We start from the raw sequence: 56,096 nt of genomic DNA, 5'->3' as shown, positions 1-56,096 counted from the left end.
CCGCCGCGTCAACGACCACGTCGTGCCCGAGGACGCGTGCGTGCCCGCCGTCAGGCCGCAGCAAGGTGGCGAGCAGCCGTACGGTCGTGGTCTTGCCCGCGCCGTTGGGGCCGAGCAGGCCGTACACGCCGCCGCGTGGGACCACGAGGTCGAGCCCGTCGACGGCGCGCGTCGTCCCGAAGGCCTTGGTGAGCGCCGCGGTCTCCACCGCCGGCGCTGCTGGGTCATCCATGTCGCGTCTCCTCGTCGTGTCGATCGGCCACCAGGCTCGTCCGCCGGACACCTCCGCGTCGTCGTCCCCGGGACGGCACTTGGGCGGCCCCCGTACGGGGCGGCCGACGGGCGCACGTACTCCCTGGGGATGACGTGGCGGATGCTCCTTGCAGCGGATGTGGACGGTCCGGAGGGTCGCCTACAGTGCACGAGTGCGCACAGACCGAGGTTGGAAGCGGTTCTACGCGGCGGGCTGGCTCGTCTCCGGACTCGTCGCCGTCGCCGCCACGTACCAGTGGCGGGCGCGGATGACGGCCCTCGAGGAGCAGCTCGCCGAGGCCCAGCGGGTCCGCGAGGAGGTCCTGCGCCGCCGCGTCGCCGAGGAGCAGCTGCGCATCGCCCGCGAGCTGCACGACTCGCTGACCCACAGCATCTCCGTTGTGACCATGCAGGCCGGGGTCGCCGCACACCTGGCCCGCAAGCGCGGCGAGGACGTCCCCGTCGCCCTGTCGGCCATCCAGGAGGCGGCCGGCGACGCGTCAAGAGACCTGCGCGAGACGTTGAGCGTGCTACGGCGCGACGACCACGCGAACGGGTACGGCCTGGAGGACCTCCCTCGTCTGGTCGCCCGCAGCAGCCACGCCGGGATCGAGCCGCGGCTCCGGATCTCCGGGAGACGTCGGACGGTGCCCGCCGAGGTCGACTCCGCCGCGTACCGGATCATCCAGGAGGCCCTCACCAACGTCGCCCGGCACGCCGGCGCCGCGGAGGCGCGCGTCGTCGTCGAGTACGGCCTCGACGTGGTGACCGTGCGCGTGGACGACGACGGTCGTACGGACCCGTCCGCCGTACCCGCGCGGCCCGGCCTCGGGCTGATCGGCATGCGCGAGCGGACCAACGCCCTCGGCGGGCACCTCAGCGCGGGCCGCCGACCGGACGGAGGGTTCTCAGTCGTCGCCGAGCTGCCGCTGACCCGCGACAGCGGAGCCGCCTCGTGATCCGGGTGCTGCTCGTCGACGACCAGGCGCTGATCCGTACGGGGCTGCGCGCGCTGTTCGACGCGGAGGACGACATCGAGGTCGTGGCGGAGGCCGAGGACGGCGCGACCGCGTACGACCTTGCCGTCATGCACCAGCCCGACCTCGTCCTCATGGATGTGCAGATGCCGGTGCTCGACGGGATCGAGGCGACCCGGCGCATCGTCGAGGACGAGCGGCTCTCGGCCGTACGCGTCGTGGTGCTGACGAACTACGGGCTCGACGAGTACGTGTTCGACGCCTTGCGCGCGGGGGCGAGCGGGTTCCTCGTCAAGGACACCGAGCCCGAGGAGATCGTGCAGGCGCTGAGGGTCGTCGCGGACGGCGACGCGCTCCTGTCACCGGGGATCACCCGACAGCTGATCAGCGAGTTCGTCGCGCGCCCTGCGGAGGTCGTCTCCGTCAATGCCCTCGAGACCCTGACCGCGCGCGAGCGGGAGGTCGTGGCGCTCGTCGGGCACGGCCTGAGCAACGACGAGATCGCCGAGCGCCTCGTCGTCAGTCCGACCACCGCGAAGACGCACGTGAGCCGGGCAATGACCAAGACCGGCGTACGGGATCGCGCGCAGCTCGTCGTCTTCGCGTACGAGTCGGGGCTGGTCCGCCCGCGCGAGCGCGAGGCTTGAGGCCTGGCGGCACCGCCGGACACTTTGCGTGGGGACCAACGCAGAGTGCGGACCCCACCGCGTGTTTCCGGTGGGGCGGCGACTTTGCGTGGGGCCCAACGCAAAGTCGGGGGCGGCGGGCAGCGGGGCGGGTGCGACAACGAACGGCGCGTCACGGCAGTGCGGTGAGGACCTCCGCCGCCACGCGCTCGCCCGACGCGATCGCGCCGTCGACGTAGCCGCACCAGCGCTCGGCCGTCTCCGTGCCTGCCCAGTGGATGCGACCGACCGGCACCCGCAGAGCCGAGCCGACCTGCGTCCACGCCCCTGGCGGCAGGTGCGCGCCGTAGCATCCGCGCGTCCACTCCTCCGCCGTCCAGTCGTGCGAGACGAACGCCTGCGGGTCCATCGCGCGGGGGCCGAGGTGCTCGGCGAGCCCGCGGAGCACCTCCGTACGGGCGCGCGCCGGGCCCTTGGCGCCGAGGCGCAGCGCGTCGTCGCCCTCGACGAGGACGGTCAGCACGCCGTACCGGGAGTCCGGCGGGCTGGTGTCGAAGACGACCTTCGCGGGCCCCTCGTCGGTGGTGATCTCCCCCGACAGCGCGAGGTCGTGCCAGAACGGGCGCGTGTAGACCGCGTGGCACTTCACGACGCTGCCGTGCGGCATCCGCTGGACGAGCTGGGTGCGCTCGTGGGGGAGGCCGGGGAGATACTCGATGGACGTCGCGAGCGCGGGTGGCACGGTGACGACGACGTGGTGCGCCGTGGTTGCGCCGGACTCGCTGTGCACCGTGACCCCGTCGGCGTCGTGCATGATCGTCGTCACCGGCTCCTGCAGCCGCACCCACCGCCCGAGCCCGTCGGCCAGCCGCTGCGCGACCTGCTGCATGCCGCCGACGACCCGTGCGTCCTGGGCTCCACCGCCGGTCGTGAGGAGGTGCAGCAGCCCACCGCCCGAACGGGCGAAGAAGAGCATGTGCAGCAGCGAGACGTTCTGCGGCTCGGTGGCCAGCACGACCCCGCACACGAGGCGGAAGTAGTCGCGGCCCTTCGGCGTCACGCACACCCGGCGGATCCAGCTCTCGAACGTCTGCGCGTCGTACCGCGGCGCGTGCTCGCCGCGCCACGGCGCCTCCACGTCCACGTGGTCGGCGGCCGCCGCGAAGCGCATCATCGCCTGCCCGACGTCGGCGGTGGTCACCGCGTCGAACGCCCGCGCGGTGGCGGCATAACGACGGGACTTGCCGCGCAGCGACGTCAACGCGTCGCCCGGCCCGTCCTGCGGCGTCGTCTCCAGCCCGAACCGCGCGAGCTCGGCCCGCAGGAGCCGCTGGTCCGGAGCGACCCAGGCCGCGCCCGCGTCGACCGAGAGGCCCTTCACCCCCGGGACGGGCTCGGTGAGCGTACGACCACCGACGCGGTCACGCGCCTCCAGCACGACGACGCTGCGTCCCGCCGCGCGCACCCGGTCGGCCGTCACGAGCCCAGCGACACCAGCTCCGACCACGATCACATCGACGTTCGCCACGCGTTGATCCTATGCGCGGCTCACCCGCGCGCCAGCGCCATCAGCCGCTGCGCCACCATCCCGAACTGTTCCTCGGCAGGAAGGCTCGCGACGTCGTCCCACACGGCGTCGCGTACGGACGGCTCGGCGTGGACGAGCGCACCCGTCTCCGTCTCCAGCACGACGCCCTGCGGACTCGCCCACAGCAACGTCTCGCCGGCCGGGACACCGGCGTCAGCGTCGGAGACCTCGTACGAGTCTGCGTCGAACATCGCGAGCCCGGTGTCCGCACCGCCGACGAACGCGACGTTCGCCCCGACCGGTGCCAGCGCGCGCAGCGCAGCGACCTCGTCGGCGACCGGGACGTAGATCCGATCCCCGGCGGCGAGTCCTCCCTCGTCCTTCACGATGTGGTCCACATCGACGACGAGGACGGAGTAGCCGAGCCGCTCGGGCTCTCCGCCGGAGGATCCGTCGAGCGCGACCTGCGGTCCCTTCTCCCACGCGGCCACGGCACCGATCAAGGCGACCGGCGACTCGGCGACGACCGCCTCGGGCGACTCGTAGCCCGCCGGGTCGATCTGGCCACCGACCGGCGTGGGTGCGGACGCGGACGTGGGAGCCGCCTGAGCAGACTCCCCGTCCGAGGATCCGTCGGTCGCGCCGCAGCCGACGACCAGGACCCCGAGCGCGACGAGGACCGCAGCCGTCCCGCGCACCTCAGGCCTTCTTCGTGGTCGACTTCTTGGCGGCTGCCTTCGCCGCGGTCTTCTTGGCCGGCGCCTTCTTGGCAGCCGTCTTCTTGGCCGCGGTCTTCTTGGCCGGCGCCTTGCGGGCTGTCTTCTTCGCAGGCCCCTTGGCGCGTTTCTCGGCGAGCAGCTCGGCCGCACGCGCCAGCGTGATCGTGTCGACCTCGTCGCCCTTGCGCAGCGTCGCGTTGACCTCGCCGTCGGTGACGTACGGACCGAAGCGCCCGTCCTTCACCACCACGGGCTTCTTGGACTCCGGGTCGTCGCCGAGCTCCTTGAGCGGGGCAGCCGCCGCACGACGTCCGCGCTGCTTGGGCTGGGCATAGATCGCCAACGCCTCCGGCAGCGTGATCGAGAAGATCTGGTCCTCGGTCTCCAGCGAACGCGAGTCGGTGCCCTTCTTGAGGTACGGCCCGTAGCGACCGTTCTGCGCCGTGATCTCGTCGCCGCTCTCGGGGTCGGTGCCGACCACGCGCGGCAGCGACAGCAGCTTGACCGCGTCGTCGATCGTCACGGTGTCGAGGTCCATCGACTTGAACAGCGACCCCGTACGAGGCTTTTCCTTCTTGGGCGCATCCTCGGGCAGCACCTCGGTGACGTACGGGCCGAAGCGTCCGTTCCTGGCGACCACGGTGAGGCCCGTCTCCGGGTCGGTGCCGAGCTCGCGGTCCTGGCCGGCCGGGTTGGCGAGAAGCTCCTTGGCCTTGTCGAGCGTCAGCTCGTCGGGCGGCAGGTCGTCGGGGACGTTGGCCCGCTGGAGCACGCCGTCGGCGTCCGGCCCCTCGAGGTACGGCCCGTAGCGGCCGACACGCAGCGCGATGCCGTCACCGATCTCGAACGTCGACAGCTCGCGCGCGTCGATGTCGCCGAGGTCGTCGACGAGGCGCTTGAGGCCGGTGTCGCCCGCGTTGTCGCCGTAGTAGAAGCCGTGCAGCACCGCGGGGCGCTCCTCACGGCCGGCGGCGACCTCGTCGAGGACATCCTCCATCGTCGCCGTGAACGCGTAGTCCACGAGCCGCCCGAAGTGCCGCTCCATCAGCCGGACGGTCGAGAACGCCACCCACGACGGGACGAGGGCGTTGCCCTTCTTGTAGACGTAGCCGCGGTTGAGGATCGTCTGGATGATCGACGCGTACGTCGACGGGCGGCCGATCTCACGCTTCTCCAGCTCGCCGATCAGGGTCTGCTCGGTGTAGCGGGCCGGCGGCTTCGTGGTGTGGCCGGCTGCCTCGAGCGAGTCGACGGTGACCGTGTCGCCCTGCGCGACGTCGGGCAGGCGCGTCTGCTTGTCGTCGGAGTCCGCCTCGGGGTCGTCCGCACCCTCGACGTACGCCTTGAGGAACCCGTAGAACGTGATCGTGCGGCCGGACGACGTGAACACGCACTCTTCGCCACTCGTCGAGGTCGCACCGATCCGTACGGTCGCGGTGTTGCCCTTGGCGTCCTTCATCTGCGAAGCCATCGTGCGCATCCAGATCAGCTCGTACAGGCGGAACTCGTCGCCCGACAGGCCCGTCTCTGCTGGCGTACGGAACGTCTCGCCGGCCGGACGGATCGCCTCGTGCGCCTCCTGGGCGTTCTTGACCTTGGAGGCGTACGTGCGCGGCGCGTCCGGCAGGTAGTCCGGGCCGTACAGCTCGCGGACCTGCGCCCGCGCGGCGTTCAGCGCGGTCTGCGAGAGCGTCGTGGAGTCGGTACGCATGTAGGTGATGTGGCCGCCCTCGTACAGGCGCTGCGCCACCTGCATCGCCCGCTGCGCGCCCCAGCCGAGCTTGCGGCCGGCCTCCTGCTGCAGCGTGACGGTGCGGAACGGGGCGTACGGGCGGCGCGTGTACGGCTTGGACTCGACCGACAGGACCGTGAAGGTCTGCTCGCGCAGGCCGTCGGCCAGCGCGCCAGCGCGGGCCTCGTCGAGGTGGACGACCTCGGAGCTGGTGAGCTGCCCCTCGGAGTCGAAGTCACGGCCCTGCGCCACCCGGGCGCCTCCGACCGAGAGCAGCCGCGCCGGGAACGCGCGCGGATCCTTGCCCTCGCCGGCATCGAGGCGGGCGTCGAGGTCCCAGTACGAGGCGGAGCGGAACGCACGGCGCTCCCGCTCGCGCTCGACGACCATCCGCGTCGCGACCGACTGCACGCGGCCCGCGGACAGGCCGGACATGACCTTCTTCCAGAGGACCGGGCTGACCTCGTAGCCGTACAGACGGTCGAGGATGCGGCGGGTCTCCTGCGCGTCGACGAGGTCCTCGTTGATGTCGCGGGTGTTGGCGATGGCCGCCTGGATGGCCTGCGGGGTGATCTCGTTGAAGGTCATCCGCTTGACCGGGACCTTCGGCTTCAGCTCCTCCACCAGGTGCCATGCGATCGCCTCGCCTTCGCGGTCCTCATCGGTCGCGAGGATGAGCTCGTCCGACTCCTTGAGGAGCTTCTTGAGCTTGGCGATCTGCGCCTTCTTGTCCGCCGGCACCACGTAGACGGGGTCGAAGTCGCCGTCGACGTCGACTCCGAGCCGCGCCCAGGGCTGTCCCTTGTACTTCGCAGGCACCTCGGCAGCGCCGTTGGGCAGGTCGCGGACGTGGCCGAACGAGGCCTCGACGACGTAGCCCTTGCCGAGGTAGCCCGCGATCTGGGCAATCTTCTTCGGCGACTCGACGATGACGAGAGAGGTCACTGGTGGGGTGCTCCTGGTCGTGTGCAGTCCCTGCGTCACCCGCCACGCGGGGATCGCAGTGCGTCGCAAAGGCGCGACGCGGCCAAGGTAGCGCGTGATCACAAGAGTTCGTGTACGGGTGTCGCTTCGTCGTGTCGCGGGTCACTCCGCAAGCCGCTGGTCAGCGCAGGTAGCCGTCGGCCACCAGCGTGCGTACCGACGGGAGCGTGGCGGCCCGCAGCTCGGTGGCGTCATGCCCGAGGATCTGGGCGAGCGCGTCGATGATCTGCCCCACCGAGAGATCGCCGTCACAGGCGCCGACGAGCCCCGCCTCGACCGTGTCGAGCTGTTTGGCCCGGCGGACACCGCGCTGGAGGCGGACCATGATGACCTCCGGGTCCGACGCACCGGCCGGGCCGACGGTCTCCTGGACCAGCCCGTCGGCCTGAACGAGGTGTGCGGCGAGGAGCTCGTCGTCGGTGGCGTGGGCGTACGCGTCCGTGCGGGCGCCCCATGCCGCGATGTGCGGGCTGATGGGCTGCTCGATCTCGTACGGCCACTCCTCCAGCCGCAGCACGGGCGCGTCACGGCCGGCGTTGCGCAGGCTCAGCCACCCGAACCCGATCGCCTCGATGCCCTGGGACTCGAACCACGCCAGCCACGTGTCGTACCGCTGGACGTAGTCGGGCGCGCCCTGCAGGCCCGCGTCGGCGAGCCACATCTCGACGTACGTCGGCAGGTCGGCGACCTCACGCTGCAGCACCCACGCGTCGCAGCCGGTGCCGGACAGCCACTCGGTGAGGCGCTCGGTCCAGGGCTGGCCCTCGGCGTGGACCCAGTTGGCGAGGATCTGGCACCAGCCGCCGGGGTTGAGGTGGGCAGGAGCCTCCGTGACGATCCGTCGCACCACCTCGTCGCCCGGCAGGCCCGAGTCGCGGTAGACGAGCCGCTCCCCGGTGGCCGGGGAGACGACGAACGGCGGGTTCGTCGCGATCAGGTCGTACGTCTCGCCGCGCACGGGCGCGAGCAGGCTGCCGTCGCGGACCTCGAACAATGGCACAGACGGGTCATCGGCGTTGAGCGACGCCGTCAGGCGCGCCATCGCGAGCGCCCGCGGGTTCACATCCGTCCCGACGACACGGTCGGCGTGGGTCGCCAGGTGGAGGGACTGGACGCCGCACCCCGTGCCGAGGTCGAGCGCACTGCCGACAGGCTCGCGGACGGTGAGCTGGGCCAGCGACGACGAGGCCTCGCTGATGCCGAGCACGTGTTCGGGGCCGACCGTACGGGGCGAGCCGTCGAGACCAGGGGTGAGGTCGCAGACGACCCACCAGTCGCGCCAGTCGTCGCCGTACGCCCGCAGGTCGACGCGCGCGGCGACCTCGGACACGGAGCGCTCGAGGATCCCGGCGACCGACAGCGCGTCGACGAGGCCGGGAAGCGCACGCTCGGCCTGCTCGACCGCCACCGGCACCTGGAGCGCAAACAGTCGCGTCAGCGTCGACAGCGGGGATCCGTCGGTGGTCGCGCGCCTCCCGGGCGTGGTCTCGTTGCGCATGAGCGCCCGGTGGGCGTCGGCGCCGAGGAGGTCCGTGACCGCCCCGACCGTGTAGTCCGCGGTACGGAGGGCGTCACGTAGGGCGGCGGCGTCGGAGTCCCGGAGCATGGGGTCCAGCGTAGGCGGCGGTGCCGCCCACGCTGGACCTCGGATCATCCCTCGCCTCAGGGTCAGATCGGACGGGGGTCCTGCCAACCGGACTCGTCGTACTCCGGGGCACCCGGCACCGGGCCTCGGCGAGGCTCGCGGTCCTCGTCGCTGGTCGGCTCGTAGTCGACCCCGGGCTCCTGCAGCGCGTCCGGATCGGTGCCGTGGCCGCCGCCGTCGCCGCCGTCGGCGCTCCCCGGATCGTCGGTGATCGCCGACCGGCGCATCTTGGAGACGACGACCGCGGCGACGATGATCGCGACCGAGACGCCGGCGATGAGATAGCGCAGCACGTCGTTGGAGTCAGCCCCGTACGAGAGCGTCACCACGGCCGGTGCGATGAGGAGCGCGACGAGGTTCATCACCTTGAGGAGCGGGTTGAGCGACGGGCCCGCAGTGTCCTTGAACGGGTCGCCGACCGTGTCGCCGATGATGGTCGCCTCGTGGGCGTCGGAGCCCTTGCCGCCGTAGTGGCCGTCCTCGACGAGCTTCTTGGCGTTGTCCCACGAGCCGCCGGAGTTGGCGAGCATGACCGCCATCAGAGCGCCCGCACCGATCGCGCCGGCGAGGTACGAGCCGAGTGCGCTGACCCCGAGCCCGAAGCCGACGGCGATCGGCGCGAAGATCGCGAGCACTCCCGGCGTCGCCAGCTCGCGCAGTGAGTCACGGGTGCAGATGTCGACCACACGACCGTACTCAGGACGACCGGTGCCCTCCATGATCCCGGGGATCTCGCGGAACTGGCGACGAACCTCGTACACGACGGCGCCGGCGGCGCGCCCGACGGCGGCGATCGCCAGGCCCGAGAAGAGGAACACCACCGAGGCGCCGATGATCAGACCGACGAGGTTGTTGGGCTCGGCGATGTTGAGCACGCCCAGCAGGCCGAGCAGGTCGCCGACCGCGATCCCGCTCGCGTCGGTGATGCTCGCCGCCTCCCGGGTGATCGTGTCGGTGAACGCTCCGAACAGCGCGGTCGCCGCGAGCACGGCCGTCGCGATCGCGATGCCCTTGGTGATCGCCTTGGTGGTGTTGCCGACCGCATCGAGCTCGGTGAGGATCTGGGCGCCGTTCTCGTCGACGTCGCCCGACATCTCGGCGATCCCCTGCGCGTTGTCGCTCACGGGACCGAACGTGTCCATCGCGACGATCACGCCGACGGTGGTGAGCAGGCCGCAGCCCGCCAACGCCACCGCGAACAGCGAGACCAGGAGCGCACCACCGCCGAGGAGGAACGCCCCGTACACCGCTGCGCCGATCACCAGGGCCGTGTAGACCGCCGACTCGAGGCCGAGCGAGAACCCGGAGAGGATGACGGTGGCCGGACCGGTGAGCGCAGTCTTGGCGACGTCCTTGACCGGAGAGTGCTCAGTGCCGGTGAAGTAGCCGGTCAGCGCGAGGATCACGGACGCCAGGACGATGCCGATGAGCACGGCGACGATGGCGACGACCTGCGGGTTGAACTCGCCTGCCTGCGAACCGAGGCCGAGCTGCCCGAACAAGCCTTCGATCGCGGTGACGCCACCGGCGTCAACGAGGTCCTCCGAGCTGGAGGGCAGATAGATGAACGCGGCGATCGTGCATCCCACCGCTGAGACGATCGCGGAGAGGTAGAACGCGCGGTTGATCGTGGTGAGGCCGCCTTCGCCCGCCCGTGGGCGTGTCAGGAAGACGCCGAGGATCGCGGTGAGCGCGCCGATCGCCGGGACGATCAGCGGGAAGACGAGACCGTGCTCGCCGAAGGTCACCGAGCCGAGGATGAGTGCGGCCACGAGCGTGACCGCGTACGACTCGAAGAGGTCGGCGGCCATGCCGGCGCAGTCGCCGACGTTGTCGCCCACGTTGTCGGCGATCGTGGCGGCGTTGCGCGGGTCGTCCTCGGGGATGCCCTGCTCCACCTTGCCGACGAGGTCGGCGCCCACGTCTGCGGCCTTGGTGAAGATGCCTCCGCCGACTCGCATGAACATCGCGAGCAGCGCGGCGCCGAAGCCGAAGCCCTCGAGCACCGACGGCGCCTCACCCTTGTAGATGAGGACGACGACCGCGGCACCGAGAAGCCCGAGGCCGACGGTCGACATGCCGACGACGCCTCCGGTCCGGAAGGCGATCCGCATCGCCGGGTCACGCCCCTCGTTCTGCGCGGCGGCGGCGACCCGCACGTTGGCGCGCACGGCGAGCCACATGCCGAGATAGCCGATCGTCGCGGAGAACAACGCGCCGACGAGGAAGAAGATCGAGCGTCCGACGCGGATGTTCGCATCGCCAGGAAGGATGAACAGGAGCAGGAAGGCCAGCACGACGAAGACGCCGAGCGTCTTGAACTGCCGTGTCAGGTAGGCCGAGGCGCCCTCCTGGACCGCCCGACCGATCTCCTGCATCCGCTCGGTGCCTTCGGCGGCCTCGAGGACTTGCTTGCGGAACACCGCGGCCATCACCAATGAGATGACGCCGATGACGGCGACTCCGACGACCAACCCCAGGTTCGTACCCGTGAGGGACAGGTCTTCGGATGCTGCCAGGGGAACGTAGGACATGCGGATCCTTCCTCGGCATCGCGCGGTGAAGCGCTGACTCAGGCGTGCCCGAACAGACAATCAGCAACGTGACGTACGACACAACCGTTTCGGCGACAGACACGCGGATTTGTGTCAGGGACGTGACGTCAGCCCGCCCTGGGGCGGCTGTACGGCCCTGGGACGGTGTGAGCGGCGCGGTGAACGGCGTTCAGGCGGCGTGCGCGGCGACGGCGTCGTCGACCGTGCCGAAGATGCCGAACACCTTAGTGAGCCCGGTGATCTCGAAGATCTTGAGGAGACGCGCACGGGTGCAGACGACGTCAAGGCTGCCGTCGTAGGCACGGACGCGCTTCAGACCGCCGACGAGGACCCCGAGTCCGGTGGAGTCCAGGAAGTCGACCTTCTCCACGTCGACGATGACGTGGTGGTGGCCGCTCTCGATGAGATCGGCGAGCGCCTCCCGCAGGCGCGGCGCCGTGTAGACGTCGATCTCGCCCGCAACCTCGACGATGCGGAAGCCGTCGAGCGCTCGGGTCTCGAGTGACAGGTCCACCGCGGGCTCCTGCTCGTACGACAGCGGGACAGGCACAATTCAACCACGCGGACGCTGCTCCCCGTGGGGTTCCTGCCTGGCTGCTCGTGGGCTCGTTTGCCGGTCTTGGGAGACTCGTAGGGTGGCCGATCCGATCGAGACCTTGCTGCGGCTGCCCGGGGCCTCCGACGGCCGGCTCGTCCACCTCGCACGCGAGGAGGCCCGCACCGCCGTTCATGCGCAGTGGCCCAGTTGGGTCGACGACGCGCTGCGGACTCGACTGCGCTCTGTCGGCATCGACACCCTGTGGGCCCACCAGGTCGAGGCGGCAGACCTCGCGCACTCCGGACGACACGTCGTCGTGGCCACCGGGACGGCCTCCGGCAAGTCGGCGGCGTACCAGCTGCCGGCTCTCACTGCGCTCGGCGCGGGCAGAGCAGCCGACGAGCGGCGCGGCCGCGGCCCGACCGTCCTCTATCTCGCACCGACGAAGGCGCTCGCCCACGACCAGCTGCAAGGGCTCGACGTCCTCACGGCCGGCTGGGAGGCGGTGCGCGCGGCAGCGGTCGACGGCGACAACACGCGCGAGGAACGCCAGTGGGCCCGCGACCACGCCAACTACATCGTGACCAACCCCGATCTCCTGCACCGCACCGTGCTGCCCTCGCACAGCCGATGGGCGCGATTCTTGTCGGGACTGCGCTATGTCGTCGTCGACGAGTGCCACCACTATCGCGGGGTGTTCGGCTCGCACGTCTCCCACGTCCTGCGCCGGCTCCGTCGGATCGCTGCCCACTACGGCGCAGACCCGACGTTCGTGCTCGCTTCGGCGACGGTCGCCGACCCCGGTGTCTCCGCCTCGCGGCTCACCGGGCTCGACGTGCACGCGGTCACCGACGACGCCGCGCCGAAGGGGGAGGTCGCGCTCGCGCTCTGGGAGCCGCCGCTCGTCGACGCCGGGGCGGGCGAGAACGGCGCCCCCGTACGACGGCCGGCATCGGTCGAGGCCGCCGGGCTGCTCACCGACCTGGTCGCGTCCGGCGTGCGCACCCTCGCCTTCGTCCGGTCTCGCCGCGGCGCGGAGTCCGTCGCGATGTCGGCGCGGCGGATGCTCGCCGAGGTCGACGCGTCGCTGCCCGAGCGCGTGACGACCTATCGCGGCGGCTACCTCCCGGAGGAGCGTCGCGCCATCGAACGCGACCTGAGGAGCGGGTCCCTGCTCGGCCTGGCGAGCACCAACGCGCTCGAGCTGGGCATCGACGTGGCCGGTCTCGACGCTGTCGTCACCACGGGCTTCCCTGGCACCCGTGCGGCGCTCCGGCAGCAGTTCGGGCGGGCGGGGCGCGACGGGTCCCGCGCCGTCGGGATCTTCGTCGCCCGCGACGACCCGCTCGACACCTATCTGGTGCATCACCCGGAGGCCCTCCTCGGTGCTCCCGTGGAAGGCACGGTGTTCGACCCGTCCAACCCGCACGTGATCGGCCCGCACCTCGCCGCGGCCGCACAGGAGCTCCCGCTGACCGACGGCGACCTCGGCCTGTTCGGGGAGGGCGCCGCCGAGGGGGTGGCTGCCCTCACCGCCGCGGGATGGCTGCGACGGCGTCCCCAGGGGTGGTTCTGGACGAAGCGTGAGCGCGCGGCCGACCTCGTCGACATCCGCTCGGTGGGAGGGCCCGCGGTGCAGATCGTGGACGACGACACGGGCCGCCTCCTCGGCACCGTCGACGGTGGACGCGCCGACGCGACCGTGCACGAGGGTGCTGTCTACGTGCATCGCGGCGAGACCTACGTGGTCGAGCAGTACGACCCCGATGACGGCGTCGCCCTCGTACGGCCCGACCGTCCGGACTACACGACCACCGCCCGGTCGGTGACCGACATCGCGATCGTCGACCAGCGCGACGCCGTGCCGTGGGGCCGGGCGACTGTCGCCTTCGGAGACGTCGACGTGACCAGCCGCGTCGTGTCGTACGTGAAGCGGCGCTCGGGCAGCGCGCAGGTCCTCGGAGAGATGCCGCTCGACCTGCCCGAGCACACGCTGCGGACCACTGCGGTGTGGTGGACGCTGCCCGGTCGGGTCGTCGAGTCGCTCGCGCTCGACCCGGCCGAGGTGCCGGGAGCCGCCCATGCGGCCGAGCACGCGTCGATCGGCCTTCTCCCGCTGCTCGCCACCTGCGACCGCTGGGACATCGGCGGGGTCTCGACCGCCCTCCACCCCGACACGGGGATGCTCACCGTCTTCGTGCACGACGGCCTCCCTGGTGGTGCGGGCTTCGCCCGGCGGGGGTACGACGTCGCGCACCGCTGGCTGTCGATGACGCGCGACGCGATCGCCTCGTGCGGGTGCGACGTCGGCTGCCCCTCCTGCGTGCAGTCGCCGAAGTGCGGCAACGGCAACAACCCGCTGTCGAAGCGCGGTGCCGTCGTCCTGCTCGACGCGCTGCTCGCGGACGCGCCCGACGCTCCGGGTGCCGCGGCCACGTCCCCGGTGGGAGACGCCGAATCTCGTTAGGGTGGCTCCACCATCGCGAGGGGGATGTCGATGATCGCTCTGGGTGTCCTGCTGCTGGCGCTGGCCGTTCTCGTGGGTGTCGTCGTCTCCGTGGAAGCCACCGAGGCAGTCTCGGTGGAGTTCCTCGGGTGGGACGTCACGACCGACGGCGTCGGCGCCTTCTGGATCGGCGCGGGCAGCATGCTCGTCGCCGTCGTCGGCCTGGGACTGATCACGCGCGGGCTGCGCCGCTCGTACCAGGTGCGCAAGGAGAACCGTCAGCTTCGCAAGGAGCACCGCCGGCTGGAGCAGCAGCGCGCGCAGGAGTCGCGTCCCGCGGAGCCCTCCGCACTGTCGGAACCGACATCGAAGACCCCTCGCGAGGAGCCGCCGTACGAGCCGGACGACTTCGCCGGCGAGGGCGGAGCGGACGAGGGCCCTCATCGCCCACCTCCGGCCGCGGGGACGTAGTCGCGCGGCGCCGCCCTCGCCGTGCGCTTCAGGGTGAGGGTCACGCCCCACGTCCGCGCGCTGCGCTCGACGACGACGGTGGCGACCGCGGCGTCGAGCGCGCACGAGCGAAGCCGGACCTCGTTGGCCGCGGCGATGCGCTCCGCCTGGGCGCACCCGTCGCCACCGCCGTCAGCCGACCCGCTGGCGGCGAGCGCCGTCAGGTCTGCGGCAGCGGTGACCTGGTGCTGGAGCCGCGCGAGCGCCGCGACCTGCACAGCGATCGCGAACGCGGTCGCAAGAACCGTCACCACCACGAGACCGTAGACCGCGCCCGCTCCCCCCTCGGTCCGCAGCGCTGACAGACGGCCGATCACGGTCGGCTCGCGGACTCGTCGGCGCTCACCGCGGACGCGTCGAGGTCGACCGCGAGCTGCCGGACGACGGGCAGCTCGACGCGGGACCTCAGGCGCACGATCACCCGGGTCGTCGCCTCGTCCTCCCCGTCGACGACCTCCACCGTGGCCCCCTCGGGAGCCATCTGCTCCACGGCATCGACGACATCCTCCCTGTCGTCGCCGCGAGCGGCCATGCGCGCTCCCTCTCGCGCCGCATCGACCAGCCGCACATGGGTGACCCCGAGGCTCACCACCCACACGAGCGCGAACGCCAGGGCGACCAGGAACGGCAGGACCATCGCCGTCTCTGCCGTCACCATCCCTCGCTCACGTCCTCCACCTGCCGCCACCGCTTCTCCTCTCACCGTGGACCGGGTCCAGCGGTCGGGTGCGACCGCCGGACCCGCCGAGCCTCGGGCGTGCTCACATGAACGGGAGCAGCTCGATCCCCTTCTCGAAAACGCCCTTGACGAAGTCGTTGAACCAGTCCGACGTCGCGATGGTGTAGATGGCGCCGCCGACGGTGCAGGCACCCACGGTGCCGACGGCGTACTCGGAGGTGGTCATCCCCTGCTCGTTGGCACGTGCCCGCAGCTGCTTCAGGTATCGCATGTCGCTCTCCTCGATCGGTGTCGTGACGCCCGCCGCTCGGGCGCACCTACAAGGTGGGTCCGTCTTCTCCCTCCTGACGCGGAGCGAGCCTCGGCTGGGGAAGGCGCCCGGTTGTGGAGGCGCGCGTGCAGCGTCAGAGGTCGAGCGACGCGAAGGTCGCCACCACCGTGGGGACCACACCGAGCAGCAGGAAGGCTGGCAGGAAGCAGGCGCCGAGCGGTGCCGCCGTACGAACCCCCACGGCGCGCGCACGCTCCAGAGCGGCGGCACGTTGGACGGCACGCAGGTCGTCCGCGGCGCGCTCGAGCACCCGTCTCACGGCGGTGCCGCTGCGCGCCGCACGGGCGAACGCGCGAGCCAAGGGGGCGAGCACGGGATCGTCGTGCAGCTCGCGCCACACGGTGGTCGGATCGGCGCCGAGGCTCAGCCGCGCGACGACGCCGTGCAGACGCGCGCCCAGCGGGCCGTCAACCGCGTCGGCGACAACGGCCAGGACCTGCATGGTCGGCCGCCCCGCGACCACCGCCGCCACGACCAGGTCGAGCGCGAGCGGCAGGTCCCTCATCTCTCGCTCACGCTGGCGCCGGTGCGCGGCAGGCTCGAGCCTGCTCACCCACCAGGTGACGCCCGCCCCGGCGAGGAGGCCCAGGACCATGCCCGACACTCCGCCCACCACCTGAGAGACCGCAACGACGGCGAGCGCGCCCGCGAACCAGTGCGAGGTGAGCCAGCCCGGTCGTGGACGGCCGGGGGTCGGAGCGGCCTGCTGAGCGCGAAGGTCACGCAACCGCGCCCGGCCGGAGTCATCCGCAGCGAGCGCGACCGCCAGGCACGCGAGAAGGGCGGCGAGCAGGCTCACCTCGCGGCCGACTCCGTGAGGCGCTCGACCCACAGCACCCCTGCGACCGCGAGTGCCGCCCCGCCCGCCAGGCACCACGAGCCGAGGCCCCCACCCAGCAAGAAGCCGAGCGGGTCTCCGCCGAGCGCCACACCGAGGGCGAGGGCGAGGACGGGCAGCACCGCGAGCAGCCGTGCCGTCGCGCGAGGAGATCCGAGGGCCGCGTCCACCTCACGCAAGAGGTCGTCACGTTCGCGGAGCATCTCGGCAACGCGATCGAGGATCGCCGCCTGGCTCGCACCGCTGCGCGCGCTCACGGACCAGGCGGCGGCGACGTCGCGGAGGCCTTCTGCACCAGGCGCTGTGGAGGCCGCCCGCAGCGCTGTGACGACGTCGCCGCCCAACCGCGCGTGGGAGGCGACGGTGGCGAGCACGACGAAGTCCCTGGCGACCCGGTCGATCGCGAGCGAGGCCGGCGACCCGGAGGCGAGCTCGGACGCGAGCGCCTCACACGCGCCCGCGATCTCGGCGTGGAGCCGGCGACCGTCTGCGCGGCGTCGTCCGCGTGCACGCAACCGCGCCACGACTGCGACGACACCGGACACGACCGCGATGGCCACGAAGGAGACTCCCCACCAGGCGAGGACGACGACCGCGAGTGCACCGACGAGCCAGACCCACGACGCGCGAGGCCGCGACCGCACTGCGCCCGCCGCCTCGAAGGCCCGAGGCACGATCCGGCCGGAGCCTGACGGCCCGGCTCCGAGCCATGTCCCGAACGCCGCCAGCAGCATCGCGGCGACCGCCCACGAACCGCCAGCGCTCACGGCGCCGCCTCGCCCTCACCCGTACGACCGAGCACCTCGTCGAGCCGCTCTGCCCCGGGGCCGCGAGCTTTCCTGCCGTCGGCCGCGATCGCCCACGCGGTCTCGCACACCACCGTGCCGTCGCCGGCGCCTTGCAAGGTCGCGACCTCGGCGACGCGCCGGCGTCCGGCCGCGTCCCGGGCGACGTGGACCACGAGATCGAGCGCGGCACCGAGCTGGCTGTGCACCGCGGCCCGCGGCATCCCCGCCGCCATGGCCAGCGCCTCGACCCTCGCGGGGACGTCACGTGGAGTGTTGGCGTGAAGGGTGCCGCATCCACCCTCGTGTCCTGTGTTGAGCGCACCGAGGAGGTCGACCACCTCGGCCCCGCGCACCTCGCCGACGACCAGCCGGTCGGGACGCATCCGCAGCGCCTGGCGGACGAGATCGCGCAGCACCACCGCACCCGCGCCCTCGACGTTGGCCGGCCGTGCCTCGAGCGCGACCACGTGCGGGTGGTCGGGACGCAGCTCGCTGGCGTCCTCGACGACCACGAGGCGCTCGGCCGCAGGCACGGCACCGAGCATCGCCGCGAGCAGGGTCGTCTTGCCCGTACCCGTGCCGCCTGTGACGAGGAAGGCCGCCCGCGCCCGGACGATCGCCGCGAGCACCCCGCGGACGTCCGCCGTGAACGCACCCCGCGCGGCGAGCTCGTCGAGCGAGTACGCCCGACGAGCAGGCACTCGCAGCGACAGCGCCGTGCCGGGCCGGGCGAGTGGCGACAGCACCGCGTGGAGCCTGGTCCCGTCAGGAAGACGTACGTCGACGAAGGGCGAGGCGTCGTCGAGCCGGCGGCCGGCCGCCGCCGCGAGGCGCTGAGCCAAGCGGCGGACAGCGTCGTCGTCCGTGAAGCGCACGTCGGTGCGCTCCAGCCCGGACCCCCGGTCGACGTAGACGTCGTCGGGCCCGTTGACGAGGACGTCGGTCACGCCCTCGGCCCGAAGCAGACGCTCCAACGGACCGGCGCCGACGGTCTCACGATGGAGGGCATCGACGACGGCGAGGACCGTACGGTCGCCGTGGACGTGGCCGCCCGCGCGCAGGGCCGCCGCCACACGATCGGCGGTGGGACGCTCTCCCGCGGCGGCGATCTTGTCGCGGATCTCCTCGATCAACCCCTCATCGGGCGTCTGAGCGGCGCTCGGCGAGGCAAGAGCATCGAGGGTGCGGGAGACGCGCCTCATCGCCCGAGCTCCGGGCCCAAGACGTCGAGCACCTCACGCGCCGCCCGCCGGACCGACGTACGCCTGGCGAGCGGCCCGAGGCCCTCCTCGACCGCGAGTCGGAAGCGTGGGTCGTCGTCGACCGTCGCCACCAGCGGCATGCCGAGGGTGTCCGCGACCAGTTCAGGTGGGAGGCCTCGACGTCGTCGGCGCACCACGAGCCCGACGTTGCTCGCCCACCCGGCTAGCCCCTCGGCGACGCCGGACGCCGCACCGACCGCACGCACATCGTCAGGCACGACGAGGACGACGGAGGTTGCTCGCGCGAGGATCTCCTCGCCCGGTGTGTCGAGGTGGCGCGGCAGATCGGCGACGACGAGGTCATGGACACGCCTGCCCGCCGCCAGGACGGCCCGCACCGTCTCCGGCGCTGCAGGCTCGATCGCCCCGCGATCCCACGCGAGGACCGCCAAGTCGTCGACCCGCGGCAGCGACCTGCTCAGTGCCGCCCCGCTCAGCCTCCCGTGCGTGCCTGTCAGGTCGCTCCACCGCAGCCCGGGCGTCGCCTCGACCCCGAGCAGCACGTCGAGCCCACCGCCCCACGGGTCGGCGTCGACCAGAAGCACGCTCGCGCCACCGTGACGGTCCGTGACCGACCGGTCCCGCGTTGCCGTCATCGCGACCGCTGCCGCGAGCGACGACGCCCCTGCGCCCCCGCAGCCACCGACGACGGCGAGCACCGGCGCGTCCTGGCCGGCACCCTCGACGCCGTCGGCGAGAGCGTCGCAGAGCGTGCTGTCGTCACGTGGGAGGGCGAGAACTCGATCGGCACCGACGGCGAGCGCCACGCCCCACACCTGCGGGTCGGGTGACTCGTCGGCGATCACGACGACGTCAGCTCGTCGCTCCAGCGCGGCCGAGGCCACCTCGTCGAGGGCGTCGTCGCCGATCACGACGAGGCCCGCCCGCGGCCAGAGCTGGCGCGCGGCACCCACGTCGGCGCACACGTTCGGCTCGACGCCTGCGGCCGCGCACAGGCGGAGAACGGACTCGAGCCGCTGCTCAGAGGCGGTGACGAGCAGCGGTCGTACAGGTCCGGCGCTTCCGGTGTAGGCAACCATGACGTGAGCATGTGTCCTCACGAAGCCGGCGGCCTCGAGGAGGCGCTGTGGTGTGGAGGACGCCAGGCTGTGGACCGGCCACGCCCGAATTTCCGGCGACCCCGACCGCCCTCGCTGTCTATGCTTGAACGCGTGACCACGTCCGACGCGACGCCCGTCCCTTCCGCGAGCACCCGCTCCGCGGCGTTCTTCGACCTCGACAAGACGATCATCGCCCGCTCCAGCACGCTGGCGTTCTCCAAGCACTTCTACGACTCCGGCCTCATCAGCCGCCGGTCAGTGCTCCGCAGCGCGTACGCGCAGTTCATGTTCGCCCTGCAGGGTGCCGACGAGGCGCAGATGGAGAAGATGCGCGCCTACCTCACCGCGCTCGTGGAGGGGTGGGACGTCGAGACCGTGCGGCAGGTCGTCGCCGAGACGCTCCACAGTGTCGTCGACCCCCTCGTCTACGTCGAGGCCGTCGACCTGATCGCTGCGCACCGCTCCGCAGGGCGCGACGTGGTCATCGTCTCCGCCTCAGGGTCTGAGGTCGTCGACCCGATCGGCGCGATGCTCGGTGCCGACCACGTGATCGCGACGCGGCTCGTCGAGGAGGACGGCCGCTACACCGGCGAGATCGAGAGGTACGCGTACGGCGAGAACAAGGCCATCGCGATCAGGGAACTCGCCGACGAGCAGGGGTACGACCTCACCGAGTCCTACGCCTACTCCGACTCCGAGACCGACGTGCCGATGCTCGTCGAGGTCGGGCACCCGTACGTCGTCAACCCGGACAAGGCGTTGCGTCGCCTGGCTGCCGAGGAGGACTGGCCGGTGCTCGAGTTCGCCGAGCCGATCGCCCTGAAGAGCCGAGTCTCGCTCGAGTCCACCGGCAGCAAGGTCGCTGTCGCCGGGCTGGCCGCCGCCGCCGTGTCCGCGGCGGCCGGAGTCGCTCTTCACCAGCTCAAACGCCGCCGCTCTGTGTGAGCCTCGCATCTCGCCATCTGCGGCCAAGGGGTAGCCGTAACCGTCCCGAGCGGGTACAAAGGAGACAAGTAAGGCGGCAGATCGAAGACCCGGTACCCACGCGACGACCCTTCCCGTCTTAAAGGGATACCTGCCACGGGAGAACCCATCGAGGCCCCGGACTGGTACTACGGAGTTCAGGACGCCTGGTAGCCGAGAAGACGGTCAGCCAAGGGCGCGCCATCTCGAGCAGGTGGCGCGTCTGCCTGTTCAGACGGCTTCGCCGCCCTCCCACGGGAGCGCGCACGAGGGCTGGGGCGCGCACGGGGTTGGGGTGTGCGCACAGGGGTTGGGGTGTCAGGAGCGGCGGCGGGGGCCCTTCGGTGGCTCGACAGGCGCCGCCTCCGCGCCGTCCGCGTACGCCTGTGCCGCGTACAGCAGCCACTTGTGCACGCCTGCCGTCCCCTCCGACTCGTACTCGCCCAGCAGCTTCGTGTAGCCCGCCCCCGCAGCCCGGTGACCGGCCTCCGGCACCGTCAGGCTCGCCGGATCGACACCCTTGGCGACGATCACCAGCCGCTCGGCCGCCCGTGCGACGATCCCGTTGTCGGACACGAACGCCCCTGCGGTCGCGATCTCGGCGTGCACGACCGAAGCGACCAGCAGGCCCGGCGCCTCTGTCGGGGCGACCACGGCCTGCGCGAGCGTGCCGAGCCGCCTCGCACCCTCCGGCGACACCGGCCGTCCCAGCTCGTCGTCGCTGACTCGGCCCCGCGCCACCAGCGCGTGGATGCGGGCGATCGCCTGAAGCGGCGCCTTGTGCCACGTCGGGACCAGCGACAGCAGCTCGGTGCTCATCCGCGCGACGGCGAGGGCAAGCGGATCGGCCTCGCCGCGACGCAGGCCGTCCGGATCGTACGGGGCACCGTCGATCGCGGCGCTCGCGGCCGCGCCCAGCAGCAGCGAGTCGGCCGTCATCTCGGGCGTGCTGCGGCGCAGACCGCGGTCACGCAGCAGCGAGTCGAGACCGTCACGGGTGGCAGCGAACGCCGACGGGACACCGTCCAGCGCCGTCAGGGCGGAAAAGGGGTCAGGCACGCCCTGCAGGATACGGGGCGGGCCGCGGAGCCGTTGGTAGCCTCGGGCCTGTGGACAGGTCCCCGGAGCGTGCGCGAGCCTTCGACGCGTGCGCCGGAGACTACGCGCACTCCCGACCGTCCTACCCCGAGCGCGCCGTGCGGTGGCTCATCGGTGACGCGCCCGTCCGCGTTCTCGAGCTCGGCGCCGGATCCGGCCAGATGACCACCGCCCTGACGGCGCTCGGGCACGACGTCGTCGCCCTCGACCGCTCCGCCGAGATGCTCGGCAGGCTCGCCAGGCGCCTCGAGGTCCCCGTCGTACGCGCGGTCGCCGAGCGCCTTCCGTTTCCCGCCGGGTCCTTCGACGTCGTCGTGGCCGCGCAGTCGTACCACTGGTTCGACGCCGAGCGCACCCTCCCCGAGGTCGCCCGCGTCCTGCGGACCGGTGGACGTGCCGCGCTCGTCTGGAACACCCGCGACGAGTCCGTCCCGTGGGTCCGCCGCCTCACGGCGATCATCGACGCCGAGCCCGACGACCTCGCGGCGATCACCGACTCGCTGCCGCTCTCGGGGTTGTTCGATCTGCCCGACTCTGCCGACTTCGGCTTCTGGCAGCAGCTCGACCTCGACGCCCTCCTCGCCCTGGTCTCGTCGCGCTCGTCGATCGCCGCACGGGCCCACCGCGAGCGAGAACGTGTCCTCGACCAGGTCCGTGCCCTGTACGAGAGCCACGCCAGCGGGCACAACGGTCTGCGGATGCGGTACGCGACGCGCTGCTACCGCGCGATCGTCCACAAGGACGCCCTCAATCCCTCGTCCGTGCCGCGCGGCGAGCTGCGCATCGGGCTGGGTTGAGCGTCTGCTGAGAGCGAACGAAGCGCGTCTGCGATGGCGCGAACTTGGGTACGCCGCCTAGCGTGAAAGGGTGACCACCTTGCTCGCACCCGTCCCGTCCGCACCGGAGCCCGCCCCGCTGCTGCGTGAGGCGCTGGGCGACGCGCTCCGCGGGGAGCGCCGTGCGCGCGGCAGGACCTTGCGCGACGTTGCGAAGTCCTCCCGAGTCTCGCTGGCCTACCTCTCCGAGATCGAGCGCGGCCAGAAGGAAGCCTCTTCGGAGATCATCGCCTCGGTCTGCACGGCCCTCGGCATCACGATGCTCGACCTCGTCGCCACGGTCGCCCGCGCCTACGCCGTGCACCAGGGAGTCGCGCCGGTGCGCGAGGCCGGCACTCCGCAGTGCCCAGTCGCGATGGCGGCCTGATCGGCACCCCTGGGTCGGCACCGCCGCCCGAGCCCGCACCCGGGACCCTCGTCCGTCAGGTCACGACGAAGTACGGCGGCCACCCGCACTGGGAGTTCGACACGATCGCGCACGCCCGCGACGAGGTCGGTACGTGGCTGTACATGCCGGCAGGGTCGCGCATGGTCCGCCCGGCCCGCGACGTACGGACGGTCGTCGACAGCATCACGCTCGTCCCGCACACCGACCCGTACGTCGCGACGTTCCACGCCGTCGAAAACGATCCGACCAGACGACTGCGGTGGCGTCTCTACGTCGACATGACGACCCCGGCGAGGTGGGAGGCGCCCGATCTCGTGACGATGCTCGACCTCGACCTCGATGTGGTCCTGACGATCGACGGACAGGTCGAGACGCTCGACGCCGACGAGCTCACCGAGCACCGCCTCACGTACGGCTATCCCGACGACCTCGTCACCCTCGCCGAACGCTCCGCCCACGACGTCGCCGACGCGGTCGTACGGCGCCACGAGCCGTTCGGGGAGCTCGGCTGGACACGTCTGCGCGAGGCGCAGGGCGCGTTCTCGCGCTGAGCCGCCCGCCGGCTCAGCGCGCCCGCCTCAGCTCGTCGACCAGGCCCCGAGCTCGTTGCCGCTCGGGTCGAGGAAGTGGAAGCGGCGACCGCCGGGGAACGCGTACGGCCCCTCGATGACCTTGCCGCCCGCCGCCGTGACGGACGCGGCGCACGCCTCGAGGTCGTCGGCGTACAGCAGGACGAGGGTCGACCCGCGGGTCACCTCGTCGGCCAGCCGCAGGCCACCCGCCTCCTCGCCCCCGGACTCGGCGGGCGTACGGAAGCCGGCGTACTCGTCGCCGTACGGGACGATCTCCCACCCGAATGCGTCGCGGTAGAACGCGGACGCGGCCGGCAGGTCGGTGACGGCGATCTCGACGTAGTCGACGGACAGCGGGATGGAGTGCTCGTGACCAGGCATGGATCCACCGTCGCACGAAGGTCAGACAGTCTCGACGGGTCCGCGCAACGCCGCCGGTCAGTACCCTGAAAGGGTGCGTTTTCTCAACGACCAGCAGCCGTCCCAGGATCTGACCTACAGCGACGTGTTCATGGTGCCGTCGCGCTCCGACGTCATCTCCCGCTTCGACGTCGATCTCACCACCCCCGACGGCGTCGGCACGACGATCCCGGTCGTCGCGGCCAACATGACGGCGGTCTCTGGACGCCGGATGGCCGAGACCCTGGCGCGTCGAGGCGGGCTTGCCGTCATCCCGCAGGACATCCCGCTCGACGTTGTCGCTCGCTCCGTGGCGCAGGTCAAAGCGGCACACCCGATCTATGACACCCCGGTCTCCGTCACGCCCGACACCACCGTCGGCGAGGCGCTCAGCCTCCTGCACAAGCGCGCCCACGGCGCCGTGCTCGTGGTCGAGGGCGACAAGCCTCTCGGTGTCGTCACCGAGCACGACGGCGCCGAGGTCGACCGGTTCGCGCAGGTCCACGAGGTGATGAGCTCCGACGTGCTCGCGCTCGACGCCGCCGACGACCCCCGTACGGTCTTCGACGCGCTCAGCGAGCACCACCTGTCGTACGCGCCCGTCCTGCACGACGGCGCCCTCGTCGGCGTCGCGACGAAGAAGGGCGCCCTGCGCTCGACGCTCTACACGCCGGCCCTCGACGCCGAAGGCCGCCTCGAGATCGGTGCCGCGATCGGCATCAACGGCGACGTGCGCGGCAAGGCCGAGGCGCTGCTCGCGATGGGCGTCGACGTCCTCGTCGTCGACACCGCGCACGGTCACCAGGACAAGATGCTCCAGGCGCTGCCGCTGGTCGTCGCGGCGCGCGACGCGTACGAGGTCGAGACCGGCCGCCGCGTCCCGGTCGTCGCCGGCAACGTCGTATCGGCCGACGGCACCCGCGACCTCATCGCCGCCGGAGCCGACATCGCCAAGGTCGGCGTCGGTCCGGGCGCGATGTGCACCACCCGCATGATGACCGGTGTCGGACGGCCGCAGTTCTCGGCCGTGCTCGAGTGCGCCACCGCAGCCGCCGACCTCGGCAAGCACGTGTGGGCCGACGGCGGCGTCCGATATCCCCGCGACGTCGCGCTGGCGCTCGCGGCCGGCGGAGCGAGCGTGATGATCGGCTCCTGGCTGGCCGGCACGTACGAGAGCCCGGGCGACCTGCGCATCGGCACGGACGGCCGCCCCTACAAGGAGTCGTTCGGCATGGCCTCGGCCCGCGCGGTCTCCAACCGCACCCGCGACGCGGCCGGCTTCGAGCGCGCCCGGATGGCGCTGTTCGAGGAGGGCATCAGCACCTCCCGCATGTATCTCAACCCCGAGCGCCCCGGCGTGGAGGACCTGATCGACCAGATCATCGCGGGCGTCCGCTCGTCGGCGACGTACGCCGGTGCGCGGAGCATCCCCGAGTTCGCCGAGCGTGCGGTCGTGGGACTGCAGAGCACCGCCGGGTACGAGGAAGGGCGCCCGCTGCACGCCAGCTGGTGACGGCCGCTCGGCGCGGCGATCGCCCGCGCCGTACCCTGTCGGTTCCTTCGGGTACCCCAGCGAACGGCGACTGACCCCACCGCACCCACTCGGGTCGGCGCAGCTTGGCAGGGGTACCCGAGCGAACGTGGCCCCCGGCGGACGTCAGTCGTCGCCGACGCCGCGAGCGGCGAGCGCGTCGCCCGTCTCCTGGGCGCGCGCGACGACCCGGATGACGAACGGCGAGAGATACGCCCGTGGGCGCCGCTCGAGCCCTCGGGCGCGAGCGGCGTCGCGCGTCTCCGCGGCGATCGCGAACGTGCCCGGGATCGCCTGCATCGCGAGGGAGATCGTCAGCGCGACGCGGTCGGGATCCACACCGAACCAACGCAGCGGCGTGATCCACCGGACAAAGGCGTCGAGCATCGCGTTGACCGGTGTCGTGGCGGTGAGGACGACCGCCATCAGCGACAGTGACACGAGGTCGAGCAGCGTCTCGATCGCGCGGTCGCGGCCGTGGAACCACCACTGGAAGGCCCCGATCACGACCGCCACGAGCAGCACCGCCCGTGCCGCGCGCGCGAGCAGCCTCAACGGCACCCGAGCGACGGCTGCGACCGCGAGCGCGACGGCGAGGTACGCCCACGACGCAGGCATGCTGCGTACCGCCACGACCGCGACGCTGAACACCGCGAGCGCCGCGACCTTCACGCCCACCGGCAACCGGTGGACCACCGAGTCGCCCGGCTGATAGACACCGATCAGGTACGGGGTGCTCACGGTGCGACCGCCTGCTCGACAGACGCCACGTAGTCCGCGACGGCCTCGTCGGCATCCCCGTCGAAGCGCACCCGCCCGTGGTCGACGACGAGGACGCGGTCGCAGTGCCGTACGAGATCGAGGTCGTGGGTCACCAGCACGACCTGCTGGTCGAGCCCGTGGAGCAGGTCGCCGATCCGCCGGGTGTTGGCGAGGTCGAGGAGGGTCGTCGGCTCGTCGGCGACCACGACGACAGGCTCCGTCGCAAGGACACCCGCGATCGCCAGCAGCTGACGCTGTCCACCCGACAGGGCATGGACGCTCGTGTCGGCGAGGTCGCGCAGCCCGTACCGCGTGAGCACGTCGAGCGCCCGCTCGCGCCGCTCACCGGCGCGCTTGACGTGGCGGCGCAGCGAGAGCTCGATGTCCTCGACGCACGTCGGCATCACCACCTGCGCCGCGGGGTCGGTGAACACGAACCCCACCCGGCGGCGTACGCGCGACGGCTGCGCGGCGACGTCCACCCCGTCGACGAGGACCCGGCCCGTCGACGCGGTGACGAGCCCGTTGACCATCCGGGCGAGCGTGGACTTCCCTGAGCCGTTGGCGCCGATCACGCCGATGCGGCGCTCGGTCAGCTCCAGCGACGTCGGCGCGAGGATCACCTTGTCACCCTTCGGGGTGGGGACCGTGACCCCCGCGCCGTCAAACGTCAGTGTCGGCACGATCAGGGGTGCAGCAGGCGTGGGAAGGCGCGGTGCACCTCGGCCGCGATGATCGCGACAAGCGTCGTCTTGAGGAGGTCTCCGATCCAGAACGGCGCGTCCCAGGTCATCGCCGTCCACAGCGAGACGTCCTGGTGGAGCATCATGCCGACGACCCCGAACGGGTGGATCACGAGGATGCTCGCCGAGATCGAGCACAGGAAGACCCAGACCGCGCGCGTCTTGCGCTGCGGGCCGGCGACGTACTTCACGAGGAACCCGCCGAGCAGCGCGGCGAACGGGAAGCTGATCAGGTAGCCGGCGCTGACGCTCGTGAACGTGCCCAGCCCCGACGAGTGCTCGGCGAACACCGGGAGACCGATCGCACCGAGCACGAGGTAGAGCGTGACCGCGGTGAACCCGCGCCACGGCCCGAGGAGGCAGCCCGTGAGCATCACGGCGAAGGTTTGCAGCGTGATCGGCACGCCGGAGGCGCCGACCGGGATCGCGGGCAGGTACGCGCATGCCGAGATGAGCGCCGCGAACGCCGCGATGAGCGCGAGGTCGGTGGTCGAGAACGAGCGTTTGGTGGCGACGACGTCGTCGGCCGTGGACGGCGTGGCCTGGGAATCGAGGGTCATGAGGTCTCCTGAACAGTGTTCACCTGAACGGTGTTCAGGCTAACCGATAGACTGCTCCCATGGCCAACACCCTCCAGGACGTCGTGCAGGGTGCGCTGCGGGTGCTCGACACCCACGGCCTGGAGTTCTTGTCGATGAGGAGGGTCGCCGCCGAGCTCGAGGTGCAGCCGAGCGCGCTCTACCACCACGTCCCCAACAAGCAGACGCTCCTCGCCCTGATGGCCGACGAGATCCTCGCGCGCGGGCGCCGCCCGGACGCGACGGGCCCGTGGGACGCACAGGTGACCGCCCTCTGCCACGAGACGCGCGACGCGATGCTGGCGGTACGCGACGGTGCCGAGGTGGTCGCGACGGCATCCGCGTTCGGCCTCGGCGCAGGAGAGCCCGAGCAACGCCTCGTACAGATGCTTGACGTCTTCGAGAGGGACGTCGCCGTGACGGGCGCTCGGACGATCATGCTCTTCGTCCTCGGGCACGCCTCCGCGCGTCAGATGCACGAGCAGGCGAGCGCGACAGGGGCGATCACGTACGACCCGTCGATCGGGTCTCCGGAGTCCTTCGATCTCGGACTCGGCCTCCTGCTGTCGGGGCTGCGTGCGGCGCTCCCGGTCAGGGCCTGAGGGTTTCGACAGGCTCAACCAGCGGCGGCGGGGTTTCGACAGGCTCAACCAGCGGCGGCGGGGTTCAACCGGCGGGTCAGCGCATCATGTCGCTGAACGCCGAGGACGCCGGCGCCGGCGCCGCCTGAGGCCCGACCACAATCTGGCTCGCGAGCCGGAAGACCTCGATCAGGAGCCGGTCAAGCGTGTCGACGAGCGCAGCCTCGTTGGGGGTGCTGCTGCGGAAGAGCTGAGTGTCGACGCTGCGGTGGGCCTCGACCCAGCCGATGGACGACCACGACTCGGCGACGGTCGTCGCGACGTCACCGCGGTAGTCGCTCGTGAGCCGCAGACGCGACCCGCTGCGATGACTGAAAATGACGACGCGGCGCATCGACGATGGGCCCTTCGTGGTGGCCTCATGGATGATCTGCCAACCGGGATACGCGGTCACGTTGCTCTCTTCTGTCTTGCTTGCGGTCGTCGAACGATGCAGTCCTGTGCCGCCCCCGTGCGCGTCATCCTAGCCCCTGTGCCGGTGTCGCCACACCCACATCCCGCCAAGTGATCTCTCTCACATCCAATTGCCCGATTTGCCGTGGTTTCGGGCTTGACAACGCCACCGCCTCGCCGCGCCGCCATGACCCCCGTCACATCGCCGCCCGTACGTCGCGCGCCCCAGCCGCCCGTCGCGCGGACGGCGCCGCTGGGCGATCCGAGGCCTCCCGCCACCCCCGAGCAGTGTGACCGGAGGCACAATGGGCGGCGGAACGTGCCGTCGAGAGACCAGAGGAACCGTCGTGGGAGAGTCACTGTCCAACCTGCTGCACGAGGACCGTCGTTTCGAGCCGTCCACCTCGCTGGCCGAGCACGCGAACGCGACGGTGGAGACGTACGCGGAGGCCGCCGAAGATCGCCTCGCCTTCTGGGCCAAGGCCGCGCGCCGCCTCGACTGGGACACGCCGTTCACCGAGGTCCTCGACTGGTCGAACCCGCCCTTCGCGAAGTGGTTCGCCGACGGCACGCTCAACGCCTCGTACAACTGCGTCGACCGTCACGTCGAGGCCGGCCGCGGTGACAAGGTCGCGTTCCACTGGGTCGGCGAGCCCGCCGACGACACGCGCACGATCACGTACGCCCAGCTCAAGGACGAGGTCTCGAAGGCTGCCAACGCGATCGAGGAGCTCGGCGTGGAGACCGGCGACCGCGTCGCCATCTACATGCCGATGATCCCCGAGGCCGTGATCGCGATGCTCGCGTGCGCGCGCATCGGCGCCGTGCACACGGTCGTGTTCGGCGGCTTCTCCGCAGACGCGCTCGCGAGCCGCATCGTGGACTGCGGCGCCAAGCTGGTCATCACCGCCGACGGCGGATACCGCCGCGGTGCGCCGAGCGCGCTCAAGCCCGCTGTCGACGAGGCGGTCGCCAAGGTCGAGGCCGAGCAGTCCGGCCTCGTCGAGAACGTCCTCGTCGTCCGCCGTACGGGGCAGGACGTCGCCTGGAACGGCGACCTCGACATCTGGTGGCACGAGCTCGTCGACGAGTCGTCGACCGACCACACGCCCCAGCCGTTCCCCGCCGAGCACCCGCTGTACGTCATGTACACGTCCGGCACCACCGGCAAGCCCAAGGGCATCCTGCACACCACCGGCGGCTACCTCACGCAGGCCGCGTGGACGCACTGGGCGGTCTTCGACCTGAAGGCCGAGACCGACGTCTACTGGTGCACCGCCGACATCGGCTGGGTCACCGGCCACTCCTACATCGTCTACGGCCCGCTGGCCAACGGTGCGACGCAGGTCCTGTACGAGGGCACGCCCGACAGCCCGCACAAGGGCCGCTGGTGGGAGATCGTCCAGCAGTACGGCGTGACGATCTTCTACACCGCGCCGACCGCGATCCGTACGTTCATGAAGTGGGGCGCCGAGATCCCCGCGGAGTTCGACCTGTCGTCGATCCGTGTGCTCGGGTCGGTCGGCGAGCCGATCAACCCCGAGGCGTACGTCTGGTACCGCGAGACGATCGGCGCGGGCAAGACCCCGGTCGTCGACACGTGGTGGCAGACCGAGACCGGCGCGATCATGATCTCGCCGCTGCCGGGCGTGACCGCGGCCAAACCGGGCTCTGCGATGACCGCCATCCCCGGCATCAGCGCCGACGTCGTCAACGACGACGCGGAGCCGGTCCCGAACGGGTCGGGCGGCTACCTCGTCCTCACCGAGCCGTGGCCCTCGATGCTGCGCACGCTGTGGGGTGACGACCAGCGCTTCATCGACACGTACTGGTCGCGCTTCGAGGGCCTCTACTTCGCCGGTGACGGTGCGAAGAAGGACGAGGACGGCGACATCTGGTTGCTCGGACGCGTCGACGACGTGATGAACGTGTCGGGCCACCGAATGTCGACGACCGAGATCGAGTCGGCACTCGTGTCGCACCCGAAGGTCGCCGAGTCGGCGGTCGTCGGCGCCAACGACGCGACGACCGGGCAGGCCGTCGTCGCGTTCGTGATCCTGCGCGAGTCCGCCGGCGACGGCGGCGCGGAGATCGTCGCCGACCTGCGCGCGCACGTCGCGAAGGAGATCGGCGCGATCGCCAAGCCGAAGTCGATCATGGTCGTCGCCGAGCTGCCCAAGACCCGCTCCGGCAAGATCATGCGCCGCCTGCTGCGCGACGTCGCCGAGAACCGTCAGGTCGGCGACGTCACCACGCTGGCCGACTCCGGTGTCATGGACCAGATCAAGACCGGCATGGCCAGGTCGTCCGAGGACTGACACCACCTCCGCTGACGTCGTACGGATCGAGGGTCAGAGCCCTCGATCCGTATGACGTCCGGGGTCGGGGACCCGCGGGGCGCCCACGCAACGCTGCCCGCATCCCCTAGGCTCGTTCTGACCGCACCTGCGACGAGGAGTCGTGATGTCCCACCCCGCAGCACCCGGACCTCAAGGAGACGGCGAGCCGACGATCGGGCGACTCGTCTCCGACATCAGTCGTGACCTCTCGACGCTCGTTCGCGGCGAGATCGCCCTGGCGAAGTCCGAGCTACGGGTCAGCGTCAAGTCTGGCGCGGTCGGGTCCGGCCTGCTCGTCGCGGTGGCGGTGCTGCTGCTCTTCGTGGTGACGATGCTGTCGATGGCCGGCGGCTTCTTCTTCGCGTGGCTCTTCAACCGCGACGTCCCCCTGGCCTTCACGTGGGGCTTCCTCGCGATGACGGGGGTCTGGATCCTGATCATCGTCGTCTTCGCGCTCGTCGGAATCCGCTTCCTCAAAAAGGTGAAGGCCCCGGAGAAGACGATCGCGACGGTCCAGGAGATCCCGAACGCGCTCAAGGGCAAGACCGACCCGCGGACGACGATCGATCTTCCCGAGGCCGCGGTGTCACCGGCAACCGCCGACACCGACGGCAAGCGCCTCACGTCCTGACGCGGACCACGACGCCGGCGACGACCGACACCACACCGAGCGCCCCGAGGACGAGCATCCAGAGCCCGTACGAGGCCACGACGGCATCGTGCAGCTGCTCCATCAACGCGCGACCGAACCCTGCGCTCTGCGCCACCTGATCGACGACGAGCCCGCCGCCGCTCACCGCCGCGATCTGCTCCACGACCGCGAGCACGACGAGGCCCGCTCCCATCACGATCAGCGCCGTGCCGCGACGGCGTGCCGTCACGATCGCGGCGACGCCCAGCACGAGGGCGACCGCGAGCGCCGCCCACGACCACGCGGTGATGTCCCGCACGCGATCGAGCGCCGTCCGCTGCTCGGGCGTGCCGACGGCGACGACGAGGTCACCGGGGGCGCGCAGGTTCGTCCCGAGACGTTGGTTGGCTGCGTCCGCCACGAGGGTGACGAGCGGCGTGAGGTCGACGCCGAGCCGCCCGTCGAGCTCGGCGGGCGGGATGTCAGTGACGTTGATCCGGTGGGACTGCCGGTTGACCTCGCTCCATGCAGCGTCGAACCCACTGAGCTCAGTCATGCCCTCGGCCGCACGACGGACCGCCGGCTCGGCCAGCTGTCGCCTCACCCCGTCCACTCCTGCACCGCGCAGGACGCCTTCGGAGACGGTGGAGGCGAGCTCGCTGCGGAACGCGGGGTCCTCCGCCAGCGAGTCGGCCAGGGCGACGTATCCGGACTCATCGACGATGTTGCGCTCGACCCACAGACCGGGCACGGCGACCGCGGCGGTGACGAGGGCCAGCACACCGAGCAGGGACGAGACGAACGCACGCATGGGCCGCAGCCTAGGCGGTCGCAGGACCCCGTGGGGCGCCTCGCTCGGCTACGGGCTGCTGACCCGGTCGACCACCCACGCCGCGTCCTTGGTCTCCCGGCTCATCGTCACGCGGTACTCGCCGGCGGTCGTCGGCACCGCGACCACCACACGCGAGGCCGAACCCGCCATCACGTGCGACTCGCCGTCGACCTTCGCCGGCTTGAGGACGGACGGGTCGACGAACGAGAGCACCGAGACCGCGACCGGCGAGAGCTGCGGTCGAAGCTCGGCCACCCACTGCGCGAGCGGCAGGTCCGGGCGCGCCCACAGGAGCACCACGCGTTCGGCGGACTCCTTGGCGAGCGCGTCGGCCTCGTCGGAGCCGAGAGTGCCCGTCTCCGCCGCAGCAGCAGGAGTCTTGGCCCCTCCTGCGTCGTCCGGCGAGTCGTCTGCCCCGCACGCCGGGAGCGTCAGGATCGTCACGATTGCGGCTGCGGCCAGCAGGCGGCTTCTCACAAGACTCCTTTGGTTCGGTCGACGCCGCACATTCTTCCTGGTCTGGTGTCCACGACGAAATGCGGTGTGACCCTAAGCCGTGCGACCGATCCCACCGCTCAGGCGCACTCGCCGGTATCGACCGGACGGAGCGCACGTGCACCGGCACGAGCCGCGTCTCCGACCTGCCCTGCGGTCAGCGCATATCCGGTCGACGAGTCGGAGATCGACGCGGCGAACACGACGCCGATCACGCGTCCCTGCTCCGAGATCACCGGGCCACCGGAGTTGCCCGAACGCACCAGCGCACGCAGGGCGTACACCTCGCGCACGACCTGGGTCGTCCCGTAGATGTCAGGGCTTCGCAGGCGCTGCTCGGACCGGATGCGCGCCGCCCGCGCATCGAACGGCCCGTTCTCGGGGAAGCCCAGGACAGCCGCCGACTGGCCCTGAGCGGCATCGGGGTCGAACGCGAGCGAGCGCGCCTCGAGGCCCGGCACCCGCAGCACGGCGACGTCGAGCGACGGGTCGTAGTAGACGACGGTCGCGTCGTACGACTCCCCACGGATCGTCACCATCGGCTGTGCGACGCCTGCGACCACGTGCGCGTTGGTCATGACGCGCTCCGACGCGTACACGAAGCCGGAGCCTTCGAGACCGCGGTCGCATTTCGCCTGACCGGTGATGCGCGCGACGCTGCGCCGCGCGGACTTGACCTCGGGCCGCTGGAGGACAGCGGGATCGGGCGCCGCAGCGGGCTTGATCGTCTCGGGAGTGAACGGTTCGAGGTAGCGCGGGAACAGCGTCGCGTCGACGACCGTGTCGAACGAGTGCAGCGCACCGCGCACGCCCTGCGGCACCACGGAGTCGACCGCGGCGAGGACCTTGGAGCCGCGTACGGCGGTCGAGGCTCCGGGGATCTGCGAGCCCGACACGGCGTAGCCCAGCGCCCAGCACACGACCAACGAGGCCACGGCACTCAGCACGACCCCGGCGACGGCGTCGATCGAGCGCGCCGGCGGGTGCGTCACGCGCTCGCGCAGCCGACCGCCGATGTGAGAGCCGGTCGCCTGGCCCGCTGAGGCGAGCACGAGCACGATGACGACCGCGAGGAGCGACCGTTGGATCCCGTGATCGAGGTTGCTGAGCAGCAGCGGAGCGGCGACCAGCCCGACCACGCCGCCCGCGAGGAGTCCCGCCATCGCGAACGCACCCGCGACGAAGCCGCGCAGGTATCCGAGGACGGCGTACGCGACGACGACGAGGACGACGACGACGTCGATGAGGTTCATCCGCGGCGCTCGCGCCCGACGGACCGCGACACGTCGGTCTCGATCTCCTCGACCATGGGGTCGCGGGCCGACTGCGGGTAGGGCACCACCCGATCGCGGTTCCACGGGCGGTCCCAGCCGACCGTGCTGAACAGCCGGGCGACGATGCCGGCGGTGAATCCCCACAGGGTGAGCCCACGATCGACCGTGAATCCCGGCCCCAGCCACCCCGAGGGGTGCGACACCATGAACCGGTTAGCGGGATCGGTCAGCTCGGACACCGGGCTGCGGAAGACGCTCGCGACCTCGACCGGGTCGACGGCGTGCACCGGGCTCGGCCGACGCCACCAGCCGAGCACGGGGGTCACCGCGAAGTTGCTGGGGGGCAACCACAGCTTCGGCAGAGTCGCGAAGACGTCGACGCCGTCAGGCTCCAGCCCGACCTCCTCCTCAGCCTCGCGCAGCGCCGTGCCGATCGGCCCGTCGTCCTCCGGATCGGTGGCGCCGCCGGGGAACGCGATCTGCCCCGCGTGCGAGCGCATCGAGTGGGCACGCTCGGTCAGCAGCACGTCGGGTCCGGCGTCGCCTTCGCCGAACAGGACGAGCACGGCGGCCGGGCGCGCATTGTCGGGGGCGTCTGCCATCGACGGCGAGAGGAACCGCGGGCTGTCGATACGGCGGCCTGCCTCTGCGAGCGGGCGCAGCCACGACGGCAGCGCCTCGTCGTCGACCAGGCCGGCGTCGCGCGCACTCACAGCGCCACCCCGAGGTGCTCGTCGACCAGCGAGCGGAGCTGGTCGTACGAGGTGATGGGCGCGCGGTGGGTCGCCGTCACGGTGCCGTCGGCGGCGACGAAGACCGTCTGGGGAAGTCCGACCACACCGAGTGCCTTGCCAACCGTCTGCTCAGGGTCGGCAAGGAGCGGGAACGTGACACCCGCGTCCTTCGCGAGCCGCAGGGCTGCCTCAGGGTCGGGGTCCTTGTAGTCGATGCCGAGCACAGCCACCTGCCCGCCGGCCTCGTCGTGCAGCTGGGCGAGGTGGGGGAGCTCGTCACGGCAAGGGCCGCACCAGCTCGCCCAGAGGTTGACCACGGTCGGCTTCGCGGGGAGGCCCGGGAGACTGACCGGCGCACCTCCGCCCAGGCAGTCGAGGTAGAGGCCGGGCAGGCCTCCCTCGACGGCGCCGCGGCGGTTGGTGAGCGGGCAGTCCTCGATGCCTGCCGCGGCCTTAAGGTCACGCAGCTCGGCGGTGTCGACGGCGGAGCTGCCCGAGGCGGGCTCGGACGCGGCACCGTCGCTGGGGCGCAGCTCGTCGCCTCCGCACCCGGCGACCAGCAGCACCGTCGCGAGCGCGACGGCACCGCCGCGTACGGCGCGGGTGAGCCGGGAGGTCATGCGCGACCCTCCGTACGGAGGAGCTTGGCGGCGACGTCGGGGTCCGTGGGGCCTTCGCCAAAGGACGGGCACCAGCGCGCGATCGCGCAGGCACCGCACGCGGGCTTGGTCGCGTGGCAGCAGCGGCGACCGTGCCAGATCAGCCGCTGGCTCGCCATGGTCCAGTCGCGCTTGGGGATGAGCTTGTCGAGGGCCATCTCCGTACGGACCGGGTCTTTGACCGTCTCGGCGTCGACGTATCCGAGCCTGCGGCTCAGGCGCTGCACGTGCGTGTCGACGGCGAAGCCGGGGATGCCGAAGCCGTTGCCGAGGACGACGTTCGCCGTCTTGCGGCCGACCCCGGGGAGCGTCGTGAGGTCGTCCATGCGCGGCGGCACCTCGCCGTCGTACCGGTCGACGAGCGCGGTCGCGAGCGCGATGATGCGCTCGGACTTGGCGCGGAAGAAGCCCGTCGGCTTGATGATCTCCTCGACGTGGGCCCGGTCGGCCTCCGCGAGCGCGCGGGCGTCGGGATAACGTCCGAAGAGCAGCGGCCGCACCGCATTGACCCGGCGGTCGGTCGTCTGCGCCGACAGGACCGTGACGACGAGCAGCTGGAACGGGTCGTCGAAGTCGAGCTCGATGTCGGCGTCGGGATAGGTCTCGGCGAGGACGCGGTCGTTCTTGCGGGCGCGCCGCACCAGCGCCGTCGGCGGCGCCGGCACCTCGGGAAGCTTCGACTTCGCGGGGCGAGCGGATGTGGTCTTGGGCACGAGCCCAGGGTACGGGTCAGGGGCGACATGCATCCCCAGGACGACGCGCGGGGCCGCCGGTGGCGCCGAGTTGCCCAGATGAGGGAGACTGAGGGGGCGTGACACAACATTTCGGTCAAGGAGAACCCGTGGACAACGACGTACTTCGACAGGCACCGCTCTTCTCCGGTCTGGACGATGAGGCCGCTGAGTCGCTCGGTTCGCAGATGTCGGCTACGCGTCTGCGCCGTGGAGAGGTGCTCTTTCACGAGGGCGACGAGGGCGACCGGCTGTACATCGTCACCGACGGCAAGATCAAGCTCGGACGCAGCTCGGCCGACGGCCGCGAGAACCTCCTCGCGATCCTGGGCCCGGGCCAGATGTTCGGTGAGCTGAGCCTGTTCGACCCGGGCCCGCGCTCGGCGACCGCGACGGCAGTGACCGACTCCGAGCTCAACAGCCTCGGGCACGACGAGCTCACGAAGTGGCTCAACGACCACCCCAACGTCTCCCGCGCGCTGCTTCACCAGCTGGCCTCGCGGCTGCGTCGTACGAACGACGTCGTGGCGGACCTCGTGTTCTCCGACGTCCCGGGCCGTGTCGCGAAGGCGCTCATCGACCTCTCGCAGCGCTTCGGGCGCAAGGCCGACGACGGCATCCACGTCCACCACGACCTCACGCAGGAGGAGCTGGCGCAGCTCGTCGGCGCCTCGCGCGAGACCGTCAACAAGGCGCTCGCCGACTTCGCGATGCGCGGCTGGCTCCGTCTGGAGCCGCGCTCGGTCGTCATCATCGAGCCCGACCGCCTGGCCAAGCGCGCCCGCTAACGCCCCGGGTCACTTTCTGCGCCTCCCGGGTCACCGTCTGCGGCCCCGGGGTCACCGTCTGCCCGGAGCCTGTGGATTTCGCTGACGCCGATGAGCCAGGTCCCTGTTCGATGAGGCGATGCCCACGCTCATCCACGACGGCCGGCCGTTCCGGAGCCGCGACCACGTCGAAGCCGGCTTCCCCGGCGAGAAGGACCTCCGCCGCGCCATCGCCGCGAAAAGGCTGAGGTCGGTCTTCAAGTCCGTCTACGTGGACGGACGGGTACCCGACACCCGGATGCTCCGCGTCGAGGCGACGGCGCTCGTCACTCCGGCGCACGTGATCGTCTGCGACTGCTTCGCCTCCTGGCTGTACGGGGTGGACACCTTCCGACCCAGCGAGCGGCACCTTCTGACGCCGACCCTGCTCACTCCGCACGGTGTGGGACGGGTGCGCGCGGACGGCGTACGGGCTCGACAAGCCGTACACCTGCCGGAGTCGGACATCACGGAGATCGCGGGCATCCGTGTGACCACTCCCCTACGTACGGCGTCGGACCTGCTCCGTGGACAGTGGCGCCCGTACGCGCTGGCCGCGGCCGACGGCATGGCTCGTGCCGAGCTGGTCGAGCTCGGCGAGCTCGTCGAGTACGTCGACGAGCTCCGCGGCCTTCGCGGCGCACCCCAGGCGCGGGAGCTCGCCCAGCTCGTGGATCCCGGAGCGGAGTCCGCCGGCGAGTCTTGGCAACGGCTGCGCATCACCGACGCCGGGTTCCCCCGTCCCCGTACGCGTCTCCACGTCGTGGACGAGTGGGGGCGCGATCGCTACTTCGACATGGGCTACCGCGAGCTGCTGATCGCCTCCGAGTACGACGGCCGCGAGTTCCACACGACCGACGCGGCGAAGGCACACGACGTCGGCCGCAGAGGCTACTTCGAGAAGCGGTACGGGTGGCGCTTCGTGATCGGGACGCGCGAACGCATCTTCGGCGAGGACACTGCCTTCGAGCGCGAACTCGGCGCGCTGCTCGGGATCACGCCGCAGCCGCGACGATGGTGACCCGGGGCGCGCAGGAACCGACCCGGGACGCGCAGGAACCGACCCGGGACGCGCAGGAACCGACCCGGGACGCGCAGGAACCGACCCGGGGCTAGGCGTCGCGGAGGTAGGCCAGCTGTGCCTGTACAGAAAGCGTCGCCGCGGGCCACAGGGCCTGGTCCACATCGGCGTAGACCATCCGCACGACGTCGTCCGCGGTGACCGCGCCGGCGTCGACGGCAGCGCGGACCTGCGCGAGCCGCTCCTGGCGGTGCGCCGCGTACGCATCGAGAACCGCGACCGCGTCGGACAGCGCGGGCCCGTGCCCCGGGTAGAGCCGGACCGGCCCCCCGACGGACGCCGCAGCAGAGCGCAGGGCGCCGAGCGAGTCGAGGTACGGGCCGAGCGCGCCGTCCGGGTAGGCGACGACCGTCGACCCTCGCCCCAGCACCGTGTCACCCGACAGCAGCGCGGCGTCCTCGCGCAGCAGGAACGACGCCGAGTCCGTGGTGTGACCTGGCGTCGCGAAGACCTCGAGACGGACGCCGTCGATCTCGATGACCTCGCCGTCGCTCAGCGGGTCGGCCTCCACGCACAGCGCCGGGTCGAAGGCCCGTACGGGCGCCGCGGCCAGCTCGGCAAAGCGGGCCGCGCCGCCCGCGTGGTCGTGGTGGCGGTGGGTCAGCAGCACGACCCCGACCGGCGCCGCCGCCTCCAGGACGCGGCGCAGGTGCGGCTCGTCGAGCTCGCCTGGATCGACGACGATCGACTGCGCGTCGGGGCCGGCGCCCGGCGCCCGCAGGACCCACGTGTTGGTGCCGTCCAGCGTCATGTGGCCGGGGTTGTCCTCGCGCAGGCAGGTCGCCCACGCGCTCACGGTCCCGCCGTCCCACCGTTCGGTCATGTCCAGCACTCCGTCATGGCTGCTCCGACTCCAGGTAGAGGGTTCCGTCGATCTCGACCAGCCGCGGCTCGATCGGCACGATGGTCCGAGCGCCCGCCGACGCGAGCACGGCGTCCGCGGACGGCATCGCCGCGATCTCGTTGCACGTGATCGCCGTCGGCGGGAGCATCGCCATCTCGCCGGAGTCCACCGAGGCGAGCGCCGCGCGCAGCGGCATCCACGAGGCGTGGTCGGCCTCGCCGGTCAGCGTGCCGACGCGCTGCCCGTGCGGCATCACGGCGACGAAGAAGCGCGTGTCGTAGCGCTTCGGCTCGAACACCGGCGTGATCCAGTGCGTCCACGCTGCCAGCAGGTCCGTACGGAGCACGAGCTCGCGGCGCGCAAGGAAGTCGGAGAACGCCAGCGTGTGCGACTCCAGCGCCTGCCGGTCGGCTTCCCAGTCGGCACCGCTGGTGTCGGAGACGACCGTGTCGGAGTCCGGACCTGCGAGCAGGACCCCGGCCTCCTCGAACGTCTCGCGTACGGCGGCGCACACGAGCGCACGGGCCACGGCCGTGTCGCACCCGAAGCGGTCGGCCCACTGCTGCGGAGTCGGACCGGCCCACGTGACGTCGACGTCGGAGTCCCGCGGGTCCACGCCGCCACCCGGGAAGACGTACATGCCCGGCGCGAAGGCCATCGAGCGCTGCCGCCGCATCAGGTATGCCTCGACACTGTCCACGCCGTCACGCAGCAGCACGACCGTCGCCGCATCCTTCGGCGGCACGGCGTCGGTGCGCGCGGTGGCGGCGTGCTCGGCCAGCGAGGGCGGGACGGGGACCCGCCGGATCATGCGGTCAGCTCGACGACGAGCTCGACCTCCACCGGCGCATCGAGCGGCAGGACGGTCACTCCGACCGCGCTACGGGCGTGGGCACCGGTCTCACCGAAGACGGCACCCAACAGCTCGCTGGCGCCGTTGGCGACCGAGGGCTGCCCGGTGAAGTCTGGGGTGCTCGCGACGAACACGACGGCCTTCACGACCCGGGCGACACGCGAGAGGTCGCCGCCGGCCTGCGACGCGACCGCTGCGAGGGCGTTGAGGGCGCACAGCCGCGCGCACTCGTACGCCTCCTCCGCCGTCACGTCCGCACCGACCTTGCCGACCTTGACCAACGCCCCGTCGCGCACCGGGAGCTGGCCGGAGGTGTAGACGTACGACCCCGTCCGCACCGCGGGCACGTACGCGGCCACCGGCGGGACGACGGCGGGGAGCGTCAGGCCGAGCTCGGCGAGGTTCTCCTCGGGCGTCGGCATCAGGACCCCTGGACCGGGCGCTTGAAGTAGGCCACGAGGTTCTCCGGGTTCATCCCAGGCACGATCTGGACGAGCTCCCAGCCGTCGCGACCGAAGTTGTCGAGGATCGCCTTGGTCGAGTGCACGAGGACGGGCGCTGTCAGGTACTCCCACTGCGTCATGGACCGACTGTATCCCTCGCGCGCGTTCGGCCCTCGGGGACGGCCGTTACGCTCGACAACGTGGCTGGCGACAAGCGACTGCACGTCGTGACGGGCAAGGGCGGTACGGGCAAGAGCACCGTGGCCGCCGCGCTCGCGCTCGGCCTGGCCCGCGAGGGCAGGCGGGTGCTGCTGTGCGAGGTGGAGGGGCGCCAAGGGATCGCCCAGCTCTTCGACGTGCCCCCGCTCCCGTACGAGGAGCGCCAGGTCGCGGCCTCCGACGACGGGGCGGTGTACGCGCTGGCGATCGATGCCGAGGCGGCACTCCTGGAGTACCTCGCGATGTTCTACCGGCTCGGCCGTGCCGGGCGGGCGCTCGACCGCTTCGGGGTGATCGACTTCGCGACGACGATCGCGCCAGGCGTCCGCGACGTCCTGCTCACCGGCAAGGTGTACGAGGCGGTGCGGCGCCGCGAGGACGACGGCTCCTACACGTACGACGCCGTGGTGCTCGACGCCCCGCCGACCGGCCGGATCGCGCGGTTCCTCAACGTCAACAGCGAGGTCGCCGGTCTGGCGAAGGTGGGTCCGGTCAAGCGCCAGGCCGACTCGATCATGACGATGATGCGGTCACGGCGTACGGCCGTGCACCTCGTCACGCTCCTCGAGGAGATGCCGGTGCAGGAGACGATGGACGCGATCAACGAGCTGACCGACGTCGAGCTGGGGATCGGCCACGTGATCGTCAACCAGGTCCTCCCGTCCCCACTGACCGACGAGGCCGCGGAACGCGTCGCGAGCGGCGCCCTGAGCGGCGCCGCCGTCACCCGCAGCCTGCGACGGGCCGACCTCGAGGTCGACGCCGGCGCGAGTGCGGCGCTGCTCGACGAGGGACGCCAGCACGTGGGGCGCCAGCGCCTGCAGGCGCACCAGCGCGCGGTCCTCACCGAGGCGGGTGCCCCGGTCGTGGAGCTCCCGCACCTCGAGGACGGGGTCGATCTCGCCGGCCTCTTCGCGCTCGGCGCACTCCTCGTCGACGGAGGCGCCCGGTGAGCCCGGCCGGGTCGGGCGGCCGCGCCTCGCACACCGCGCCGAAGCCCCGTACGACCTCCCGGACGCGCACCCTGGCCGGTCCCGCCGGCGCGCCGGCGCCCGTCCTCGACGTCGACGCGGTCCTCGACGACCCGACCACCGAGATCATCGTGTGCTGCGGCTCGGGCGGGGTCGGCAAGACGACGACGTCCGCCGCGCTCGCGTTGCGTGCCGCAGCGCGGGGGCGGCGCGTGTGCGTGCTCACCATCGACCCGGCGCGGCGTCTCGCGCAGTCGCTGGGGTTGACCGAGCTCGACAACGTGCCGCGCCCGGTGAAGGAGGCCGGCGCCGACGGCGGCTCGCTCGACGCGATGATGCTCGACATGAAGCGGACCTTCGACGAGGTCGTGGAGGCCCACGCCTCGCCGGAGAAGGCCGCGCAGATCCTCGCGAACCCCTTCTACCAGGCGCTCTCGAGCTCGTTCGCGGGCACGCAGGAGTACATGGCGATGGAGAAGCTCGGGCAGCTCCACGCCGAGGCGGTCGCGGGCGGCGAGGGCGAGGATCGCCGGTGGGACCTCATCGTCGTCGACACCCCACCCTCGCGTTCGGCGCTCGACTTCCTCGATGCACCCGAGCGGTTGTCCTCGTTGCTCGACGGACGGCTGATCCGCCTCCTGCTCGCGCCCGCGAAGGGCCCGGCCAAGCTGTTCTCCGCCGGGTTCGGCATCGTCACGACCGCGCTCAACAAGCTCCTCGGCGCCCAGGTGCTGACCGACGTGCAGACGTTCGTGGCCGCGTTCGACACGCTGTTCGGCGGATTCCGTCAGCGCGCCGAGGCCACGTACGCGCTGCTGCAGGACTCGGGCACGGCGTTCCTCGTCGTCGCGTCGCCGGAGCCGGCCGCCATGCGAGAGGCGTCGTACTTCGTGGAGCGGCTCGGCCAAGAGGCGATGCCGCTCGCCGGGCTGGTCGTCAACCGGATGACGACGCCCGAGCTGCTGCTCGACGGCGACGAGGCGCACGCCGCGGCACGGCGGCTCCGGGCGCGGCCTCGGGCGACGCCCGACGACGAGGCGGTCGCCGCCCTGCTGGACGTGCACGCCCGCGGCGAGCGTGTCGCCGAGCGCGAGCGCCGGGTGGTCATGGGATTCGCGGCCGCGCACCCGCGCGTACGAAGGGTCGAGGTGCCCGCCCTCGCGACAGACGTGCACGACCTCGACGGCCTGGCAGCGATCGGTGAGCTGCTGGGCGCGCCGGCGACGATCGCGTAGCAGATCAGACGAGCGCAGGCGCCTTCGACGGCTGGCTCGTGCGGGCGGCTTCGAGCAGCGTGCGCCACGAGGTCACGTTCGGACGACGACGCAGCAGCGCGCGACGCTCCCGCTCGGTCATCCCGCCCCAGATCCCCCACTCGATGTCGTTGTCGAGGGCCTCGGCGAGGCACTCGAGCTTGACCGGACAGGACCGGCACAGCTGCTTGGCGCGGTTCTGCTCCGCGCCCTTGACGAACAGAGCGTCCTGCGATTCCTTGCAGGCGGCCACGGTCGCCCAAGACTCGTTCCATGTCATGATCTGGACACCTTCCCCGAGAGTGCACCGACTCTGCCGGTGATATCTCCAGCCTGACGGTGACGAAACACATGTAACAGACCTCTGGGGATGGTTCGGACTAGTCCTTTCGGACTATCTCTTGGTGCCTCACCCACGCTCCCGTACCCTGGGGCCCATGAATCTGGGGACCGATCGGGACGACGACGGCATGGGCACAGCGCGAGCGATCGGTTCCATGGCGCTGCTCAGCCTTTTTGCCGGCGTGCTCGTCGCCGGGCTCGCGATCCCGGTCGCCGCCTTCGTGGGTGTGACGTCCAACAGCGTGGCCCGCGGGTTCGACGAGTTGCCGCTCGAGCTGCGGGAGACGCCGATCCCTCAGCGCTCCAAGGTGCTGGCTGCCGACGGCTCCCTCGTCACCTACTTCTACTCCCAGAACCGCCAGGACGTCCCCCTGGCGAAGATCGCGCCCGTGATGCAGCAGGCCGTGGTCTCGATCGAGGACGCGCGGTTCTTCGAGCACGGCGCCATCGACATCAAAGGCACGGTCCGCGCGCTGGTCAACAATGCGACCGACGGCCAGACGCAGGGTGGCTCGTCGCTGACCCAGCAGCTCGTCAAGAACATCCTCATCCAGCAGGCGGCGACGCCCGAGGAGCGCAAGGCCGCCACCGAGGTGACGCCGGCCCGCAAGATCCGCGAGCTCAAGTACGCGATGAGCTACGAGGAGAAGCACAGCAAGCAGCAGATCCTCGAGAACTACCTCAACATCTCCTACTTCGGTGACGGCACGTACGGCATCGGCGCCGCAGCCCGGCACTACTTCTCTGTCAGTGCCGCCGACCTCGACCTGACGCAGGCGGCGACGCTGGCAGGTCTCGTCAAGAACCCGGTCGAGTACGACCCGGTGACCTACCCCGAGAACGCGCTGCGCCGACGCAACATCGTGCTGTCGACGATGCAGGCGCAGGGCCTCATCACACCCGAGGTCGCCAGGACCGCGATGGGTCAGCCGCTCGGGCTCAAGATCACGACCTTCTCCAACGGCTGCGTGAGCACCAAGGCGCCGTTCTTCTGCGACTACGTCCGCCGCTACCTGCTCCAGGACAAGTCGCTCGGCAAGAACGAGGACGAGCGCCTCCACCGCATCGAGACCGGTGGCCTGACGATCAAGACGACGCTGGAGCCGAAGTTCCAGAAGGCGGCTGACAACTCGGTCGAGAACCGCGTGTCGCCGACCGACAATGCGATCGGCGCTCAGGCTCTCGTGGTCCCCGGCACCGGCGCGGTGCGTGCGCTCGCGCAGTCGCGGCCGATGGGCAACAGCAAGAAGGCCGGCCAGACCTACATCAACTACACAGTGCCCAAGGCGCTCGGCGGCGCCAACGGGTTCCAGGCCGGCTCGACGTTCAAGGTGTTCACCGCTGCCGCCGCGCTCGACAAGGGCTACCCGACGTCGACCTTCTTCAACTCGCCGCAGTCGATGAACATCAGCGGGTTCTCGCAGTGCGACAGCCAGGGTGCGGGGTCGTGGCAGGTCAGCAACTCGACCGGAGCCGGCGGCTTCGACATGACCCGCGGGCTCCGCCAGTCGGTCAACACCTACTTCGCCCAGCTCGAGCGCCTCGTCGGGCTCTGCGCGACCACCAAGATGGCCAAGAAGATGGGCATGCCCGTCGAGGACGTCGACGACACCTTCCCGTCGTTCACGCTCGGTACGCTCGACGTGAGCCCGCTCGACATGGCAGCGGCGTACGCGACGTTCCCGGCACGCGGCGAGTACTGCAAGCCAATGCCGATCACCGCGATCACCGGCCCCGACGGCGAGACGGTCATGGACTACAAGCCGGCCTGCGAGAAGGTCCTGTCGCAGGCGGCCGCCGACTCGATGAACCAGATCCTGCGCGGCGTCCAGTCGTCCGGCGGGTTCGGCTCGGCGCTGCAGCTCAACAAACCGTCCGCGGCGAAGACGGGCACGACCCAGGCGAGCCGTGCCGTCTGGTACATGGGCTACACGCCCAAGCTCGTGACGTCGTCGATGATCGCCGGCGCCAACCGCGACGGCCACTGGAAGTCGCTGATCGGCACCGCGCTCAACGGCACCACGATGTCGTTCAACTCCGTCGGCGGCGCCGCGCTGGCTGGTCCGATGTGGGCCGACACGATGCGGGCGATCCAGGACGACCTGCCGTACGCCAACTTCAACAGCCCCGGCAGCCTCGGCGCTGCACCCGCGGACACGCCTCGCGCGCCGAAGAAGGAGCCGAAGAAGGACAAGAAGGGCGACGGTGGCGGCGACGGCGGCAACGACCGACCGGGTCGTGGCAACGGCGGCAACGGTGGTGGCGGCGGAGGCCGCGGCGACGACGAGTGACCGCGCTCAGCTGACCCGGTGATGAGGGTGGGTGCCGGCCTCAGGCGCCGAGCTGCGTACGGACCTCGGCCGCGAGTGCGGCACCGTCGACGCGGCCCTCCGTACGGGGCTTGAGAAGCCCCATCACCTTGCCCATGCCGCGCATGCCCTCGTCCGCGACACCAGCCTCGGTGATCGCGTCGGACACGAGGGCGCGCACCTCGTCCGCGCTGAGCTGCGCGGGGAGGTACTCGGCGAGGATCACGGCCTCATCGCGCTCCTTCTGCGCCAGCTCGGGACGGTTGCCGGAGTCGTACGCCTCGGCGGCCTCTCGGCGCTTCTTGGACTCCGAGGTGATGACGCGCTGCACCTCGTCGTCGGTGAGCTCCTTGGCCTCCGTACCGGCTGTCTCCGCACGGCTCACGGCGGACAGCACCATGCGCAGCGTCGACGCGCGCAGACTGTCGCGCTCCTTGATGGAGGTGGTGAGGTCCTGTCGCAGCCGATCCTTGAGCTCGCTCATGCCCCCATCATCGCCCAGCCTTCGGCTCGCGAGCACACGGATTCCCCACCAGCGGTGTGGCACCCTTGCTGCGTGCACACCGTGTCGAAAGCCCTCATCGCGACAGCGACCGCCGGTGCGGGGGCGGTGGCGTACGGGGCGCTGTACGAGCGCAACGCGTTCGTCGTCCGCGAGCACGACCTCCCGGTGCTCCCCGCGGGCGCCCACCCGATCACGGTCCTGCAGATCTCCGACGTCCACATGACGCCGGGCCAGGCACGCAAGCAGCGCTGGCTGCGCAGCCTCGCCGAGTACGAGCCTGACCTCGTCGTGAACACCGGCGACAACCTTGCGCACCTCGACACGCTGCCCGCGCTCCTCGACGCCTACCACGACCTGCTCGACGTGCCCGGAGTCTTCGTCTTCGGCTCGAACGACTACTACTCGCCGACCGTCAAGAACCCCGCCCGCTACCTCCTCGGCCCCTCGGGTCAGCGGCGCCGCTCGCCGGACCTCCCGTACGAGAAGATGCGCGCCGCGTTCACGGAGGCGGGGTGGCACGACCTCAACAACGCGACCGCCCGCCTCGACATGCGCGGCGTGTCGCTGGCGTTCGCGGGCCTCGACGACCCCCACGTGAACCGCGACGACCTCGACGCGATCCCCGACCGTGCCGACCGGACAGCCGATCTCGCCGTCGCCGTCGTCCACGCCCCCTACCTGCGCGCGCTCGACGCCTTCAACGCCCAGGGATACCCACTGATCCTGGCCGGGCACACCCACGGTGGACAGCTGCGGGTGCCTGGGTTCGGAGCGCTGGTCACCAACTGCGACCTCGACCGCCGACGGGCGCGAGGCCTTCACCAGCACCGGATCGCGGGGCGTGACGCGTCGTGGCTGCACGTGTCCGCGGGGTGCGGGACGTCGCCGTACGCGCCGGTGCGCTTCGCATGCCGACCCGAGGCGACGGTGCTCCGACTGCGTCCGGTAGACTCTCCGAGGAACTGAGCGCGGGACTCTCGCGGAGACGTTCTGCTCGTACGACGTACGAGGGCCACGGGGTGTGGCGCAGCTTGGTAGCGCGCGTCGTTCGGGACGACGAGGCCGCAGGTTCAAATCCTGTCACCCCGACAGCAGACATGCAGGACCCTCGAGCCATCAGGCTCGAGGGTCCTTGTCGTTTCCGGGACGCGCGTGTGCGAACGTCGAACGCCATTCCTGCTGCCGTCCGGGGCGCCCTCGGACTGCGCACACGATGGTCCTCCCGTCACCGTGGAGGAGATGGACGCCGCGATCGCGGACGCGGTGACTGATCGGAGATCGGGCTGGATTCGAACGTCGTCATCCGGTATGCCGTTCGCGACGACGAGGATCAGGCCGGGCGAGCCGACGCCGTCGTCGACGGCCTGAGCGCGGACTCGCCCGGATACGTCAGCCTGGTCGTGCTCACCGAGACGTGGTGGGTGCTCGATCGGGCGTACGCCATCGCGCGAGATCGACGGCTGGAGTTCTTCGAGGCCCTCCTGGACGCACAAGAGCTCCGCACGGAGAGTCCCGACCTCGTCCGCGCCGCGCTACGACGTACGCGCCGAGGCGCGGACTTTGCCGACGCGCTCATCACCGAAGCAAGCGCGGCTGCAGGCTGTACGCGCGTGATGACGCTCGATGAGCGGGCCGCGAAGCATGCCGGGATGACCCTGATCACCTGACCGCGGTCATCCCGGCGCCGTCGCTTCAGCGAGGTCAGCGGCGCGAGATCCTGACCCGGCGTGTGTCGAGGCTGCCGCTCAGGTGACCCGGCCGTACGGCGACGATGCGGACCTTGAGCCGCTTGCCGCGGTCCTTGCGCGTGACCCGGTACGTCGCCTTCGTCGCTCCCCGGATCTTCTTGGCGCCGCGGAACCACTGGTAGCGCAGGCGGGTCGGTGCCGGCGCGAACCCGGAGGGGGCGAGACGAGCGATCCGCAGGCGCTTGCCGACCTTCTTGACGCCGACGATCCGCGGTCTCGGTGCCCGCACGTAGCGGGGCGCGACGCCGTACCGCACCCTCGCCGACGGCGCGGACCGCGCACGACCGAGCGCGTACGTGCCCTGTGCGGCGATCACCTCCACCGTGAGGTGTCGGCCGCGGTCGGCCGCAAGAAGCCGGTGGGCCCTCGCCGTCGCCCCGGCGATCACCACACCGTCACGCAGCCACCGGTATGCGTAGTGCGTCGCGGCCGGGCTCCAGGCGCCCACGTCGACCGTGAGCACGTCTCCGACCCGAGACACGCCACGGATCGTCGGTCGTCTCGTGGCGAGGAGGAGCTGGCCGCCCAGCGGGGCCACCACGGTCGTGAGGTTGGGGTTGCGCGCGGTGAGCTGGTTGTTCGAGTTCCGTCCGATACCCCGCGCCACGCCGTCGGCGGTGCGCACCAGGGTGTGGCTGCTGTTGGTCGCGGAGATCCCGACGACCTCGGGCGTGACACGGTCGGTGATGCTCGCGAACGAGACCCGGTGAAGCGCGATGCCGCCCACCTGCCCCCACGCGTTGCTGCCGACGGCGTACGCCTCGCCGTCCGAGCCGATCGCGACCGTGTGGTTCTCACCCGCACTGATCGCCACGGCGGTGACCCCGGTGGTGAGCGGCCGCATCAGCATCAACGTCGTACGGTCGCCCGTACCGGAGATCTGACCGAGGTCGTTGAGGCCTGTGCCGTACAGCCTTCCGTCGTCCAGCAGCACGACCGAGTGGCGCCACCCGGCCGCGACCCCCACGGGGACCCTGCCGGCCGGCAACCCGGTCAGCGGCGTCAGCGTCCGTCGGGAGCCGGTGCCGGTCAGCTGGGACCGGTCGTTGAGTCCCGTCCCGTAGACGACGCCGTTGTCCGCGACCACGAGCGTGTGAAGGGCGCCGGCGGAGATCGCCGTCGCGCGCACGCCGGCGGGCAGTCCCACCAGCGGCATGAGGGTCGAGCGGTTGCCCGTCCCGGTCAGCTGGCCGCTCACGTTCGCGCCCGTTCCCCGCACCACGCCGTCCGAGCCGAGGACGAGCGTGAACCCGTTGCCTGCGGCGACGTCGACGGCACGCACCCCGGCAGGCATCCCCGTCAGCGGACGCAGCGTCGCCACGTCTCCCGACCCCGTGAGCTGCCCCGCGCCGTTCTCCCCGGTCCCGTACACCCGCCCGTCGGAACCTCGTACGAGCGAGAACCACGTCGGCCCCGCGGCGACCGAGACCGCTCGTACGCCCGACGGCAGGCCCGACATCGGGGTCAGGGTGGTCCGCGCGCCGGTGCCGGTCAGCGAGCCGTACAGGTTCACGCCGGTCCCGTACGGTCTCCCGTCCTGCCCGATCACCACCGAGGCGACGTTGCCGGCGGCGAGGGAGAGCGCGACCTCGGCCGGTGCCGCTCGGGCAGGGCTGCCGGTCATGGTGGCCGTGCTGGCGAGCATGGCGGAGACGGTCAGGAGGACGAGGCGGCGCATGCGGGTGCTCGATTCGTACGGAGTGACGAGACGTCAGGTCGTTCGTAGTCTCAGCGCGACGCACCCCGGCCCGTATCCGTGCCGACCACCAGAGTGTGGGCTCAGGCGAAGAAGGCGGGCAGCGCGGCGCGTTCGCGGATCGCGAGCTTCCGGAAGACGTTGGCGAGGTGGTACTCGACGGTGCGCTGCGAGATCACCAGACGCTCCGCGGCGTCGGCGTTCGACAACCCGGCCGCGACCTCCCGTGCCACCTCGAACTCGCGGGGCGTGAGCTCGGCGAGGGGTGACGCGGTGTCGGTGAGGGGTGCCCGACGCGCCCCGCACGCCGCCAGCTCCGACCGGGTGCGGGCCGTCCACGCGTCCGCTCCGAGTCGCACGAACTCACCGAGCGCTGCGTCGAGGTGCCGGCGCGCGTCCGCCTTGCGCCGCATGCGGCGCAACCGCAGGCCCCAGCAGAACTGCGTGCGTGCGCGTTCGAACCCGTGGGTCGCGCCGTCATGCAGCCGGACCGCGCGCGCGAAAAGCGCGTCGACGTCGTCGGGGCCGGCGAGAAGCGCCCGACAGCGCGCCGCCCACGCGAGGGACAGCCCGTGCTGGTCCCGAAGGGCCCGGGCCTCGTACGCGGCCAGGTCAGGGAGCAGCTCGTCCTCGCGTCCGCAGTGCCAGTAGGCCTCGAACTGGTTGGGGAAGCGGGCGACGTACGCGAGGTTCTCGCCGCCCGTTGCGCGCTCCAGCGCCGTCGCCTCGTCGAGCGCGTCCGCCGCAGCGGCGAAGTCGCTCGTGGACAGCAGCAGCATCCCTCGGACGCACGCCTCGCTGTGCGCCAGCGCGGGACTCTGGCGCTCGACGACGTCGGCACCTCGGGCCAGCAGCGCGAGGCACGTGTCGCGATGCCCCTGGCAGGCCTTGATATAGGCGTGGCGCAGCAGGATGTGCGCGTACGGCCCGGTGAAATCGTGATCGCGCGCCGCCCCCTCCGCAGCGGACAGCTCCAAGACCGCACGGGACCACTCACTGCGCCGTTCCCACACGATCATGGTGATCGCGTTCGACGACAGCCGCGCCGCACTCTCGCCACCGGTGACGCGGGCCAGCTCCTCGCAGCGACGTGCGACGTCGACGCATCCGTCGAGATCGCCCAGGTGCGACACGGCGAGACCGGCGAACCCGAGCGCCAGGGTCGGGTCGGAGCCGCCGTCGGCGACGACGGTCTCGAGCCAGTCACCGCGCAGGAAGCCGCCTGCGCCCTCGACCCCGGTCATCAGGTCGAGGACGTCCAGGAGGGCCCGGTGCAGCGTGGGGACCCGCTCGTCGGTCACCGCCGCGCGCAGACGATCGGCGTACCCGCGGGCACGGCCGACATCTCCCCAGGCCATCGCGAGCGACACCACCGCCATCACGAGATCGAGACCGGCTGCGGCGGTGCCCTCGCCTGGGTCCGGGGCCCGTCGTACGAGGGTGAAGCCGAGGTGCGCGTACGCGTCGAGGTCGACGGGTGGGTCCTCCTGCGACCAGAGCGTGGCCATCACGAGCAGCGTCGCCCACCGTGCCCGCGTCGGATCATCCGGCGCTCCGTCGACGAGTTCGCTCAGCACGCGCATCGCGGGGCCTGCGGCCCTGGCCTGCATGTACGCCTGGGCGGCGCGGGCGGTGAGCTGGCTTCGCTCGGGCCCGGTCGGCGTGCGCGCTGCCGCCGACTCCCACGCGAGTGCGGCCTCTGCCGGCGCCTCCTGACGGGCAGCCTGCTCCGCCGCCGCCACGAGCGCGGCGACGACGAGGCTGTCGGGAACGCGAGCGACGTGCCGGAGATGGGAGGCGTGCCGTACCGGATCGTCGCGGAAGCACTCGGCGAGGATGCGGTGCGCGTCCTCGAGCTCGCGGACCGTCGCCGACGCCTGGACGGCGGCTCCGAGGCTCGGATGGACGGGAGCCCATCGCTCGTCCCGTACGGCGACGAGCCCGAGGCGTTCGCCCAGATCGAGGTCGTCACGGCTCAGGCCGGCGGCGGCCAGGGCACGTGTCGTCGCGGCGGTGTCGAGGTCGTCCAGCGCCACGAGCAGCACGGCGAAACGGCCGGCGTCGGTGAGCGCCTTGATCCGCGGCGCGTACAAGGTTTCCAGCGACGGGCCCACGGGGAGCCGTACGGGGAGCGGCTCGCGTCCGCGGCGCTGCGCAGGCCGCAGGTCGAGCGGCACCTCCGCCAGCGCGAGGGGAAGTCCGCCCGTCTCGGCGGCGATGCGTTCGGCCACGACGGCGCTCATGCCGGCGTGGCGGGCACGGAGCATCGCGAGCGACTCCTGGTGCGACAGCGGCTCGAGCATCAGCGTGGTCCCGACGCCGCGAAGCCCGTCGGGCTCGCGGGTGCCGAGCCAGAACGTGACGGGGTCGGCGTCGAGCCGGCGCGCCGCGAACACGAGGGCCTGGCGGGTCGAGGAGTCGAGCCACTGGACGTCGTCGACAGCCACGACGACCGGGCCGCGGGCCGCGGCGAGCTCGGAGAGGAACCAGACGAGCGCGCTCGCCACCGGGAGTCGTTCGACAGGTTCAGCTGGAGCGAAGGCGACGGCCCCTGCGAGCGCCCGTCCCCGAGGCTCGGCGTGGCCGGCGAGCTCCGCGGCGAAGGGGGCCAGCAGCTGGTGCAGCCCGGCGTACGGGAGGTCGGACTCGGCGACATGCCCGGCAGCGCGCAGCAGAGTGACCTCCGGCGCGAGGGACCGTACCGAAGCCTCGAGAAGGGCGGACTTCCCGCTCCCGGGGGCTCCCGCCACCACGGTCGTCCGCGACCTGCCGGCACGGGCGTGCGCCACGGTGGTCGCGAGGACCGCGAGCTCCTCGTCGCGCCCGATCAGCATGCGGACCTCCCTGCGCGACAGGGTATCGGCGTTCGTGCCGTGGCGGTCGCTCTCCGGCAGGCTCGTCCTGCCTCACCCTCGGCGGGCGATGCGATTGAGCTGTAGGCGACGGACCGTGAGGCTATGGCCACCACGTACTCCGAGGACCACCCAGACTTCGTCAACGCCGATCGCGGGTTCGTGGGCACGATCTCTCCGGCGACGATCACCGACGCCGCGGGCAACGTCGTTTTCGACGCCGACGCGCTCGCGTTCGTCACAGGCGAAACGCCCGATACGGTCGATCCGAGCCTGTGGCGGCAGGCGAAGCTGACCGGGCGGCACGGCCTGTACGAGGTGGCGCCCGGCTTCTCCCAGGTCCGCGGCTTCGACATCTCCAACATGACGCTCGTCGAGGGCGACACCGGCGTGATCGTCATCGACCCGCTCGTCAGCGCGGAGTGCGCCGCCGCGGGCTTAGCGCTCTACCGGGAGCATCGTGGCGACCGTCCGGTCACCGCCGTGATCTACACGCACGCGCACATCGACCACTTCGGCGGCGTGCTCGGGGTCGTCGACGCGGACACCGACGTGCCGATCGTGGCACCGGAGCACTTCCTGGAGCACGCAGTCTCGGAGAACGTCTACGCCGGGGTCGCGATGCTCCGGCGCGGCTACTACTACGACGGCCATCCGCTGGACGCGACGCCGGAGGGCTCGGTCGGCATCGGCCTCGGGCCGCGCGCGTCCGCCGGGACGATCGGTCTGATCCCTCCGACGCTCGACATCACGCGTACCGGCCAGGAGGAGACGCTCGACGGGGTGCGGTTCGTCTTCCAGCTGACACCGAACACCGAGTCGCCGGCGGAGATGAACTTCTTCTTCCCCGACCACCGGGTGCTCTGCATGGCGGAGAACGCCACGCACGTCATGCACAACCTCCTGACGCTGCGCGGCGCACAGGTGCGGGACTCGCGGATCTGGTCGCGCTACCTCGCCGAGGCGGTCGAGCTGTTCGCCCACGATGCCGACGTCGTCTTCTCGTCGCACCACTGGCCGACCTGGGGGTCGGACGCGATCATCGACTTCCTCACCGACCAGCGCGACCTCTACGCGTACATGCACGACCAGACTCTGCGGCTGATGAACCAGGGGTACGTGGGGGCGGAGATCGCGGAGATGCTCCCGATGCCGGCGTCACTGAAGGACGCTTGGAGCACACGCGGCTACTACGGCTCGCTCAGCCACAACGTGAAGGCGATCTTCCAGCGCTACCTGGGCTGGTACGACGGCAACCCGGCTCACCTGTGGCAGCACCCGCCTGAGGTGCAGGCGGCGCGGTACGTCGAGCTGCTCGGCGGTGTCGACAAGGTCGTGGAGGCCGTCGACCGGTACGCCGACGCCGGGGACCTGCGCTTCGCCGCGGAGCTGGGCAGCCACGCCGTCTTCGCGGACCCGACGAACGCGCCGGCGCGTGAGGCGCTGGCCAACGTGCTCGAGCGCCTGGGGCTCGGCGCCGAGAACGCGACCTGGCGCAACTGCTTCCTGACCGGAGCTCACGAGCTGCGTGGTGGCCACCCGGCCGGCTTCGTGTCGTCGGCGGGTATGGTCAGTGCGCTCACGGTCACGCAGCTGTTCGACACGATCGCGATCCGGCTCGACGGCGCGAAGGCGGCCGGGACCACCGCCAGCATCCGGTGGGAGCTCACCGACAGCGGCGAGACGTACCGGATGGAGCTGTCGAACGGCGCGCTCGTCCACTTCCCGACGCGGCGCGACGACAGCGCGGACGTCACCGTACGGCTGACGAAGGCACAGCTCCTCGGCCTGCTCGGATCAGGGTCGCTCGACGGCATTGACGTGGAGGACGACGCCTCGGTGCTCACGACGCTGCTCGCGTTGACGGACGAACCCGATCCCATGTTCCACGTCGTCGAGCCCTGAGCCCGCGGAAAGTGACCCGGGAGTGGGCGGAGAGTGACCCGAGGGCGGGCGAGAGTGACCCGGGGGTTAGTCGGGGAGGGTGGGCATCGCGAAGCCCTGGCCGCGCTTCACAAGCGAGGCGCGCAGCACGGCGTCGGACCCGAACCGCTCTCGTACGTCGTCGAGCGCGAGGTCGAGCGACGCGGAGCCCGGCTCGCCGAAGGGCAGCTCGAGCTGGACGCCCTCGTACGTGTCGAAACCGCTCACCGCGACGCCGACCAGCGTGCAGCCACGTTCGGCGATCATCGGCGCGGCGACGTCGAGGAGCGAGCGCGCGACGAGGAGGATCCGGTCGGTACGGGCGGTCGGACGCGGCAGCGTGTGCGAGCGCGTCGCGCGGGTGAAGTCGTCGAAGCGCAGGCGCAGCGTGACCGTACGGCCCTCACGCTCAGCCTTGCGCATCCGGCGCGTGACACGATCGACGAGACCGGCGAGCGAGGCGTCGATCTCGGCCATGTCCTTGGGTCGCCGGCCGAGCGCCCGCTGCGCCCCCACCGAACGACGGCGTCGTCCGGTCTCGACGCGTCGCGGGTCCTGCCCGTTGGCGAGGGCGTGGAGGTGGTAGGCCGCGGCGCGCCCGACGTACGCCGCGAGCGCGTGCGGAGGCACGGCCGCGAGATCGCCGATCTGCTCGATGCCACGTGCCCGCAGCTTCGCGCCGGTCTTGGCACCGACGCCCCACATGCGCTCGACCGGCAGCGGGTGCAGGAACGCCCGCTCGCCGTCGACGGGGACGACGAGCAGACCGTCCGGCTTGGCGTACGCACTCGCGATCTTGGCGAGGAACTTGGTCCGCGCGACGCCCACCGTGATCGGGAGCCCGACCTCGTCGCGCACCCGCTCACGCAGGCGCGCGGCGATCGCCTCGGGCGATCCGACGAGGCGCGCCAGCCCGCCGACCTCCATGAACGCCTCGTCGATCGAGATCGGGTCGACCAGCGGCGTCGTGTCGCGGAAGACCTCGAAGACGGCCTTGCTCGCCGCCGAGTACGCCTCGAAGCGCGGCGACGCGACGACCGCTCCGGGGCACAACGCCTTGGCCTCGACGATCCCCATCGGAGTCCGGACCCCGTACGCCTTGGCCTCGTAGCTGGCCGCGACGACCACCCCACCCCCGACCAGCACCGGGCGCCCGCGCAGCGACGGGTCGTCGCGCTGCTCGACCGACGCGAAGAACGAGTCGAGATCAGCGTGCAGGATCGTCGCCTCTCCGTTCATCGAACATATGTTCGCATACATCTCCAGGCGGCGGAAACAGAACTCAGCGAGCCTTCACCTCCCGTCCACCTGGCCCTCGTCTCCGCTCCACCATCGGTCGCGACGCTCGCCGCATGAACGAGCCGATCACCACGATGCGCCGGCCACGGGTCGTCGCGCACCGGGGCGCCAGCGCGGTCGCGCCGGAGAACACGCTCGCCGCGGTCGCCGCAGCGGTCACGAACGGCGCCGATGCCGTCGAGGTCGACGTGCAGTCCACACGCGATGGGGTGCCCGTCATCGTCCACGACGCGACGCTCGCGCGCACCACCGACGTCGCCCGACACCTCCCGCGCCGCGCGAACGACCCCGTCCCGTCCTTCACCTACGACGAGGTTCGGCGCCTGGACGCCGGGTCCTGGTTCGGGCCCGGACACGCCGGCGAACCCGTGCCCACCCTGGAGCAGGTCCTCGACACCCTGCGGGCGAGCGGGGTGGGGCTGCTCCTCGAGATCAAGAACCCCGGCTCGCAGCCCTACCTCGTCGCCGAGGTCGCCGAGGTGCTCCGCTGCTTCTCGCCCGGCGTCGCAGTGACGGTGCAGAGCTTCGACGCCGAAGCGCTCCGGGCGTTCGGGCGGCTGATGCCCACCGTGCCGCGCGGACTGCTCGTCCGCCACACCCCGCGCAACCCCGCGCTCGAGGCGTGGGTGTCGGCAGTGAACCCGTGGCACGGCGCGGTCACCTCCGCATACGTGCGCCGCGCCCAGCTCGCCGGGCTCGAGACGTACGTGTGGACCGCGAACTCCCGCGCCGCGATCCGCCGCGCGGCCGACGCCGGCGTCGAGGGGATCATCACCGACCGTCCCAGCCGCGCGCTCGCCGTCCTTCGCCGCGCCGCCCAGGTCGAGGCGTCCGCGTGAGGGGCCAGGCCGTGGCGTCAGACCCCGGCGCCGAGCCCCGCGT

57 protein-coding genes and 1 tRNA gene (2 of these 58 only partly in view) are annotated in these 56,096 nt (G+C 71.5%); 22 read left to right on the top strand and 36 right to left on the bottom strand.

Annotated features, from left to right (window positions below):
- On the bottom strand, positions 1 to 232 hold the 5' end (the start) of the coding sequence (locus ACFSDF_RS02725) for an ATP-binding cassette domain-containing protein (RefSeq protein ID WP_167001279.1). 731 nt of this gene lie to the left of the window's left edge; the window shows 232 of its 963 coding nt (coding positions 1-232); it begins with the start codon at positions 230 to 232; the stop codon falls past the left edge of the window.
- A 193-nt stretch (positions 233 to 425) separates the two neighbouring features.
- Here ACFSDF_RS02725 and ACFSDF_RS02720 point away from each other — a divergent pair, with 193 nt between their 5' ends.
- Both ACFSDF_RS02720 and ACFSDF_RS02715 read left to right on the top strand, forming a co-directional pair.
- Complete coding sequence (locus tag ACFSDF_RS02720; RefSeq protein ID WP_208322235.1) at positions 426 to 1,211, top strand: sensor histidine kinase; 786 nt, start codon at positions 426 to 428, stop codon at positions 1,209 to 1,211.
- Positions 1,208 to 1,876 carry a response regulator gene (locus ACFSDF_RS02715; protein WP_167001277.1) on the top strand — a complete coding sequence of 223 codons (669 nt, stop codon included), beginning with the start codon at positions 1,208 to 1,210 and terminating at the stop codon, positions 1,874 to 1,876. Before ACFSDF_RS02720 ends, ACFSDF_RS02715 begins: the two co-directional genes overlap by 4 nt.
- A gap of 151 nt (positions 1,877 to 2,027) precedes the next feature.
- On the opposite strand, the gene ACFSDF_RS02710 is transcribed toward ACFSDF_RS02715, so the two are convergent.
- The 6 genes from ACFSDF_RS02710 to ACFSDF_RS02685 form a co-directional block, all read right to left on the bottom strand.
- A complete protein-coding gene (locus ACFSDF_RS02710) occupies positions 2,028 to 3,383 on the bottom strand; it encodes a flavin monoamine oxidase family protein (RefSeq protein ID WP_377156034.1) in 1,356 nt (451 codons plus the stop codon).
- Between the two features lie 20 nt (positions 3,384 to 3,403).
- Positions 3,404 to 4,081: a hypothetical protein gene (locus ACFSDF_RS02705; protein ID WP_167001273.1), complete on the bottom strand. Its 678-nt coding sequence runs from the start codon at positions 4,079 to 4,081 to the stop codon at positions 3,404 to 3,406.
- A gap of 1 nt (position 4,082) precedes the next feature.
- The gene (topA, locus tag ACFSDF_RS02700) at positions 4,083 to 6,779 is read right to left on the bottom strand and encodes a type I DNA topoisomerase (RefSeq protein ID WP_377156032.1); all 2,697 of its coding nucleotides are present in this window, start codon (positions 6,777 to 6,779) and stop codon (positions 4,083 to 4,085) included.
- A 160-nt stretch (positions 6,780 to 6,939) separates the two neighbouring features.
- The gene (locus ACFSDF_RS02695; RefSeq protein ID WP_377156030.1) at positions 6,940 to 8,424 is read right to left on the bottom strand and encodes a DUF7059 domain-containing protein; all 1,485 of its coding nucleotides are present in this window, start codon (positions 8,422 to 8,424) and stop codon (positions 6,940 to 6,942) included.
- 62 nt (positions 8,425 to 8,486) lie between these two features.
- Positions 8,487 to 10,997: a sodium-translocating pyrophosphatase gene (locus ACFSDF_RS02690; protein ID WP_167001267.1), complete on the bottom strand. Its 2,511-nt coding sequence runs from the start codon at positions 10,995 to 10,997 to the stop codon at positions 8,487 to 8,489.
- 190 nt (positions 10,998 to 11,187) lie between these two features.
- The gene (locus tag ACFSDF_RS02685) at positions 11,188 to 11,568 is read right to left on the bottom strand and encodes an STAS domain-containing protein (RefSeq protein WP_465264188.1); all 381 of its coding nucleotides are present in this window, start codon (positions 11,566 to 11,568) and stop codon (positions 11,188 to 11,190) included.
- 85 nt (positions 11,569 to 11,653) lie between these two features.
- Here ACFSDF_RS02685 and ACFSDF_RS02680 point away from each other — a divergent pair, with 85 nt between their 5' ends.
- A complete protein-coding gene (locus ACFSDF_RS02680; RefSeq protein ID WP_377156028.1) occupies positions 11,654 to 14,023 on the top strand; it encodes a DEAD/DEAH box helicase in 2,370 nt (789 codons plus the stop codon).
- A gap of 30 nt (positions 14,024 to 14,053) precedes the next feature.
- A complete protein-coding gene (locus tag ACFSDF_RS02675; protein WP_167001262.1) occupies positions 14,054 to 14,473 on the top strand; it encodes a LapA family protein in 420 nt (139 codons plus the stop codon).
- Here the strand turns inward: ACFSDF_RS02675 and ACFSDF_RS02670 are convergent.
- The 7 genes from ACFSDF_RS02670 to ssd form a co-directional block, all read right to left on the bottom strand.
- Positions 14,443 to 14,829 carry an Rv3654c family TadE-like protein gene (locus tag ACFSDF_RS02670; RefSeq protein ID WP_377156026.1) on the bottom strand — a complete coding sequence of 129 codons (387 nt, stop codon included), beginning with the start codon at positions 14,827 to 14,829 and terminating at the stop codon, positions 14,443 to 14,445. The genes ACFSDF_RS02675 and ACFSDF_RS02670 overlap by 31 nt on opposite strands.
- Positions 14,826 to 15,167 (bottom strand): TadE family type IV pilus minor pilin, encoded by a 342-nt coding sequence (locus ACFSDF_RS02665; RefSeq protein ID WP_377156024.1) that lies wholly within the window; start codon positions 15,165 to 15,167, stop codon positions 14,826 to 14,828. The genes ACFSDF_RS02670 and ACFSDF_RS02665 overlap by 4 nt, the downstream gene beginning before the upstream one ends.
- 106 nt (positions 15,168 to 15,273) lie before the next feature.
- Positions 15,274 to 15,462, bottom strand: a complete 189-nt coding sequence (locus ACFSDF_RS02660) for a DUF4244 domain-containing protein (RefSeq protein WP_167001256.1) — start codon at positions 15,460 to 15,462, stop codon at positions 15,274 to 15,276.
- A 133-nt stretch (positions 15,463 to 15,595) separates the two neighbouring features.
- Positions 15,596 to 16,321, bottom strand: a complete 726-nt coding sequence (locus tag ACFSDF_RS02655; protein ID WP_377156022.1) for a type II secretion system F family protein — start codon at positions 16,319 to 16,321, stop codon at positions 15,596 to 15,598.
- On the bottom strand, positions 16,318 to 17,127 hold the full coding sequence (locus tag ACFSDF_RS02650) for a type II secretion system F family protein (protein ID WP_167001253.1): 810 nt from the start codon (positions 17,125 to 17,127) through the stop codon (positions 16,318 to 16,320). Before ACFSDF_RS02650 ends, ACFSDF_RS02655 begins: the two co-directional genes overlap by 4 nt.
- On the bottom strand, positions 17,124 to 18,350 hold the full coding sequence (locus tag ACFSDF_RS02645) for a TadA family conjugal transfer-associated ATPase (RefSeq protein WP_167001251.1): 1,227 nt from the start codon (positions 18,348 to 18,350) through the stop codon (positions 17,124 to 17,126). Before ACFSDF_RS02645 ends, ACFSDF_RS02650 begins: the two co-directional genes overlap by 4 nt.
- On the bottom strand, positions 18,347 to 19,450 hold the full coding sequence (ssd, locus tag ACFSDF_RS02640) for a septum site-determining protein Ssd (protein WP_167249311.1): 1,104 nt from the start codon (positions 19,448 to 19,450) through the stop codon (positions 18,347 to 18,349). Before ssd ends, ACFSDF_RS02645 begins: the two co-directional genes overlap by 4 nt.
- A 132-nt stretch (positions 19,451 to 19,582) precedes the next feature.
- On the opposite strand from ssd, the gene ACFSDF_RS02635 reads away from it, so the two are divergent.
- Positions 19,583 to 20,416 (top strand): HAD family hydrolase, encoded by an 834-nt coding sequence (locus ACFSDF_RS02635; protein ID WP_243842856.1) that lies wholly within the window; start codon positions 19,583 to 19,585, stop codon positions 20,414 to 20,416.
- Positions 20,417 to 20,752: 336 nt separating this feature from the next.
- Here the strand turns inward: ACFSDF_RS02635 and ACFSDF_RS02630 are convergent, their stop codons facing one another.
- Positions 20,753 to 21,493 carry an oxidoreductase gene (locus ACFSDF_RS02630; RefSeq protein ID WP_167001245.1) on the bottom strand — a complete coding sequence of 247 codons (741 nt, stop codon included), beginning with the start codon at positions 21,491 to 21,493 and terminating at the stop codon, positions 20,753 to 20,755.
- Between the two features lie 50 nt (positions 21,494 to 21,543).
- Here ACFSDF_RS02630 and ACFSDF_RS02625 point away from each other — a divergent pair, with 50 nt between their 5' ends.
- From ACFSDF_RS02625 to ACFSDF_RS02615, 3 genes are all read left to right on the top strand, one after another.
- Complete coding sequence (locus ACFSDF_RS02625; protein ID WP_167001243.1) at positions 21,544 to 22,329, top strand: class I SAM-dependent methyltransferase; 786 nt, start codon at positions 21,544 to 21,546, stop codon at positions 22,327 to 22,329.
- 70 nt (positions 22,330 to 22,399) lie between these two features.
- A complete protein-coding gene (locus tag ACFSDF_RS02620; RefSeq protein ID WP_377156018.1) occupies positions 22,400 to 22,735 on the top strand; it encodes a helix-turn-helix domain-containing protein in 336 nt (111 codons plus the stop codon).
- Positions 22,711 to 23,307 (top strand): DUF402 domain-containing protein, encoded by a 597-nt coding sequence (locus ACFSDF_RS02615; RefSeq protein WP_377156016.1) that lies wholly within the window; start codon positions 22,711 to 22,713, stop codon positions 23,305 to 23,307. The genes ACFSDF_RS02620 and ACFSDF_RS02615 overlap by 25 nt, the downstream gene beginning before the upstream one ends.
- Positions 23,308 to 23,334: 27 nt before the next feature.
- On the opposite strand, the gene ACFSDF_RS02610 is transcribed toward ACFSDF_RS02615, so the two are convergent.
- A complete protein-coding gene (locus tag ACFSDF_RS02610; RefSeq protein WP_167001239.1) occupies positions 23,335 to 23,709 on the bottom strand; it encodes a VOC family protein in 375 nt (124 codons plus the stop codon).
- Positions 23,710 to 23,782: 73 nt separating this feature from the next.
- On the opposite strand from ACFSDF_RS02610, the gene ACFSDF_RS02605 reads away from it, so the two are divergent.
- Positions 23,783 to 25,240 carry a GuaB1 family IMP dehydrogenase-related protein gene (locus tag ACFSDF_RS02605; protein WP_167001237.1) on the top strand — a complete coding sequence of 486 codons (1,458 nt, stop codon included), beginning with the start codon at positions 23,783 to 23,785 and terminating at the stop codon, positions 25,238 to 25,240.
- Between the two features lie 144 nt (positions 25,241 to 25,384).
- Here ACFSDF_RS02605 and ACFSDF_RS02600 read toward each other — a convergent pair whose 3' ends face one another.
- From ACFSDF_RS02600 to ACFSDF_RS02590, 3 genes are all read right to left on the bottom strand, one after another.
- Positions 25,385 to 25,999: a CbiQ family ECF transporter T component gene (locus tag ACFSDF_RS02600; protein ID WP_167001235.1), complete on the bottom strand. Its 615-nt coding sequence runs from the start codon at positions 25,997 to 25,999 to the stop codon at positions 25,385 to 25,387.
- On the bottom strand, positions 25,996 to 26,643 hold the full coding sequence (locus ACFSDF_RS02595; RefSeq protein ID WP_377156013.1) for an energy-coupling factor ABC transporter ATP-binding protein: 648 nt from the start codon (positions 26,641 to 26,643) through the stop codon (positions 25,996 to 25,998). Before ACFSDF_RS02595 ends, ACFSDF_RS02600 begins: the two co-directional genes overlap by 4 nt.
- A gap of 62 nt (positions 26,644 to 26,705) precedes the next feature.
- Positions 26,706 to 27,323: a biotin transporter BioY gene (locus tag ACFSDF_RS02590; protein ID WP_377156011.1), complete on the bottom strand. Its 618-nt coding sequence runs from the start codon at positions 27,321 to 27,323 to the stop codon at positions 26,706 to 26,708.
- Between the two features lie 59 nt (positions 27,324 to 27,382).
- Here ACFSDF_RS02590 and ACFSDF_RS02585 point away from each other — a divergent pair, with 59 nt between their 5' ends.
- Entirely contained in the window at positions 27,383 to 27,943 is a 561-nt protein-coding gene (locus tag ACFSDF_RS02585) for a TetR/AcrR family transcriptional regulator C-terminal domain-containing protein (protein ID WP_167001230.1), read from the top strand.
- 76 nt (positions 27,944 to 28,019) lie between these two features.
- On the opposite strand, the gene ACFSDF_RS02580 is transcribed toward ACFSDF_RS02585, so the two are convergent.
- Positions 28,020 to 28,376 (bottom strand): hypothetical protein, encoded by a 357-nt coding sequence (locus ACFSDF_RS02580; RefSeq protein WP_167001229.1) that lies wholly within the window; start codon positions 28,374 to 28,376, stop codon positions 28,020 to 28,022.
- 304 nt (positions 28,377 to 28,680) lie between these two features.
- Between ACFSDF_RS02580 and acs the strand changes: the two genes are divergently transcribed.
- Positions 28,681 to 30,693, top strand: a complete 2,013-nt coding sequence (gene acs / locus ACFSDF_RS02575; protein ID WP_377156008.1) for an acetate--CoA ligase — start codon at positions 28,681 to 28,683, stop codon at positions 30,691 to 30,693.
- A 145-nt stretch (positions 30,694 to 30,838) separates the two neighbouring features.
- Entirely contained in the window at positions 30,839 to 31,345 is a 507-nt protein-coding gene (locus tag ACFSDF_RS02570; RefSeq protein WP_167001227.1) for a phage holin family protein, read from the top strand.
- Here ACFSDF_RS02570 and ACFSDF_RS02565 read toward each other — a convergent pair.
- The 6 genes from ACFSDF_RS02565 to nth all read right to left on the bottom strand — a co-directional run bounded on the left by ACFSDF_RS02565 (position 31,335) and on the right by nth (position 36,052).
- Positions 31,335 to 32,156 carry a hypothetical protein gene (locus ACFSDF_RS02565; protein WP_167249326.1) on the bottom strand — a complete coding sequence of 274 codons (822 nt, stop codon included), beginning with the start codon at positions 32,154 to 32,156 and terminating at the stop codon, positions 31,335 to 31,337. The genes ACFSDF_RS02570 and ACFSDF_RS02565 overlap by 11 nt on opposite strands.
- Before the next feature lie 48 nt (positions 32,157 to 32,204).
- Positions 32,205 to 32,654: a hypothetical protein gene (locus ACFSDF_RS02560; protein ID WP_167001223.1), complete on the bottom strand. Its 450-nt coding sequence runs from the start codon at positions 32,652 to 32,654 to the stop codon at positions 32,205 to 32,207.
- 98 nt (positions 32,655 to 32,752) lie between these two features.
- Positions 32,753 to 33,925, bottom strand: a complete 1,173-nt coding sequence (locus ACFSDF_RS02555; RefSeq protein ID WP_167249328.1) for a MarP family serine protease — start codon at positions 33,923 to 33,925, stop codon at positions 32,753 to 32,755.
- A complete protein-coding gene (locus ACFSDF_RS02550) occupies positions 33,922 to 34,659 on the bottom strand; it encodes an NUDIX hydrolase (RefSeq protein ID WP_377156005.1) in 738 nt (245 codons plus the stop codon). Before ACFSDF_RS02550 ends, ACFSDF_RS02555 begins: the two co-directional genes overlap by 4 nt.
- On the bottom strand, positions 34,656 to 35,300 hold the full coding sequence (locus ACFSDF_RS02545; RefSeq protein ID WP_167001219.1) for a TlpA family protein disulfide reductase: 645 nt from the start codon (positions 35,298 to 35,300) through the stop codon (positions 34,656 to 34,658). The genes ACFSDF_RS02550 and ACFSDF_RS02545 overlap by 4 nt, the downstream gene beginning before the upstream one ends.
- Positions 35,297 to 36,052 carry an endonuclease III gene (gene nth / locus ACFSDF_RS02540; RefSeq protein WP_243845037.1) on the bottom strand — a complete coding sequence of 252 codons (756 nt, stop codon included), beginning with the start codon at positions 36,050 to 36,052 and terminating at the stop codon, positions 35,297 to 35,299. Before nth ends, ACFSDF_RS02545 begins: the two co-directional genes overlap by 4 nt.
- 128 nt (positions 36,053 to 36,180) lie before the next feature.
- Here nth and ACFSDF_RS02535 point away from each other — a divergent pair, with 128 nt between their 5' ends.
- Complete coding sequence (locus ACFSDF_RS02535; RefSeq protein ID WP_167001217.1) at positions 36,181 to 36,858, top strand: Crp/Fnr family transcriptional regulator; 678 nt, start codon at positions 36,181 to 36,183, stop codon at positions 36,856 to 36,858.
- A 118-nt stretch (positions 36,859 to 36,976) separates the two neighbouring features.
- Complete coding sequence (locus ACFSDF_RS02530; protein ID WP_167001215.1) at positions 36,977 to 37,897, top strand: hypothetical protein; 921 nt, start codon at positions 36,977 to 36,979, stop codon at positions 37,895 to 37,897.
- A 91-nt stretch (positions 37,898 to 37,988) separates the two neighbouring features.
- On the opposite strand, the gene ACFSDF_RS02525 is transcribed toward ACFSDF_RS02530, so the two are convergent.
- Genes ACFSDF_RS02525 through ACFSDF_RS02510 form a run of 4 tightly spaced genes read right to left on the bottom strand, consistent with a single transcriptional unit; the run spans position 37,989 to position 40,237 of the window.
- Positions 37,989 to 38,780: an MBL fold metallo-hydrolase gene (locus tag ACFSDF_RS02525; protein ID WP_377156002.1), complete on the bottom strand. Its 792-nt coding sequence runs from the start codon at positions 38,778 to 38,780 to the stop codon at positions 37,989 to 37,991.
- A gap of 13 nt (positions 38,781 to 38,793) precedes the next feature.
- The gene (locus ACFSDF_RS02520) at positions 38,794 to 39,612 is read right to left on the bottom strand and encodes an NUDIX hydrolase (RefSeq protein WP_167249332.1); all 819 of its coding nucleotides are present in this window, start codon (positions 39,610 to 39,612) and stop codon (positions 38,794 to 38,796) included.
- A complete protein-coding gene (locus ACFSDF_RS02515) occupies positions 39,609 to 40,076 on the bottom strand; it encodes a RidA family protein (protein ID WP_167001209.1) in 468 nt (155 codons plus the stop codon). The genes ACFSDF_RS02520 and ACFSDF_RS02515 overlap by 4 nt, the downstream gene beginning before the upstream one ends.
- Positions 40,076 to 40,237: a DUF4177 domain-containing protein gene (locus ACFSDF_RS02510; RefSeq protein WP_167001207.1), complete on the bottom strand. Its 162-nt coding sequence runs from the start codon at positions 40,235 to 40,237 to the stop codon at positions 40,076 to 40,078. Before ACFSDF_RS02510 ends, ACFSDF_RS02515 begins: the two co-directional genes overlap by 1 nt.
- A gap of 60 nt (positions 40,238 to 40,297) precedes the next feature.
- Here ACFSDF_RS02510 and bagA point away from each other — a divergent pair, with 60 nt between their 5' ends.
- Both bagA and bagB read left to right on the top strand, forming a co-directional pair.
- Positions 40,298 to 41,269, top strand: a complete 972-nt coding sequence (gene bagA, locus ACFSDF_RS02505) for an ATPase BagA (protein ID WP_167001205.1) — start codon at positions 40,298 to 40,300, stop codon at positions 41,267 to 41,269.
- A 71-nt stretch (positions 41,270 to 41,340) separates the two neighbouring features.
- On the top strand, positions 41,341 to 42,522 hold the full coding sequence (gene bagB / locus ACFSDF_RS02500) for an ArsA family ATPase (RefSeq protein ID WP_167249862.1): 1,182 nt from the start codon (positions 41,341 to 41,343) through the stop codon (positions 42,520 to 42,522).
- A gap of 4 nt (positions 42,523 to 42,526) precedes the next feature.
- Here the strand turns inward: bagB and ACFSDF_RS02495 are convergent, their stop codons facing one another.
- Complete coding sequence (locus ACFSDF_RS02495) at positions 42,527 to 42,820, bottom strand: WhiB family transcriptional regulator (RefSeq protein ID WP_167001202.1); 294 nt, start codon at positions 42,818 to 42,820, stop codon at positions 42,527 to 42,529.
- 157 nt (positions 42,821 to 42,977) lie between these two features.
- On the opposite strand from ACFSDF_RS02495, the gene ACFSDF_RS02490 reads away from it, so the two are divergent.
- The gene (locus ACFSDF_RS02490; RefSeq protein ID WP_167001200.1) at positions 42,978 to 45,173 is read left to right on the top strand and encodes a transglycosylase domain-containing protein; all 2,196 of its coding nucleotides are present in this window, start codon (positions 42,978 to 42,980) and stop codon (positions 45,171 to 45,173) included.
- A 40-nt stretch (positions 45,174 to 45,213) separates the two neighbouring features.
- On the opposite strand, the gene ACFSDF_RS02485 is transcribed toward ACFSDF_RS02490, so the two are convergent.
- Positions 45,214 to 45,675 (bottom strand): GatB/YqeY domain-containing protein, encoded by a 462-nt coding sequence (locus ACFSDF_RS02485; RefSeq protein WP_377155999.1) that lies wholly within the window; start codon positions 45,673 to 45,675, stop codon positions 45,214 to 45,216.
- A gap of 72 nt (positions 45,676 to 45,747) precedes the next feature.
- Between ACFSDF_RS02485 and ACFSDF_RS02480 the strand changes: the two genes are divergently transcribed.
- The 3 genes from ACFSDF_RS02480 to ACFSDF_RS02470 all read left to right on the top strand — a co-directional run bounded on the left by ACFSDF_RS02480 (position 45,748) and on the right by ACFSDF_RS02470 (position 47,363).
- Entirely contained in the window at positions 45,748 to 46,662 is a 915-nt protein-coding gene (locus ACFSDF_RS02480) for a metallophosphoesterase (protein ID WP_167249338.1), read from the top strand.
- Positions 46,663 to 46,711: 49 nt separating this feature from the next.
- A tRNA-Pro gene (locus ACFSDF_RS02475) sits at positions 46,712 to 46,785 on the top strand.
- Between the two features lie 188 nt (positions 46,786 to 46,973).
- Entirely contained in the window at positions 46,974 to 47,363 is a 390-nt protein-coding gene (locus ACFSDF_RS02470) for a PIN domain-containing protein (RefSeq protein WP_377156117.1), read from the top strand.
- 34 nt (positions 47,364 to 47,397) lie between these two features.
- On the opposite strand, the gene ACFSDF_RS02465 is transcribed toward ACFSDF_RS02470, so the two are convergent.
- Together ACFSDF_RS02465 and ACFSDF_RS02460 are read right to left on the bottom strand one after the other, a co-directional pair.
- Entirely contained in the window at positions 47,398 to 49,122 is a 1,725-nt protein-coding gene (locus ACFSDF_RS02465; protein WP_167249340.1) for an RCC1 domain-containing protein, read from the bottom strand.
- Positions 49,123 to 49,223: 101 nt separating this feature from the next.
- Complete coding sequence (locus ACFSDF_RS02460; protein WP_377155997.1) at positions 49,224 to 51,974, bottom strand: helix-turn-helix transcriptional regulator; 2,751 nt, start codon at positions 51,972 to 51,974, stop codon at positions 49,224 to 49,226.
- A gap of 123 nt (positions 51,975 to 52,097) precedes the next feature.
- On the opposite strand from ACFSDF_RS02460, the gene ACFSDF_RS02455 reads away from it, so the two are divergent.
- Positions 52,098 to 53,897 carry an alkyl/aryl-sulfatase gene (locus tag ACFSDF_RS02455; RefSeq protein ID WP_377155995.1) on the top strand — a complete coding sequence of 600 codons (1,800 nt, stop codon included), beginning with the start codon at positions 52,098 to 52,100 and terminating at the stop codon, positions 53,895 to 53,897.
- Between the two features lie 66 nt (positions 53,898 to 53,963).
- Here ACFSDF_RS02455 and dinB read toward each other — a convergent pair whose 3' ends face one another.
- Entirely contained in the window at positions 53,964 to 55,154 is a 1,191-nt protein-coding gene (dinB, locus tag ACFSDF_RS02450) for a DNA polymerase IV (protein WP_377155993.1), read from the bottom strand.
- Between the two features lie 113 nt (positions 55,155 to 55,267).
- Here dinB and ACFSDF_RS02445 point away from each other — a divergent pair, with 113 nt between their 5' ends.
- Positions 55,268 to 56,053, top strand: a complete 786-nt coding sequence (locus ACFSDF_RS02445; protein WP_377155991.1) for a glycerophosphodiester phosphodiesterase — start codon at positions 55,268 to 55,270, stop codon at positions 56,051 to 56,053.
- 17 nt (positions 56,054 to 56,070) lie between these two features.
- Here ACFSDF_RS02445 and ACFSDF_RS02440 read toward each other — a convergent pair whose 3' ends face one another.
- Positions 56,071 to 56,096 carry the final stretch of a response regulator gene (locus tag ACFSDF_RS02440; protein ID WP_167001184.1) on the bottom strand. 634 nt of this gene lie beyond the right edge of the window, so the window shows 26 of its 660 coding nt (coding positions 635-660); its start codon lies beyond the right edge, outside the window — the gene reads right to left on this strand; the stop codon is at positions 56,071 to 56,073.

It is taken from the genome of Mumia zhuanghuii (genome assembly GCF_042681565.1).
Lineage (GTDB): Bacteria > Actinomycetota > Actinomycetes > Propionibacteriales > Nocardioidaceae > Mumia.
Note: the sequence above shows the minus strand (reverse complement) of the source record. Positions and strands in the feature narration are given on the sequence as shown.

Bases quoted from the DNA above. Each gene is read 5' to 3' on its own strand.
- ACFSDF_RS02695 (WP_377156030.1), bottom strand. From the start codon at position 8,424: ATGCTCCGGGACTCCGACGCCGCCGCCCTACGTGACGCCCTCCGTACC.
- ACFSDF_RS02690 (WP_167001267.1), bottom strand. From the start codon at position 10,997: ATGTCCTACGTTCCCCTGGCAGCATCCGAAGACCTGTCCCTCACGGGT.
- ACFSDF_RS02675 (WP_167001262.1), top strand. From the start codon at position 14,054: ATGATCGCTCTGGGTGTCCTGCTGCTGGCGCTGGCCGTTCTCGTGGGT.
- ACFSDF_RS02660 (WP_167001256.1), bottom strand. From the start codon at position 15,462: ATGCGATACCTGAAGCAGCTGCGGGCACGTGCCAACGAGCAGGGGATG.
- ACFSDF_RS02645 (WP_167001251.1), bottom strand. From the start codon at position 18,350: ATGAGGCGCGTCTCCCGCACCCTCGATGCTCTTGCCTCGCCGAGCGCC.
- ssd (WP_167249311.1), bottom strand. From the start codon at position 19,450: ATGGTTGCCTACACCGGAAGCGCCGGACCTGTACGACCGCTGCTCGTC.
- ACFSDF_RS02610 (WP_167001239.1), bottom strand. From the start codon at position 23,709: ATGCCTGGTCACGAGCACTCCATCCCGCTGTCCGTCGACTACGTCGAG.
- ACFSDF_RS02590 (WP_377156011.1), bottom strand. From the start codon at position 27,323: ATGACCCTCGATTCCCAGGCCACGCCGTCCACGGCCGACGACGTCGTC.
- ACFSDF_RS02585 (WP_167001230.1), top strand. From the start codon at position 27,383: ATGGCCAACACCCTCCAGGACGTCGTGCAGGGTGCGCTGCGGGTGCTC.
- acs (WP_377156008.1), top strand. From the start codon at position 28,681: ATGGGCGGCGGAACGTGCCGTCGAGAGACCAGAGGAACCGTCGTGGGA.
- ACFSDF_RS02570 (WP_167001227.1), top strand. From the start codon at position 30,839: ATGTCCCACCCCGCAGCACCCGGACCTCAAGGAGACGGCGAGCCGACG.
- ACFSDF_RS02565 (WP_167249326.1), bottom strand. From the start codon at position 32,156: ATGCGTGCGTTCGTCTCGTCCCTGCTCGGTGTGCTGGCCCTCGTCACC.
- ACFSDF_RS02555 (WP_167249328.1), bottom strand. From the start codon at position 33,925: ATGAACCTCATCGACGTCGTCGTCGTCCTCGTCGTCGTCGCGTACGCC.
- ACFSDF_RS02545 (WP_167001219.1), bottom strand. From the start codon at position 35,300: ATGACCTCCCGGCTCACCCGCGCCGTACGCGGCGGTGCCGTCGCGCTC.
- ACFSDF_RS02530 (WP_167001215.1), top strand. From the start codon at position 36,977: ATGCCCACGCTCATCCACGACGGCCGGCCGTTCCGGAGCCGCGACCAC.
- ACFSDF_RS02525 (WP_377156002.1), bottom strand. From the start codon at position 38,780: ATGACCGAACGGTGGGACGGCGGGACCGTGAGCGCGTGGGCGACCTGC.
- ACFSDF_RS02520 (WP_167249332.1), bottom strand. From the start codon at position 39,612: ATGATCCGGCGGGTCCCCGTCCCGCCCTCGCTGGCCGAGCACGCCGCC.
- ACFSDF_RS02515 (WP_167001209.1), bottom strand. From the start codon at position 40,076: ATGCCGACGCCCGAGGAGAACCTCGCCGAGCTCGGCCTGACGCTCCCC.
- ACFSDF_RS02510 (WP_167001207.1), bottom strand. From the start codon at position 40,237: ATGACGCAGTGGGAGTACCTGACAGCGCCCGTCCTCGTGCACTCGACC.
- ACFSDF_RS02495 (WP_167001202.1), bottom strand. From the start codon at position 42,820: ATGACATGGAACGAGTCTTGGGCGACCGTGGCCGCCTGCAAGGAATCG.
- ACFSDF_RS02490 (WP_167001200.1), top strand. From the start codon at position 42,978: ATGAATCTGGGGACCGATCGGGACGACGACGGCATGGGCACAGCGCGA.
- ACFSDF_RS02485 (WP_377155999.1), bottom strand. From the start codon at position 45,675: ATGAGCGAGCTCAAGGATCGGCTGCGACAGGACCTCACCACCTCCATC.
- ACFSDF_RS02465 (WP_167249340.1), bottom strand. From the start codon at position 49,122: ATGCGCCGCCTCGTCCTCCTGACCGTCTCCGCCATGCTCGCCAGCACG.
- ACFSDF_RS02460 (WP_377155997.1), bottom strand. From the start codon at position 51,974: ATGCTGATCGGGCGCGACGAGGAGCTCGCGGTCCTCGCGACCACCGTG.
- ACFSDF_RS02455 (WP_377155995.1), top strand. From the start codon at position 52,098: ATGGCCACCACGTACTCCGAGGACCACCCAGACTTCGTCAACGCCGAT.
- dinB (WP_377155993.1), bottom strand. From the start codon at position 55,154: ATGAACGGAGAGGCGACGATCCTGCACGCTGATCTCGACTCGTTCTTC.
- ACFSDF_RS02445 (WP_377155991.1), top strand. From the start codon at position 55,268: ATGAACGAGCCGATCACCACGATGCGCCGGCCACGGGTCGTCGCGCAC.